Genomic DNA, 50,830 nt, shown 5'->3' on the forward strand with positions numbered 1-50,830 from the left:
AATTATGCTGTAGCTGTCTTTAAGTTGACCGACATTTAAATGAGTCAGCGTAGCTACGAGAGAACGGTCAGTGGTTGAAATGTGTTGGCCCGCACGGATGACAAACGGGTGATTTCACTACCGGCCGATGATTATTTGATTGGCAGTCTCACACTAAGGAGAGGGTCGCCATGTTTCTTTCTGCCCTGGAACTACGCAATATCATTGAAAGCAGCTTCTTGCCGAAGCGCTGTCAATGCACGGTATCGCCGGACCTGTCGATGACCGTAAAAGTCTATGCCGACACGCACACCGATCAGCTCGATCTATTAGTGACCGGCATCAATGCTAAACGTTTGAATGGTTGTCGAGAAATCAACGACTTGATCGCCGAACTTCGATCAGACATGCAGCACAGGGCCGCCGTTCAGCCTCTGCATCTGGACCGTAAAGCACTCTAACCTGCCGTTTCAAGCTCTACCGACACGCGCCGGGTTTGGAAAAACCCCAGACCCAGCGCCAGTTCCACCCCGACTGCCAGCAAAATACCTGGCCCGGCATGGCCATTCAGCCATTCGCCGAAGCCCAGGGCTGCGAGCCCCCAACAGCCGACGATAAAGCCGTTGCTCAACGCGTTGCGGGTCGAGGAGGGCGCTTCGTTGCGCACCAGATAAAACATCACCCCCAGCGCCGCGAACAACACCGCGCTGCGCCGCGCAACCAGTCCCGCCACCGACGAATACTCAATGTCCCAGATTGCCAGCAGTCGATCGGGCAGCAAACCCCACACCAGCGCCAACAGAACACACAGCGCGGCGGTGAACGTCGACAACGTACGAAACGATAACTGCATGGCCAATCCTTTGCGGCAGTGAGGGAGGCAACGAGCATAGCGCCAGAGCCCTCACAGGCAAACCGCAAAACGCCAAATCAGAACCTTCTGTCAGTTCTGATAACTGCACGCGTCAGACAATTTCCGATAGGTGATTTCTGAAGGCTTGCCGGTGTCGCTGTCGATGTACTTCATGTCCGCTGTGACCACTTTGCAGTCCAGCGTCGACGGTTCGGTCAAGGCAACCACCTTTCCCACATGCAGCGGCATACCGTACTCGTACGATTTGTCCTGGGAAGTTGACGTGCTGGCGGCCTGGGCCAGGCCAGTGAACGCCGTGCAGGCGAGGGCGGTGGTGATCAGCAGAGTGCGCATGTTCATGGAGGTTCTCCGGTGCAGGCTTGAAGTCAGCTCGACGTGAAAAGCGCCGAACCTGCCGCACTGGGCATCAGGAGAGCCTGAAGGCGTGCGGTCCCGTAAAGTTTTGGACCGCGGAGTTAAGCGATGGTTAACCCGGTTGAATGCCACCTGTCGTGAAGGCATTTCTGACAGAGGTTTCATGTGGGTGAAAAAAGCTGCGGGAGCTTAGGCAGGTTCCTACACGATGGGATGCTTTGTCTGCTATCGCCGTTTGGGGTGGAGCGATTACTGTTTGGCTTCGCTGCAAAATCAGCGGGCAGGTTTGGTCACCTGGTTAACACTGCACATATATGTGCCATCATTCGCGCTGTGGACTTCTACGTCTCGTAGTGCGTTGCAATGGTGGCTGTGTGCAGGACGCTTTCGAGCGAGCCGTTTTGAGTGTTAGCGGTTGACCAAGCCTGTGCACAGCCGCCTCCATCGTTTGGTCACGGTGCTGGCGATTACTAATTAACACTCGAGTAATTACTATGCCGACGATAAATCCTTTCCCCAATCGCTACCGTTCACTCAAAAGCAACGTTACCGACACAAACCCACTGGTCATCGACACCGAAGCCGATCCCCAAGACATCCTCGAAGCCGCCCTACAGCGCATTCGCGCCTCCAGTAATTTGCTGGAAACGCTTCATTGCCAGTGTTTTAGAGATGGCGATGTCCAGGACATTCCGCATATCACCCATGCGCTGTATCTGTTGACGCAGGATGGGTTTGATTTGCTGCAAGTCGCGCAGCAGCAGATGTTGGGGTGGAAAGCGCCGGTCTGACATTATTCGGTCAAGGAGGGAAGCAGTTCTTGTTGCTGCTTCCTACTCCAAGGCATCGGATGGTTTGTAGGTTTGGTCGCGTGCTGGTCAGATGATATTTACACCAGTTTTAGCGACTCAGCTTGTCGGGAAAAAACGACATCGGGGCGTGAGTCGCCTTCCATGTTTTTGCAAATTTCTCAGCTTCTACTATTTGCTCAGGTGTCATCTTGCTGGCAATTTTTTTAAGCTTACTTTCAGCCAAGTCCAGAATTCCACCGCCGCCGTCTAGCTCCCTTAGCAAATATATAAGCGCGTAACCTTTAACGATATCGAATGGGAAACCGTATGTATCTGGCTCATGGGCGAGGTCTGACCCATAACCATAAATAGTTGATGCATAGCCCGCCAAAGCTGCTTGTTCATTCCAATACCGAAACCCTTCGATATCTGACTTTTCAAACAGAATAGCGGCATATTCCATCATTGATTTTGGATAGCCACCTTCAGCGGATGCTTTGAACCATTTTTCAATAGCCTCGCCACGTTTCCAAGGCAGGAAAAATCCTTCACCTTGCTGATAACTTACACCCATCCAATATTGAGCCAGCGCATGACCTGCCAAAGCGGATTTCTCAAGCCATTCCTCGTCTCCAGTTAGCTCGTACATTATGTACATAGCTTCTGCGTCACCCTGTATCGTTTTGGGCATAGCTACATCTTTTGCTTGGTTTAACCATTCAATAGGCAATTTTTGATTGGGCGAACAGTCGTTAGTAAATGTGCATAGATCCTTCTCGCTACGCCCGAGTTGAATCATGGCGTACAGGTCACCTTGAGCAGCCGAGGCCTCGTACCACCTCCGTGCTTCAGGATTCATGTAGTGATTTTTTCTCCTTAGCGATTCACCTAAATAATACTGAGCTTCGTGGTCTCCTGCTTCAGCAGCAATGGTGAGGAATGGTATCGCTGAGGTGGCTTTATATTGGTTGTAAAAGGTTATTCCCTGAGTTTTTGCCAATTTTTGCTCTGAAGTGAGCTCGGCAAAAGCAGTGTTTGTAAATGCCATAAATAGAAGTGCGGCAATTAATAGTCTTCTCATGGAATTTAGCGACTCAGTTTGTCCGGAAAGAAAGACAGCGGTGGGTGAGTGGTTTTCCATTCTTTTGCTAATTCATAAGCTTCTAAAATTTGCTCAGGTGTCATTTTTTCAGCAATTTCAGGAAGGGTTTCATTTACGTAAACCTGAACATCTCCACCACCGTCTAGCTCAGTGAGTAGCGAAGTTACCGCGTAACCTTTGACCAGATCCAGTGGAAAGTCGAACAGCGATGGTGAGTGCGCCAAATATGCTCCGTAACTACTGATGCCTGATTCGTATCCGGCATTAGCTGCTTCGTAAATCCAGTGACGAGCCACCGCTAAATCACCGTGGTCCTCATAAATAAACGCCGCATATTCCATCATGGCCGGTGGGTATCCTCCCTGTGCAGATAATCTCAGCCACTCTCCAACTGCCTCATGCCGTTTCCATGGCAGGAAGAAGCCATCTCCCTGCCTAGTTCCAATGGCCATCCAGTACTGAGCCAATGGGTTGCCCTCAAATGCTGATTTCTCAAGCCATACGTCGTCAATTGTAAGCTCGTACATGACATACATGGCCTCTGCGTCACCTTGGATCGCTTTCGGCTCAGCTATATGTTTGGCTTGTTTTAACCATTCAATGGGTAGTTTTTGTTCGGGAGGGCAGTCGTTTGAAAGCGCGCAAAAATCTTTCTCACTACGTCCTAGTTGAATCATTGCATAAAGATCACCCTGAGTCGCCGACGCCTCATACCACTTACGTGCCTCAGGGTTCATGTAGTGATTTTTTCTTCTGAGCGATTCACCGAGATAATACTGGGCTTCATGATCTCCGGCTTCAGCAGCAATGGTGAGGAATGGCATTGCAGAAGTGGCTTTATATTGATTGTAGAGAGTTATTCCCTTGGTCTTCGCTAATTTTTGTTCTGTGTTAAGTTCGGCGTGCGCATTGTTCGTAAGTGTCGTGAGCAGCAATGCGCATATTATTATTCTATTAATTGAAATCAATGGCTCAATTTTTCCGGAAAAAACGACAAAGGTGGATGTGTGAGTTTCCATTTTTTCGCAAACTCGTTCGCTTGTGAAATTTGCTCAGGCGTCATTTTTGCCTCTATCTCGGGTAGCTTAACTTCAAGGTAATCTCGAGCACTGCCGCCACCATCAAGCTCCTTCAGAAGCGAAACGAGCCCATAGCCTTTTACCAAATCCAAGGGGTAACCGACCTTATCGGGCGTATGAGTCAGATAGGCGCCGTAGGTACTTACAGCATTCTGCTCACCTGTATTTGCTGCTTCCTCCAGCCAATGACGAACACCCACCATGTCGCCTTCTTTATACAAGACTGCTACGTAAGCCATCATCGCTTTAGGGTAGCCCCCTTCAGAAGAAGCTTTTAACCACTTGGCAATGGATTCGGACCGTTTCCAGGGCAGCAGGAATATGCCATTACCTTCTTGTTCACCGATTGCCATCCAGTACTGTGCGATAGCGTGACCGGCATTTGCAGACTTCTCTAACCAGTCTCGATCTATTGTGAGTTGATACATGATGAACATGGCTTCTGCGTCGCCTTGCTCAGCTTTAGGCTTCGCCAAATTTTGGGCGAGATTTAACCAGTCGATTGGTTGTTTTGTTGTTGGAGAACAATCGTTCGAAAACTGACAGAGATCTTTTTCGCTTCGTCCTAACTGAATCATCGCGTAAAGATTGCCTTGGCTCGCCGAGGCTTCATACCACTCGCGAGCCTCAGCATTCATGTAGTGATTTTTCTTTCGAAGTGATTCGCCAAGAAAATATTGTGCTTCGTCATCCCCTGATTCGGCGGCAACTGTCAGGAGAGCAGTAGCAGACATAGTTTTATATTGATTGTAGAGAGTTATTCCTTGTTTCTTTGAGGGTTCTTGGAGTGGTGACAAGTCCGCGCTCGCGTGGAACGACAGCGTTAAGAAAAATAGCGTGCTGAGTAGTTTTATTAAGCTCATTGGCTCAACTTGTCGGGAAAAAATGAAACAGGTGGGTGCGAAACTTTCCAGGCTTTCGCCAAATCTTTGGCTTCGAGAATTTGCGCGGGTGTCATCTTGGCGGCGATAATCGGTAATTTGAACTCGACGTTAGTTTGCATATCGCCCCCACCATCCAACTCGCTCAATGAATATACATATGCATATCCTTTTACGAGGTCTAATGGGAAGCCATATCTGTCGGGCTCATGGGCAAGATAGGATCCGTAGCCATAAACTGTCTCTGCATAACCGGCCAGCGCCGCTTGTTCATTCCAATATCGAAAGCCTTCAATATCCCCTTTTTCGAAGAGTAATGTTGCGTACTCCATCATTGATTTCGGATAACCACCCTCTGCGGAAGATTTAAACCATTTCTCAACTTCTTCTCCTCGTTTCCAAGGCAGGAAAAATCCTTCTCCTTGCTTATAGCCAACGCCCATCCAGTATTGTGATAGAGCATAACCTGCGGAGGCTGATTTCTGAAGCCACTCATTATTCATTGTGAGTTCGTACATAATGTACATGGCTTCCGGATCACCTTTTTCAGCTTTTAAGTTTGCGAGATCTTTAGCCTGATTCAACCACTCAATAGGTTTTTTTTGTCCAGCAGGGCAGTCTTTTGAAATTTGGCAAAGATCTTTTTGACTCCGTCCCAGCTGAATCATTGCATACAAATCACCATGATCCGCTGATGCCTCGTACCACATGCGCGCATCAGGATTCATATAATGATTTTTCCTCCTGTGCGATTCACCTAAATAATACTGAGCTTCTTGGTCTCCGGCTTGTGCAGCAATGGTGAGAAGTGGGACTGCTAACGCGGTTTTGTCTTGATTGTAGAGAGTTAAACCTCGAATTTTGGCTGATTCCGCTTCAGATGAAAGCCCAGCGCACGCATTATTCACAAATTTTAGAAATAATAATGCACTAATCAGCGATCTTTTCATTGATATCAGCGGCTCAGTTTTTCCGGGAAAAACGATAGGGGCGGATGGGTCTCTTTCCATGTTTTGGCGAAACTCTTTGCCTCGGCAATTTGTTCAGGAGTTATTTTGGAAGAGATTTTTTGCAATTGGTCTTTTACATCCGCTTGCATCCCTCCGCCTCCATCCAGCTCTTTTAGCAAATAAATTAATGCATAGCCTTTGACAGCATCGAGAGGGTACCCATATAGATCTGGTTCGTGGGCTAAATCCGAACCATACTCAAATATAGTGGATACATAGCCGGTGAGGGCGGATTTTTCGTTCCATTTTCGGTAGCCCTCCATATCATTTTTTTCGCTGAGCAGTAATGCGTACTCCCTCATTCCTTTTGGGTATCCTCCTTCAGCAGATGCTTTAAACCACTTCTCGATAGAATCTTGTCGCTGCCAAGGGAGAAAAAAACCTTCCCCTTGTTTTTCCGCTATGCCCATCCAATATTGTGCTATTGGATGCCCAGCATCTGCCGCTCTTTTCAGCCAATATTTATCTACGGTCAATTCGTACATGATGTACATAGACTCAGCATCGCCATTTTCAGCCTTTGGCTTGGCAATATGTTGTGCTTGTTTTAACCATTCAATAGCGGGCTTTTGAACGGGTGCACAGTTTTGTAGGTTTTTGCAGAGGCTATCATCATTACGCCCTAATTGAATCATTGCATACAAGTCTCCCTGGTCAGCGGCGGCCTCGTACCATTTCTGAGATTCGGGGTTCATGTAGTGATTTTTTTTTCGTAACGATTCAGCTAAAAAATATTGTGCTTCGTGATCGCCGGCTTCGGCTGCAATAGACAAGAAAGGGGTGGCATAAGATGGTTTTAGTTGGTTGTATAGAATTAATCCCTGTTCCTTGGCGGTTGCCTGCTCAGGTGAAAGCTGTGCTAGTGCAAAGCCTGAACACAGATAAGATATTACAGTGATTGGAATTAGCCATTTTAGATTCATAACTGTCTCGAGAATATAGTTTACTGGCTAGGGCCGGTGTAGGTTGCTTTGCCAGAGGGGATATAGGTCCGCCCAAAATACTGGCTGCGCTGGCATAAACGGTCTAAATCGCCTCCCAATAGTTTGATATGAGACTTGTAGCGATCCCTCATCAGGTCTCCTCTGCGCTTCTCAAAACGTATAACACCTTCAGCCATAAAGTTATCGAGTAATAAGCGGTTCTCGCAATATTCCTGACCACCAATCTCTGGCTTGACACCGAAGCGATTCATACACATACAGGCTTCTTCGAACTGGCGCCGTGCTTTATCCATGGTGTTTTGTTTCTGAGCGCTTTCCACAATCCAACCAAGAATACGCTCTATAGCTTGCTGCTGGATGAAAAACGCTTGAGACTCACCATATGTGCGTTCATTTTTTTCTGCGGTGACAGATGACTCTACAGGGGTGACCTTAAATGCTTCTGGAGGACTAATCAGAGTTTTCAGCAATGGGCCCAAAGCATTTGGGATTGCATTTACACACCACTGCTCAAGTTCTGCCTGATTGTCATCGTTGATAATTGTATCCGCAATCGGCCCACCTTTGCCCGCAGCGGTCAACGATTCATAGATCGACATAACAGTGTCAATCCCCAACAAATACACCATCCCAACATCAAACCCACAAACAGCCAAGGTGTTGAGGTTCGACATCAAGGTAAATGCCTTGTCATCAACTGTGATAAACGGATTCTGTTTGTTCTTATAGAGCTCTCGACGGAACAAGTTAATCAACTCTGTCACCGCGTCATAACCCACTTCAAATTTGAAAGCCCCACCCACACCAGGTCCAGCAATCAACGAAGCTTTCAATACCAGTATCAAACGTCCGTCATACAGCGAAATACTGGCTTCACCTTTGGCGCCGAAGCCCGCGGCGACGGTGAGTTCTGCCGACAGGCGAGCGAGGCTGAACCATTCGTTGACCTTCATTGAGTCTTTGGCCCCCGCTGTAGGTGCCCGTTGCAACATGGCAACTTCGGAAGGAGGGGCCCAGTTCAGGGCGCCGGTGATCATGATGCCTGATTGCAGGCCGGCGAATAGATTGAAGGAGGCTTTGCCACCGTTCTGCACTTGCAGCTTCGCGGGGACGGCTTTTGTTTGACCGCTGGTTTCGGTATGGACGAAGTCGCGCTTGTCGCCGGTACGAACGACAGGTTCGGGCGGTGCCAGATGGAAGCCAGCGTTGCCGACGTCGAGTGCAATTTCCGTGGAAAGCAGCAGCGAGGCCCCGGCATAGCCCCAGGCTTTGGCACCGAGGTACAACGAGAATCGGCCAAGATTCATCGTTTGCTCGACGTTACGTGCATCCAGATAGGTGAATTTGATTTCCTTGGCTTTGCTGCGTTCAGGTAGGTCGACTTTGAACAGTTCGACTTCACCTTGGGCAAGGTCTACCGCGAAGGATGCGTTTGCCGATGCCTTGAAGCCTTCCGCTACGGTGAACGCAGGGCCTTCAACCTTTACGGAGCCGTGGAGAATATTCCAAGACGACGACGTGAGGCATCGAACCAGTTGTGCTTGCGGGCTGACATCGAATATGCGGAAGGTCTTGCGCACGTTGTCTTTGAACAGCACTTGCTGCAGGCGTGTTCCCCATTCCTTACGGCTGCCGGCACTGTCCAGAGAGGCGACTTTGTAGTTCTTTTTTTGCAGGAAGGCGTAAAACAGTTCGATGTCGAACCAGCCTTCGGCGGTAAACCAGTCACTTTCCTGGTCTTTAATCCGCAGCGCACCTTCTTCTGCAAGCCACTGGCCAAACAGGTTCAGTTCGCTGTCTTTCGCCGCTTTACCATCGCTATTGCCGGGGCGCTTAGTCAGGTCCTTGAGCTTGGCACCGACTTTGTTCAAGTCCTCACCCAAGACTTTTTTCAATCTTGGAAGCGTGAGCATGCTGAGGTAAGTCAGCGGTTTTTTGGGATCGTCCAGCATGCTCATTTCGTGGAGCGGAAAGCCATTCTTGACAAGGCGATCTTCAGGCTTGGGCTGGAACTGTTCGGGCTCCCACAACAGGTATCGTGGAACAGTCGCGGTTTCCATGTTCTTCTCGGCCTGTAGCCGCAACTTGTCTTTTTCGGCCTGCAAACGATCCCATTCTGTACGCTCGGCGGAAACAAGATTTGCCGGAGCCTTGGCCTGGCGACCGCTTGCTTCGATCCAGCCTTTGTATTTTTTGCTAAGACGTTCGTTGACTTCTGTCTGCTTTTTTTCAAGTGCCAAGTATTGCTTGAACAGGTCTACGCCACCTTCGACTGGCGCGCCGGCCGCAGGAATCAGAGCGAACTCCGGCAACGCGATGCCGTATAGAGCCACTTCCTTAATGGAGTCGAGATACGTGACGTAGATGGCTTTTCTTTTTAAGCGCTGTGTTTCCTGATCGCGCATGTAAGTACAAAGGGGAAGTTTATTATTCAAGCCGCAGGTCGCGATTTCGTCTAATCGCTTTTTGTCTTCAGCCAGCAACGGCGCCAGTTCAGCCGAGCCCAATGTTGCCAGGTCTTTTTCTTTCAGCAGTTCCTCTCGCGCTTTCAGGTATTTATGAACACCTGCTCGCGCAGCAAGGGCCTTGGGGGAATACAGGCTCCCACTTTCATAGGCATAGCCCTTTTTCTTGGCGATGGCGACTGCAACGCTCTTCAGTTTTTTCCATTCCTCATAAACCCCGTGAACTCGCTTTGCATCTTCTTGCGCCGCCATCCATTCGGACTTTTTGATTTCGTCCTGTTGGAGGCGCGTCAGAGGCGTTGAGGGTGCTGAAACGGGTTGGGTTGCGGCTTTTCTCTGTTCTTGAGCTGCCAGCAGTGTAGCGTCGAGATTGCTGATAGTCGGGTACTGGGTTTCGATCTCGAGCATGCGTGTCTGCTGCTCGCCCGCGAGAAAGTTGCCGAGCTTAGGTTCGAGGAAGTACTCCAGCAAGCCTGAGTCGTAGAGGCCTTTTTTGCGTTCCTCGGCAGATTTACTGCTACTTACTTTTTGATCCAGATCGTTGGCTGATTCTTTAAGTGCCGAGTTTGTGCGTTCTGGCAGCAGCCAGAATGATTCGTTCTCTGTGTCATAAATCGCGCTGCCATAGGTCGTCGAACAAGGCGTTTTCACTTTGTCATGAGACCCGGGAGTGTCCTCCGGTACTTCGGGCTGGTCGCCGATATCCCTTGGTGGCTTTGCACAAACTTCTTCGGGGGCTGGCTGGGCAATGGGCGTTTCAGTCTTGGGTGCTGCGCTATTACCGGATTCCATAAATGCTTCCATTCATTCGTTACGCGGACGGGTTCATCAGGCGGCGCTGGTGGCGAGTTGCTTCAGCTGTTCAACCTTGATGAACGACTCTTCCCTGGATTGCAGGATGGCCATGGCCTGGGGCTGCGTGTCGAGCAGTGGTCCGTTGGCAATGTGGCCCAGTTTGAGCAGGTGACGACCTTCGTAGATGTTGTGGTTGACCAGTGTGTCGAGGTTTTGTGCCACGTTGGGCAGTTCTTCGTCGGTAGGCTCGTTGAACGCGGTGTACTGCTCATCGACCCAGTAGACCCAACCCAGTCGCGCTTGGACCATTGGTGCATCGTCCGGGATGTTGAACGCTGAGACGTCGCCCAGCCATTCGAGTTCCGAGGTGGATTGCCAGCTCAACCAGTTTCCGTTGCCTGCACCGAAATGGGCCGGAGCAGGGATGTAGACGTGTTGCCACGGACCAAAGAGCTGGAGCGAGGTTTCGCCGGCGGTGTAGGCCAGTGCGGCCCACAGGCTTGGTTTGTGATAGCTCAGCAGGCTTTGGCCGCCGGAGCCGTCATTGGCGCGCAGTAGCCAGCGGGCATGGGCCAAGGCTTTGACCGAGTCTTCGGTGGTCAGGGCGATGCCGGAAAAGTTTTCTTCGCAAAGTTTTGCGGCTTCGGCTGCGAGGCGGCTGCCCCAAGGCGCGGTGAGCCACAGTGGGCCGTCAGCGGCGATCTCGGCGAAGTCGGTGCCGATGAACAAGCCTTGGGAAATCATTGGCTCGCCGATGCGGTAGAGGCGGCTCATGGCCTCTGGTTGACGGGCGCGGTCGATGATGAAGCAGAGAGTCTGGCTCGATGCTTCTCTTGGCAATTGCTCGAACGAATAACGAGGTTCGGCGAGGAGGGCGCTCAGCGCTTTTACATGCATGTGCAATCCTTACGGGTGCAAGCACCATTGCTTTGTTTACCGCACAGCGGAGTAATGCCGGACTCGTTCAGGCGTTTGGGCAGGGGGATCGGGACTAGACCGGCCTTGTCCGCATCCGCCACCTTCATCGGCCCCGGCAACAACGGCGCAGCCGGTGTGCCCGACCCCGGCCCACCCCCGGAGTTAACCTTCACAGTCGCGCCACTGATCGTCACGCCCCCGGCATCGATCTTCACAAAGCTCCCGCCAGCCTTGGCCGTAAGCTCCATCCCCCCCTCAACCACAACCTTTTCCCCGGCGTTGTAGTGAATCTCCTGTCCAGCCTCGACAAATTGCCCAGTCCCGACCTTCACATGCTGGGTCACCGCCACCGTCAGGTGATCATCCGCCCGGGCTTCGCTCTTGCGGTCCAGATGGGTGATGCGGTGTTCTTCAACCTTGAACTCGCTGTAGGTGTTGGCTTCAACGGTGTCGTGCCGTTCATTGCCGATGCGGATCTTTTGGTCGTGTTCGATGTTTTCGTCCCAGTCGCGCTGGGCGTGTAGATAAATCTGTTCTGCGCCTTTTTTGTCTTCGATGCGCAATTCGTTGTAGCCCTTGCCGCCCGGGGAGCTGAGGGTTTTGAAGGTGCTGCGGGTTTTGTTCGCCGGGAGGTCGTAGGGGACGACGTTTTCCTTGTGGTACAGGCAGCCGGTGACCAGGGGTTGGTCGGGGTCGCCTTCCATGAACGAGACCAGCACTTCCATGCCGATGCGCGGGATGGCGATGCCGCCGTAGGCGTTGCCGGCCCAGCCGGTGGCGACGCGCAGCCAGCAGGTGGTGTTGTCGTCGGCCTGGCCGTCGCGGTCCCAGTGGAACTGGACTTTGACCCGGCCGTACTGGTCGGTGTGGATTTCTTCGCCCTTGGGGCCGGTGACGATGGCGGTCTGGCTGCCCAGGACTTTCGATTTCGGGTGTTCGAGGGCAGGGCGGAAGTGTGCGTCCCACGGGGTGGCGAGGAAGCGGTTGCGGTAGCCCTGGTGGAAGTCGTCCTTGTTGTCGGTGACGTCGCTGGTGGTGTTTTCGCCGAGCACTTGCGGTTGTTTGCCTTCGTGCACGACTTCCAGCAACAGCCAGAGGTCGTTCCATTCAGCACGCGGGTGTTCGCTCAGGGCCAGGAAGTGGCCGCTGACCAAGGTCGGTTCGTCGCTTTTGCCTTCGGCGAGTTTGTAGTCGCTGCGATGGCGCTCAAGGGCGCGGGTTGCCAATTGCTTGCCGCGTTCGCGGTCGGTGAAGCGGCCAGGGTAGTCGTAGTCTTCGAGGTCCGGGGCGAATTCGGTCTTGGCCGCGCCTTCCGGGAGGATTCTTGGTTTTTCGAAATCGTAGTCCCGGCGGCTGACGCGGGTGGTGCGGGTTTCCAGGCGCAGGTTGAAGCGCTTGATCACGGTTTTTTCGGCGGCCATGCCGGAGTCTTGCTGGTAGCTCACCGGCGCTAGTTTGCGGAACACGGTCTGGTCGTCGCCGAACACCAGTTTGTGGCCGCTGGCTGAGTGCTGGAAGTGGAAGTGAATGCCTTCTTCTTCGCACAGGCGCTGGATGAAATGCAGGTCGGATTCGTCGTACTGCACGCAGTAATCGCGTTCGGGGTAGATCGCGCCGAGCTGGAAGCTGTAGGCGTCGGCCAGAATGCCCCGTGCTTCGAGAACCTGGCCGATGATCTTCGGCACCGTCAAGTGCTGGAAGATCTGCTGGTCATGGTTGTGTCGCAGGTAGGCGAGTTGCGGCACCAGGCTGAGGCTGTAGCGGGTCAGCTTCTTGCCGGAGTCGCCTTGCTCGATGCGATACACCAGGCCATGGATGATGCCTTTGCCGGTGGCGCCGAAGGTCAGGCAGCCAGGCTTGTGCAGCAGCTCTTCGAGTTTCAGGTCGGGGCGGGCGCTGACCAGTTCGATGTCGAAGCTGAACGGTTGGTTGAGGGCTTCGCGACCGACGAAACTGAGCACTTGAAGGTCAGTGGAAACACCTTCCAGCGTGAGGGAAATATGGGTTGCGTTCGCGTCCAGCATGCCTTGAATTCCGTCCTTTGAATAAGCTGGGACGGATGGTGCAGGATTAACCGGCCTCGTTCAAGGCGCAAATGCCGGGCTCGGGCGTAGGGAAATCCCCTATGGGTGGGCTCTGGGCCAATGATTGCGGGGGATTTGTACATATCTGGTTGCACACGGGGTAACAAGGGCAGCGCCATGTGCTCATGAACTAATGGTCAGTTTCAGACTGAAGTCGCCTTCGGCGCGTAACAGCCTTATGCCATCACTGGCGATGCCTATCTCAAAGCCAATGCCAAAACCGACTCCAAAACCCACGATTAAGATCGTTTTTACACCCGGCATATTGCTGCGCATACATATCGGATCGGCCCTGGACCTTGCCGGCCGTGGCCACCAGCCACGCTTTGCTGCCATAGGTTTTCTGGCGATACCCGCCCCAGCCTTCGTGGTAGTTCAGGTACTGCCCATAGGCGTCGTATTTGTACACGCCATTGATGCTGGTGGTTTTGTCCATGTACCAGCCGACGAAATCGATGGCGTCATCGAAGTCTTCGCGGTCGGCCCCACTTCGACCGGTGCTTTTCTGATAGTCGGACCAGACTTCATCCTTGGCCTGGGCGTAGCCGGAAGCCGTCGAGACCCGGCCCCACGGGATGATCCACAGCAGGTATTTGCGCGGCGTCTTGGCGTCGTAACGATAGCCGGACTCTTGATACATGATCGCGAAGGGCACCTGGATCGGCACGCCCCAGCGTTTTTGCGTGACTTGCGCGGCGTCGTACCAGTCGCTCTTTTCCCGGAAGATTTCGCAGATATCGTTGGGGGAGCGGGGTGGCGAGGTGCTGCAACCGGCCATTAAGGTCGTGAGTAGTACAAGCCCAGCCGTGTGCCTTGAGTTCAAAAGCCCGTCTTCCTGTCATGCGCTTAAAAAGGGCGATAGTTTACACAGGACGTGAGGGTGAGGGTGTGGGGTGGAGCGCTTTCGCGGGCAAGCCTCGCTCCTACAGGATTGATGTTGATCGCAATACCGACGTCAATCCCGTAGGAGCGAGGCTTGCCCGCGAAGAGGCCCTCACTTTCAGTGAAGATCCAACTGCTGGCGATACGGCAAATCCGGCCCGGTTTTGCTGCAGGTCAGCGCCGCGGCTTGCACGGCAAACTTGAGCATCCCGTCAATCTGCTCCCGATTCAGCCGCTGGACACCGTCTACCGAATCCAACTGATGCTCGGTCAGCCAGGTAATCAGCGCGGCCTGGAAGGTATCGCCAGCCCCAACTGTGTCAGCGATCTTCACCGAACTGGCCGGCACCGACCAGGTTCCATGCGTCCGGCTGAACACGGTCGCGCCTTCGCCACCACGGGTCAGGAACACCAACTGGCAGCGATGTTGCAGCCAGCCCTCGATCACCCGCTGCGGATCCTGCTCGGGATAGAGCAGGCTCAAGTCTTCATCGCTGACCTTGATCAAATCGGCCAATTCCACCAGCTCGGCAATCCGCGAGCGCCACAGGTCGATGTTCGGCTCCGGATTCAAGCGCACATTCGGATCAAGACTGATCAAGCGTCTGCCGCTTTCGCGGCCGACCAATGCCAGCAGGGTGTCGGCAATGGGCTGCACCACCAGCGAGTACGAGCCGATGTGCAAGCCGCGCACTTCTGGCCCCAGCTCCGGCAGGTGTTCCAGGCGCAATTGTCGGTCGGCGCAGCCTTCGCCACGGAAGCTGTAGTGGGGCGAGCCGTTGGCACCGACGGCGACCATCGCCAGGGTGGTCGGGGCGGCGAAATCTACGAGGTAGTCCGGGCGCACACCTTCGTCCTGCAACACTTGCTGCAAGCGGCGGCCGAGGTAGTCGGTGGACAGGCCGGCGAACAGTGCCGACTCCACGCCCAAGCGACGCAAACCCACCGCGACGTTGAACGGCGAGCCGCCGGCAATCGCCTTGAAATTCACTTTTGAAGCCTGACCGCTCGCATCGTCTTCGCTGAAGAAATCGAACAGCGCTTCGCCACACACCAGATACATAATTGTTCGCTCTTTAAAGGGTTGCGACCTGTTGTTGATAGCGTTCGTAGGCCTGCTGGGCCGCCACCACGTTGTCGGCATCGGGTAGCGTTTCGCTGCTCAGGTCGAGTTTGACGCAGCGCTCGCACAAGTCCGCGAGGGTGCTTTCATGGCCGTTCGACCAGGATTTGCACCACGCCGCCTGAATCGCCGCGCCCAGGGCCGCCGCTTCGGCTTGTTCGGTACAAATCACCGGGGTGTTCATGATGTCGGCGACGATCTGTCGCCACACCGGGCTTTTCGAGCCGCCGCCAATCAAACAGATGCTGCGGCTTTGTAAGCCATTTTGCCGCAGCAGGTCCAGCCCGTAACGCAAGCCGAAGGTCGTGCCTTCGACCGCAGCGCGGCACAGGTTGGCCTGGGTCATGTTGGTCATGGTCAAACAGTGCAGGCTGCCGGTGGCGTGGGGCAGGGCGGGGACGCGTTCGCCATTGAGGAACGGCAGCATGCACACGCCGTCCGCACCGATTGGCGCATGGGCGACCAGATTGTTGAACTGCTCGATGTCCAGCTCGAACAGGTCGCGAATGACGCCGGTGGCGTTGGTCAGGTTCATGGTGCAGATCAACGGCAACCAGCCGCCGCTGGAGGAACAGAACGTGGCGACCGAGACGTCCGGGCTGACTTTCGGCTGTTCGGAGTAGGCGTAGACCGTGCCCGAGGAACCGAGGCTCATGGTGATCGCGCCGGGCTGGATATTGCCAGTGCCGATGGCGCCCATCATGTTGTCGCCGCCACCGCTGGACACCAGCGCTTGCGGGTTGATGCCCAGGTGTTCGGCGATGCTCGGCAGGATCGTGCCGACGGCTTCATGGGCGTCGATCAGCTCCGGCAGCGCGGCTTGCAGGCGCCCGGTGGGGTCGATGTCCCGCAGCAGTTGCAAGTCCCACTGGCGGGTGCGCACGTTGAAGTAGCCGGTGCCCGAGGCATCGCCATATTCGCTGCAACTGCGGCCGGTGAGCCAGTAGTTGAGGAAGTCGTGGGGCAGCAGGATGCGGGCGATGCGGGCGAAAATGTCTGGGTGTTGTTCTTTGGTCCAGAGCAGTTTGGACACGGTGTAGCCCGGCGCGATGACGATGCCGAGGCGCTCCAGCGAACCGGTTTCGCCGCCCAGATGGGTCAGCAGGCGATCGTTTTCCGGGGTGGATTCGGTGTCGCACCAGAGCTTGGCCGGGCGCAGGACCTGGCCCTGGTCGTCGAGCAGCACCAAACCGTGTTGCTGGCCGGAGACGCCGACGCCGAGGATGTCCTGGCCATCGACATTAGCCGCGAGCAGGGCACCGCGGGTGGCGAGGGTGAAGGCGTCCAGCCATTGGCGGGTGTCCTGCTCACGCCGGCCGTTACCGCCGCTGATCAGCGTGTGGGCCGCGGCGCCCTGGCCCATCACCTGACCGCTGGCTGCATCGAGGATGATGGCTTTAGTGCCTTGGGTGCCGCAGTCGATGCCGAGGAATAGTTGTTGGTTTGCCATGGTAGATCCTTGGTGTGTCAGGTCGATCCAGGTGAAGCCATTCGCGAGCAAGCCCGCTCCCACAGGGGATTTTCAGTGAACACACATTTTGTGTACGACAACGATCCAGTGTGGGAGCGGGCTTGCTCGCGAAGACGGCAGCAGATTCACCACCTCACTTAAGCCAACACCCGCTCCAACGTCCGCGTAACCCCGACTTCGCGCAAACTGTTGCAGCACCACTCAAACGCCGCGACAAACTCCGGCGAGCGCGGGATGGCCGTGCCAAAGATTTCCTCGACCTCCAGCAACCGCTGGGTGATCAACGCGTCGTCGGCCACCAGCGCCTGACAGAACGCCGCCCGGGGATCGGGAATCGAGTAGGTCACGCCATTCTCATCCACACCCTTCAAATACAAGGCCCAGGCCGCCACCACCAGTGCAGCGCGCTTGGTCTCCTGGCCATCGGCAATCAACCGGTTAATCGTCGGCACGGTGAATTTCGGAAACTTCGACGAACCGTCCGAACACACCCGCTCCAGTTGATCGGCAATCGCCTGGTTGGAGAAGCGTGCCACCAAGGTGTTCTTGTAATCCGTGAGGTCGATTCCCGGCACCGGCGCCAGTTGCGGCGTGACGTCCAGGTCCATGTAGGCGCGCATGTAGCGCACGAACAGCGGGTCGTTCATGGTTTCGTGGACGAAGCGGTAACCCTTCAAGAACCCCAGGTAAGTCAGGGCCAGGTGGCTGCCGTTGAGCAGCTTGATTTTCATCTCTTCGTAAGGCGTGACGTCGTCGGTGAACTGCACGCCGACCTTTTCCCAGACCGGGCGGCCGTTGACGAACTTGTCTTCCAGCACCCATTGCACAAAGGGTTCGCAGACCACCGGCCAGGCGTCGTCGACCGCGTGTTTGTCATGCAATTGCAGCTTGTGCTCGGTGCTGGTCATCGGCGTGATGCGATCGACCATGGCATTGGGGAAGCTGACGTTTTGCTCGATCCAGTCCCGCAGGTCGGCATCACGCAGGGCCGCGAAGGCGAGCAATGCCTTGCGGGTGACGGCGCCGTTGTGCGGCAGGTTATCGCAGGACATCAAGGTAAACGCCGGCGTACCGGCGGCGCGCCGTTTGGCCAGGGCGGCGCAGAGAAAGCCGAACACGGTTTTCGGGGCACCAGGGTGCGCGAGGTCGTGCTGGATCTGCGGCAGGTGGGCCATGAACTCGCCGTTGCTGTCGTCGATGCAGTAGCCACCCTCGGTGATGGTCAGCGAGACGATGCGGATCTCGGGGCTGGCGAGTTTGTCGATCAGCGCTTCGGCGCCGTCTTCGGCCAGCAACATGTCGCGAATCGCGCCGATCACTCGCACTTCGGTGTCGTCGGTGTCGCCCAGTTCGAACAAGGTGAACAGGTAATCCTGCTCCTTCAAATCGTCGCGAGCGCGGCGGTCTTCGGCGCGCAGGCCGACGCCGCAAATCGCCCAGTCCAGGCCTTCGCCGGTATTCATCAGTGCATCGGTGTAGTAAGCCTGATGCGCCCGATGGAAACCGCCGACGCCGATATGGGCGATGCCTTGGCGCGTATCGCTCAGGGCGTAGGCGGGCAGCACCACCTCAGGCGCGAGGCGGTTGAGGTTTTGTTTATTGAGTTTCATCACAGGCTCTCTGAAGTCAGGCCGCTACGCGCAGAGGGCGGGTCAGCGCTACGCCGTCGGCATCGAATAAATGGCAGTGTTCGGCGTCCAGGTGCAGGCTCAGGGACTCGCCGTAACGGCTGGCCAGGTCACCGCGAACACGCATGGTCAGCGCTTCGCCGGAGGAGGTCACCACGTGGCAGAAGGTGTCGCTGCCCAGGCGTTCGCTGACGTCGGCAGTCACTTGCAGGGTGCAGTCGCCGGTTTGCGCCAGGTTCAGGTGTTCCGGGCGAATGCCCAGGGTCACGGGGCCGCCGACGCTCAGGTTGGCACCGCTCAACGGCAGCGTGATGCGGGTGCCGGCGTCCAGCAGCACTTCTACATTCTGGCTTTCGACGCGGGTGACCTTGCCCTTGAGGAAGCCCATTTTCGGCGTGCCGAGGAACCCGGCGACAAACAGGTTGGCCGGTTGGTGATACAGGTCCAGGGGCGAACCCACTTGCTCGACCTTGCCGCCATTGAGCACCACGACTTTGTCGGCCATGGTCATGGCTTCGACCTGGTCGTGGGTCACGTAGATCATCGTGGCTTTGAGTTCTTTGTGCAGGCGCAGCAGCTCCAGGCGCATCTGCACCCGCAGGGCGGCGTCGAGGTTGGACAGCGGTTCATCAAACAGGAAGATTTTCGGGTTACGCACGATGGCGCGGCCGATGGCTACGCGCTGACGCTGGCCGCCGGACAGTTGCTTGGGCTTGCGCTCCAGCATCGGCCCGAGTTCGAGGATGCGTGCCGCTTCGCCGACTTTCTTCTCGACTTCGGCCTTCGGTACGCCGGCCAGGTCGAGGGCGAACGACATGTTCTTTTTCACGGTCATGTGCGGGTACAGGGCGTAGGTTTGGAACACCATCGCCAGGTCACGCTTGGCCGGGCTGACTTCGGTGATGTCGCGGCCATCGAGTTCGATGGTGCCGCCGCTGACTTCTTCAAGCCCCGCGATCAGGCGCAGCAGGGTGGACTTGCCGCAGCCCGACGGGCCGACGAACACCACGAATTCCTTGTCGTTCACTTCCAGGTCGATGCCCTTGATGATGGAAAAGCCTTCGAAGCCTTTTTGCAGATTCTTGATTTTCAGGTTGGCCATGATGATGGGCCTCCACATGTTTTTATTTATTTGAGCCGGGCGCGCTTTTTGTAGGAGCCAGGCTTGCCGGCGAAGGCGATTTCACCGACGCCTTCGCCGGCAAGCCTGGCTCCTACAAGGATCGGATTCCGGTCTACTTCACAGCACCAAACGACAGGCCGCGAACCAGTTGTTTCTGGCTGATCCAGCCGAAGATCAGGATCGGCGCACACGCCAGGGTCGAGACGGCCGACAACTTGGCCCAGAACAGACCTTCGGGGCTTGAGTACGAGGCGATCAATGCAGTCAGCGGCGCGGCTTTGGACGAGGTCAGGTTCAAGGACCAGAACGCTTCGTTCCAGCACAGGATCAGCGACAGCAGCACCGTAGAAGCCAGGCCACCCTTGGCGATCGGCAGCAGCACCCGGACCATTTCCTGCCACAGGGTTGCCCCGTCGAGGCGAGCCGCTTCGAGGATGTCTTTGGGGATGTCCTTGAAGTAGGTGTAAATCATCCAGACCACGATCGGCAGGTTGATCAGCGTGTAGATCACGATCAGCGCGATACGCGTGTCGAGCAGGCCAAAGCTCTTGGCCAGCAGGTAGATCGGCATCAGCACGCCCACCGGCGGCAGCATCTTGGTGGAGAGCATCCACAGCAGCGTGCCTTTGGTGCGTTTGGTTTCGTAGAACGCCATGGAGTAGGCCGCCGGCACCGCGATCAGCAGGCACAGGGCCGTGGCGCTGAAGGAAATCACCACCGAGTTCCAGGCGAAGCTGAAGTAGTCGCTGCGCTCATTGATGTGCAGGTAGTTTTCCAGTGTCGGCGTGAAGATGAACTGCGGCGGCGTGGCGAACGCGTCGATTTCGGTTTTGAAACTGGTCAGCACCATCCAGAAGATCGGGAAGAAGATCAGGATCGCGATGGCCCAGGCCAGGGTGCCGAGCAGCAAACTTTGCAGGCGGCGGGATTGTTGAAGAGTCATGGCGCAGGCCTCAGGCTTTGTCTGTCAGGTTTTTGCCGATCATGCGCACCAGCACGATGGCCGCGACGTTGGCAATCACCACCGCGATCAAACCGCCGGCGGATGCCATGCCGACATCGAACTGCACCAGCGCCTGGTTGTAGATCAGGTAGGCGAGGTTGGTCGACGCGTAGCCGGGGCCGCCGTTGGTGGTGGTGAAGATTTCGGCGAATACCGAGAGCAGGAAAATGGTTTCGATCATCACCACCACCGCAATCGGCCGCGCCAGGTGCGGCAGGGTCAGGTGCCAGAAGATCGCGACCGGGCCGGCACCGTCGAGGCGTGCGGCTTCTTTTTGTTCCTGGTCGAGGGACTGCATGGCGGTCATCAGGATCAGGATCGCGAAGGGCAGCCATTGCCAGGACACAATGATGATGATCGACAGCAGCGGGTAGTGGGCCAGCCAGTCCACCGGTTGCGCGCCGAACAGTTTCCAGACGTAGGCGAGAATCCCCGACACCGGATGGAAAATCAGGTTCTTCCAGATCAGCGCACCGACGGTGGGCATGATGAAGAACGGCGAAATCAGCATGACCCGCACGATGCCGCGACCCAGGAACTCACTGGCCTCCAGCAACGCACTGATCAATACGCCGAACACCACACTGATCAGCAGCACGCTGCCCACCAGCAACAGGGTGTTGGAGGCGCCGGGCAGGAAGCCCGAATCGGTGAGGAAATAGGTGAAGTTATCCAGCCCGACAAACTCGTTCTCGCCGGGGTTGAGCAGGTTGTAGCGGATCACTGAAAAGTAGAGGGTCATGCCCAGCGGCACGATCATCCACAGCAGCAACATGGCTACCGAAGGACTGACCAGAAACCAGCCGGGGTTGGCCAGCCGGCTTTTACGCACCGGTTGGGGGATGTCCATTTGAGCTTTGGCAGTTGAAATATTCATGGCGAGAGAACCAATTAAGAACAGGCAGGTGAAGATCAACTGTAGGAGCGAGGCTTGCCCGCGAAGGCGGCTTGTCTGACACACCGCTTTCGCGGGCAAGCCTCGCTCCTACAGAGGGCGCGGGTTACTTGGGATAACCGGCGCGCTTCATCTCACGTTCGGTGGTTTGCTGGGCGGCAGCCAGGGCCTGGTCGACCGTGGTCTGGCCGATCAATGCCGCCGAGAACGACTTGCCGACCTGGGTGCCGATGCCCTGGAATTCAGGAATGGTCACCAACTGGATGCCGATGTACGGCACAGGCTTGGCGCTCGGGTTCTTCGGATCGGCGACTTTCAGCGACTCGAGGGTCACTTTGGCGAACGGCGCGGCTTTCATGTAGGCGTCGCTGTAGGTAGAGGCTCGGGTGCCCGGCGGTACGTTGGCGATGCCGTCTTTCTCGGCGACCAGTGCGCCGTACTCCTTGGAAGTGGCCCAGGCGCTGAAGGTTTTCGCCGCGTCCTTGGCCTTGGAACTGGTCGGGATCGCCAGCGCCCAGGAATACAACCAGGCCGAGCCCTTATCGGTGGTTTCGTGGGGCGCGTAGGTAAAGCCGACGTGCTCGCTGACCTTACTCTGGGTCTTGTCGGTAACGAACGAACCGGCGACGCTGGCATCGACCCAGATCGCGCACTTGCCGCTGTTGAACAGCGCCAGGTTTTCGTTGAAGCCGTTGCTTGAAGCACCGGGCGGGCCGGATTTCTTCATGGTGTCGACGTAGAAGTTCAGCGCGTTCTTCCACTCAGGCCCGGTGAATTCCGGTTGCCACTTCTCATCGAACCAGCGTGCGCCAAACGAGTTGGCGACCGTGGTGATCAGCGCCATGTTCTCGCCCCAGCCAGCCTTGCCACGCAGGCAGATGCCGTACTGTTCTTTGTCCTTGTTGGTGAGTTTTTCAGCGAATTCGCTGATTTGGGTCCAGGTCGGGTGCTCAGGCATGGTCAGCCCGGCGTCCTTGAACAGGTCGGTGCGATAATAGGTGATCGAACTTTCGGCGTAGAACGGCAGGGCGTACAGCGAGCCCTTGACCGACAGGCCTTCACGCACCGAAGGGAACACGTCGTCGAGGGCGTAACTGGCTGGCAGGTCCTTCATCGGTTCCAGCCAACCTTTGGCGCCCCAGAGTGCAGCTTCGTACATGCCGATGGTCAGCACGTCGAACTGGCCGCCCTGGGTGGCGATGTCAGTAGTCAGGCGTTGGCGCAGGACGTTTTCTTCGAGCACCACCCAATTGAGCTTGATGTCCGGATGCTCGGTCTCGAAAGTTTTCGAGAGCTTTTGCATGCGAATCATGTCGCTGTTGTTGACGGTGGCGATGGTCAGGGTCTGAGCGCCGAGGCTGACGCTGCTAAGGGTCATGCAGGTGAGGGCAAGCAGAGCTTTTACAGAAGGTTGCATCGTGCACTCCTTTTCTGTACCCGGCGGGGCCAGAAGGACGGTTATTGTTTTTGTGTCTTCCGAAGGGCAGGAAGAATGTGCACTGATTACAGCCTTCAATTGCAGATGTGACAAATCATCCGTCGCACTTATTTCGATACTTTTTTGCACTGGGGTTTGGAAGGAGAGGCGTAAGGAACGGTTATCTGGCGATTGGCCGGTATTGAATCCGTATTGGTTTTGGATTTGAAACGGGTGGGAACCTGTAGGAGCGAGGCTTGCCCGCGAAGGCGATTTGTCTGACGCAGCGCCTTCGCGGGCAAGCCTCGCTCCTACAAAAAGCGTTTAACCGAGGTTTTGTTCGGTCAAGCGCTGCACCGCCAGCCGGCGGTAATGGGAAGGGGTCATGCCCTTGAGTTGCTGAAACCGCCGGTTGAAGTTGGAAATATTGTTGAAGCCCGATTCGAAACACACATCGGTCACCGGTTTGTCGCCATCGGCCAGCAGCTCGCAGGATTTGCTGATGCGCAGGCGATTGACGAATTCGATGAAGCAGCGCCCGGTGGCCTGCTTGAACACGCGGCTGAAATAGGTCGGCTTCATCCCGAGATGATCGGCGACTTCCTCCAGGGGCAGCTCCCGGGCGTAGTGGGCAAAGATGTAATCCACCGCACGGTTGGTGCGGTCGATGCTGTGTTCATCCGCCAGTTGCGAGGTCGTGGCCCCCGACAGCAATTGGTAATCATCCGACGCCGCGAGCAATTCCAGCAGAATGAAAAAGTGCCCTAGCCGGGTTACGCCTTTGCTGTCGGCGATGCGCTGCATCAGCGTCATGGCCTGGCGGATGGTGCGCTTGCAGCGAAACTCGATGCCGTACTGCGCACGTTCCAGCAACGGCGCCAGGGTCTTGAGTTCGGCAAACACCAGGTGGCCGCTGTCGAACAACTCATCGGTGAAGTTGACCAGCATGTCGCGCTTGGGCACCACTTCGTCTTCCGCGACCTGGCTGATCCAGTTGTGCGGCAGGTTGGGGCCGGTCAGGAACAGCGACTCCGGGTAGAAGTTGCCGATGTAGTCGCCGATAAACACCTTGCCGGAACTGGCGACGATCAGGTGCAGTTCGTATTCCTTGTGAAAATGCCAGCGCACCAGCGGGCACGGAAAACCATGCTGGCGATAGATGATGGACAACCCGTTGTGGTCGTCCATCAACTCATAGGAAGGATCGGTAATGCGGGCAGATCGGCTCATGGCAGGGCACTTTTTTTGTTATTGCCCTTTGATGATGCCTCTTTCCCGGCCGATTACGCCAGCGCTCAGCGCTCAAGCCTGCTGACTTACCGCTTTCATGCTGTTAGCCATCCAGCAATAACCGACGATCTGCGACTCATCGAAAAAGTCGGTACTGATGATGCTGCACTGGCTGATCCAGTCCCGGTGTGGGTGAAACCATTCGTTGATGTGCTGCTTGATGTCCATCGGCCCGCCGAGGAAGGTATAGCTGGTGGCGGCCAGTGACCACAGGTAGGAGCCGAAACGCGGGGTGGCGAGGGTCGTGTCGATATGCCGGCGCAGATCGTCGACACCCGTCAGTCGACTGCCGCTCCAGCGATGGGGCGTGGTGCCCCAGAAGTAATCCATGTCCAGTTCTATTGAAGCGCGGGAGGCGAGGACGACGCGTTTCTGGCTGCTCGCCGCTTTCAGTTCGCCGATGGTTTTCTCTTCGTCATCGGGCGAAATGGCCCGATGCCCGAGGCGCTGCACCAGCAAGTCATTGAATTGCCGGTAGTCAAAGTGCTTTTCACCGTCGCCCAACTGATGAAAGTCCAACACGATGAATTCATCCGGGTTGCGCTCCAGAAAGGCATTCACCGCATCGATCAGCTCTTCCAGCACCCGATAGGACTGGTAGCCGTTGTGATGGAAGTAGAACGTACCCTTGGGCGAACCCGGCGTGTAACCCAGGCGCAGATCGAGCGCCCGGGCGCCGTTGGCCAGTTGCCAGGCAAACGAATCGTTCTGGCACGTGGTCCAGTTGCCAATGATGACTTCGTAGTTGGGAGCTTTCTTGTCCATCCCGGCGTTGTGCGCGCCGGGCCAGATCAGATCGATGAGTTTCAACCGGTCGACGTCGGTGACGGTGCTCATCCAGCGTTGTTTATCGACATTTGCAGTAGGGCTGTAGGTCATGTTTCAAGGCTCCTGCCTGGGGCTCGTCTCCCCATCCTGGGGGCGAGGTTTCGTGGAAAATCACCTCATGCCCAAGAGCCTAGAAGCCACGGCGATGTTTATCAACGCCTGGAAACATCCACAAAAATATAGCCTTGCGCCACTTGGTTAAGGTCGTTTATCACCCGCGAGAATCGGAAACGTCTGACCCGACAAGACGATTTTTCGCCTCGATCCATTGGGCCATGTACTGCGTACTTTTATGCGCGTGATGGCGAAGCATGGCGCCGGTGAAGTTGTCGCGACGCCGTTCGGCCAGGTCAAGACGACAGGCTTGCAAGCGCTGGATCAGGGTCGGACCGTGCACCGATTGGCTGTATTGGGCCGCGAGCAACCGATCACCACGGTTTTGCGCTTCTGTCCACAACGCCTTGTCCTGGTACAACGTAACCGCTGCGGCGGCGATGGCTTCGGCCGACTCGCCAATAACCCCGGGCCATGGCAACCCGTCGCTCATGCCTTCGGCGCCCATCGGCGTGGTGACGTTGGGCGTGCCGCAGAGCATCGCGTCGACAATCTTGCCCTTGATCCCTGCGCCAAATCGCAGCGGTGCCAGGCAGATTCTGGCCGCCGACATCACTTGCAACGCATCTTCAGCCCAATTCATTACGTGAAACCCTTGAGCAGGGTTGTGCAGGGCCGTGGCTTTGGGCGGGGTGTAAGCGCCATACAGATGCAACTGCGCACCGGGCAATTGCTGGCGAATCAACGGCCAGACAGCGGTTTTCATCCACAGTACGGCGTCCCAGTTCGGCGCGTGGCGGAAGTTGCCGATGCTGAGAAAGTGCGCGCGATCTTCAAATGGCACATGGGCCGCCGTTGGCAGGGGAGGCATCAACGGGCACAGGTGCAGCAAGTCTCGGGGCAGTTTGAATTGCTCGACCAGCAGCTCGATTTCCACTGGCGAAATCATCAGGTTCAGGTCGCAGCGATACAGCGCGGCAATCTCGCGTTTGGCCAGGTCGGTACTGGCCATCAATTCGAATTCCTCGCGCAACGCCGGGGCGAACAAATCCCTGAAGTCGTTTTCGTCGGCAATGGCTTTCAAGCGATCCTTGAGGCGCTGGTGTCGGGCGTGCCGCAGGCTTTGCAGGTCGGACGTCTCCAGCACACGCAAGGCATCGGGGCAGTGTTTCTCGACGCGCCAGCCGAATTGCTCTTCCATCATGAACTGATCGAACAGCACGATATCCGGAGCCAATTCGCAGATAAACGTGTCGAAACTGCTGTTATTGAGCTCGATTGCGCATTCCCGAATGCCCAGCGCAGCGAGGTCGGCCTTGTGTTCGCCGACGCCCGCCGGGCTACTGAATGTGATGTCCCAGCCTTGCTGCAGAAACGTTTCAAGAATTTGCATGACGTGCCCGCTGGCCGCCGAAGAGCGGGGTTCGGGCCAGACGTAACCAATGACCAGGACTTTGAGGGGAGGCAGGCTCATGGGGCATTCCTGATGAGGGCGCAGGGCGATGAAAAAAAGAGCGCGATTAAACCACAGCCCTGCGCACAGATGCCCCTGCCAATGGGGCCGTTGATCAAACCGGGTTGAAGCTCAACAACACCTCCCAGCCAATGTAGCCACCGCGAGCTCTTTCGGTCTCCTTCTTCAAGGTGGCGATGTTTTCAAGAAACAGAAGATGGTTGCTGGAAGCTTGGCTCAACAAGGAGGTGGTCACGGCAAACGAGTCGGCATTGTCAAAGGCCTGCGTCTTATCCAGCAACTTGAGGTCGTTGTCACGGAAGTGACCAGAAGCCAGATTCATCAATCGCTTAACGTCCAAGCGTTGGTGGTTGCCGATTCGACCTGATACCGGCGTAAGGGCGTAAGCGTGGTCCAGTGTGTCGGGTGCTCCGTGGAATACTTCATGAATCAGATCATCTGCCGGAACGGTGGGCGTGAATCCCTCCTTGCGATATTGCCAATTGAAGTTGTCCGAATAAATCCGCATGAATTTTTTTCGAGAGGCTTCGGTGTCACTGGCATTCTTCCACTCTTTGTAGGCAACCGGATTGAGCGCGGCCAGGCTGTCAGTCTTGGTGTAGGTGTCGAGTTCGTAGTTGTTTGGCGTGATCTTCGCCAGGTCCTTTTTGACATCCTGCAGGGCGGTCAGAAATTTTCTCCGACCCTCGGCGGAGTGATCCCCCATGAGCAGTTTCAGGGCCACACCTGAATCATGGTCCGATGCAACGTCAGTCATTACCCTGATGGCGTCATCCACTTTTGTTCGGGCAATCGGCAACGCATCCTGAAGCAACTTGCGGGTGTAGGCCGCTGGCATGACTTTATGCAAACCGGGCAAGCGGAGCGCGTTCAGGAAACGAAAGTTTTTCAGTTTTGGCCCTATAGGCTGGCCAACACGATTCAACGCGTACCATTGGTCGTTGTGGCGTGTGGCCACGACGATGAGTGAGTCCGTCGACGACGCCAATGGACGCCAGGTTCCCAGGCCGGTGTCTGCACGTTTGGCGGCTTCGATCAAATCATAGGATTGCGCGCTGCCGGTGAGCTTGCGCAGTTGAAACGTGGCGTTGTCCAGAACGTTGGTGCCCAGTTTCTTGAGCTTCAGCACCTTCACGCCCTTGCGCACCAGGCTGGGTATGCCGTCCAGTGGGTTGAACACGCTGTTCAACAAACCGACGCCCACTCTCGCCATGCTGGCAGCCTTCGCAGCGACGGAAGCGGTTTTGGCTGCGATAGCGACAACCTTGACGACCGCGCCGACCACCAACAGAAGTGTCATGGCCGCTTCAATAGTGCACGACACCCAACCCTCAGTCCGACGGTCCGGATCGTCCGAAAGGATGTCCTGGATACACGACTTGAACGGAACAATGACGTTGAGCACTGTGTCGACAACGCCGTCGAACTCGGCCCGCAACCTCTCCAGTTTGGTCTGTCCCCAGCACTCTTTTAACAGCTCGTCATAGGTCGCAAGTGGGCGGTGCTTCTGAATGAACGCGGCCAGTTCGTTGAACTCGCCATTGTAAAAACTGTGGTAATAACTGCGGGTTTGTCGGGGGGCGTGGGCGGCTGGAAGAACCGCGAGCTTTTCAATCACACCAATGCTGGTGGGCTGGATGCCGGGGTTTACGCCGTGGGTATAGCACTCAATATCAGTCGGTAAACGATAGGTTGCAGAGGGAGAATCGTAGCGGTTTGCACTTCCAGAGAAATCTGTGCGTGGAGCCTGATTCAACAAATCGTTATGGCTGATCAGTTCGGCGAGCGCGGGATTTTCGCGGCAGACGCCGTGCAGTGTGAACAATTCGTAGCAGTACAACTTATTCTCGAAATAAGCACCGATCACTACACCATAACGTCCGGTCGCGGCATCTTTGTCGGCTTGGTTTTCCTTGTAACCCAGTTGGGTAAGCTCAACGACGGTGCGTGTGACTAACTTGAACGGGTTTAAGGTGAATGTATTGTCTGGCAAGGGGATGACCGCGACGGATGGCCGGACGGTGAATAACGTCACCTGTCCTTGTAACAATCGCTGGCGATCAAGCGGTGGCAGTGTTGCAAAAGCCAGTTTGAAACTGCTGGTCATGGCCTCCGAGAACTGGGTATGAACCCGATTGAACAAGCGATCGAACTCGGGTTTCAACCGGTGGGTTTCATTGTTTATAAACGGATAAATGTCATAGAGGCTGTTATCCGCAGTATTCCATTCGCGGGAGCCAAGTTCATTGGCCATCAGCAACTCTACCAACGACATCGGCTCTGATGTCGCAAATCCCGGGCGCGGTGCGTGTGGGCTCCTCTTGCGTAGAATTTCATCTTCGACAAAATCGCAATCAGGGGCTGCAACTTTCAGCAGTCTTAAGGCGATATCCCGTCGTGTGGGGAAGGGGGTCGACAATTGGGTCTGGACGTCGGCAAGGAGCCCAAGGTGTTTTTCATAAGCGGAGGTCGCAGTGGCGATGGCCGCAGTGTGGGCATTCTGCACGTCGGCCAGCGTGATAATGCCGTTGAGCAGGGCCCAGTCGAGCATGGGATCGATGGCGAGGACGCTGTTGAGGGTTGTCAGCGCTTCATTCGTCCAGTCAATATTTGCCAGTTTTCTGATGTGTGCATACGTCATCTGGCGCGAAGAGCCCGGCGCATTGAATTCCACCATCGCCACCGTCCGACAAAACTCGACCCATTGCGGTGTGCCCAGCAGCAGGGTCTGGGGCACGTCTTTGACCAGGAATTCGGGCGCGGCGCCGGCTAGCAGTAAATGGGCCGCGAGAGGTGCGGTCTGTTCGCTAACGCCTGCCTTGGCAACCAGATGACTTTCCAGCGCTGTCCGGACGGCAGCGAAAGAGTGTTCAACATGTTCAGTGGCGTAGAGATTAAACCCGGCGACATGATTGCGAGGTTCCTCTTCGCCAATGGACGGGTGTAAGTCCATGAGCACCGCTGTCAGCATAACTTGCTGCCTGTACACATCGGATATCGGCTCATCGCTTGATGCGCCATACCACTGAAGTTCCTTGATATAGCCTTCGGCCCATGAAGTGGCGATGAAATGGGACGCAAGTGTCTGCAAGAATTCATCGGCGTTGGATGGGTTAAGGGTCGTGATCCGCCACCCCAGGGCGACTTGCGACAGATGATCCAGTAACTTTCCTCGCCCCTGGGTGTAATCGTGGGTCAAGGCTCTGATTTGGCGGCGCTGGGTATCGCCTAGGCTGACCGGGCTGTCGGTGGCTACCGAGAGCATGTCCCAATAATTACCCAGTAGCGGACTGTTCGGCAGGCGCAATTCCAGCAACGTAATGAGACGTTGGATCTCTTCGGCGGTTTTCGGGACGGCATGTTCGTGGAACCTGAGCCATTGCGTCAGGCTGACCCGGTCGTCGAGTGTCACCGCGCCACCCAGTTCCGCCGCCATTTCTGCGAGGATTTGCAGGTCGTCGTTGAGTTCGGGATCAAGCTTGGTACGGTTGGTCAGGTCGTAGCTGAAGTTTGCGCTCAGTGCGGTGATGCGACCGGCCTCCGCAACTTGAAACAGCGCGTCTTCGGATAACCGCTGTCTGCTCAAGATCCGTTGAAACGCGTCTTTCTTGATCATTCGCTTCAACAGTTCGATGCCGGGCACCATTGAGCTTTCAAGGCTGGAATCGCGTTCCAGAGAAATAAGCGGCATTGTCCAGGAGGACGCGGATTGTGTGTTGTCTTCAGCCAACAGGGTTTTCAATCGGCTGATAACTTCCTGTCGTTCACTGTCATTGCTGCTTGTTGGATCGAGCAGTTTGTAAGAAGTATTAATGGGGCGCGATAGAGATCGCTCGGCCACAGTTCGGCGACTTGTGTTATTCATTTTGAATCCGTTCAAAGTTTAGTAAGTTTCAGAAAAACGGGTGCTTAGACCCTGTTCAAATAAATTGGCACCGGCCGGGTGATTACGCCCCGGCGAGCGGCTTGCAGCGCGGCACTCATGGCCGACAGGTTCTCGGCAAAGGTCGCCGGATCGGTCTCCAGTTGACTCAGCAACGACGTCAGCACGGCCCAGGAGTCGGCGTTGTTCCGGGCCTGGTTGCGGTCGTGGTAGCGGGCCGGAACGCCTTCGTCAGCGATCGCAAGTTGCCCGTTGGCCAGGTTCAGCAGCGGTGCGACATCCACCCGTTGATAGCGCGTGTCGTTGCTCGTCAGTGGCAGCGCAATACTCAAGTCAACGACGCCCCGGCCCGCGTGGAACAGCGCTCGAAGCAAGTCATCGGCGATAACGCCTTCGTTCAGATTGTTCTCGCAAAAGCGTTCGTTGAGGTCCGCACAAACAATCTTGATGATCTTTTTCTCTGACTTGAGCAGGCCCGCGTTTTTCCACGCCTCAAACTCGGCGAAGTTAAAAGTGAGCATATCGTCGTCAGTGTCTTCGTCTTCCAACAGGAAGTTGTGCGTGCCTACGGCGCTGTAATACGACTTTTGCGCCATCAGTACAGTATTGACGGCTTCGATCGGGCCACTGCCGAGCAATAAGTCGACCAGTTTGTCCACATCGACTTTTTTATTCGCCTGGGACAGTACCCGAGTGGCAGCGTCCACTTTCAGGCGGGCGGTCGACAACGCGTTTTCAACCAATGTGCGGGTGTAGAGCGATGGCAGTTGTTTATCCAGGCGCGGCAAGCGGATCTCACCCATCCGACGGAAGTTCTTCAACGATTCGCCCCACGGCCGGCCGAAGCGGTTGAGCGCATGCCATTGGTTGTTGCTGCTGCGGCAGGCCCACACGTTGGTGGCGTCGCTGCTGTCTTTGGGGATCCAGGTGCCTTGCGACAGATCGGTACGTTTCGACGCTTTGACCAGGTCATAGGAGTCCGCCATGTTGGTCAGCCGATGGATCTGCGTGCGGGCCTTCGTCGCCACCTCGATGCCGATCCTGTTCAGGCGCAACCCCCCTTTAAAGAACAGCTTCGCGTAGCCCTTCAAGCCGTCGAGCGGATTGAAGGTGCCGATGGCCAGAACCACCAGTTGTTTGGCAATGCTGGCGATTCGAGAGCAGGAGGAAACGGTCCGGCTCATGATGGCCGAGATCTTCGATGCCGCGCCGACGATCCCGCCGACCACCGCAATGGCGTCCATGATGCAGCCAAACACACCTTGCGCGACCCGCACGCGCTCCCCGGAAGCCAGGTCCATGATGCAAGCCCGGAAGGGGATGATCAGATTGAGCATGAACTCGGTACGCTCTTCATGTTTGCTGATCAGCTTTTCCAGTTTGGTTTGTCCTTTGGCGACTTCATTCAGCTCCTGGAGAGTGGCGAGCGGACGCCGCCGGGCGATGAACTGGGCCATGCGTTCGAATTGCGGATAGTGGAAGCGTTGATAGACACCTTTTTTACGCTCGGTCGTCGATGCGGGCGCTGCCATCACCCCAATTTTGTCGAGAACCACATCACTGAATACTTGCCGGCTCGGTACGCTGCCGTGGGTGTAGTTGCTGATGTCCAGGGGCATGGAATGTAACGGGGCCGGTATCAGTAACTGTTTCGCTTCAATCCCGACGTCGGCTCGCAACGGTATGCTGGCCAGCCCCGCAGCGTTGATCGCCGCGCCAAGACGCTGGTTTTTCAGGCATTTGCCGTGAAGACTGAAGAGTTCATAGCACGTCGTTTGTCCACGGTACGTAGCGCACATGACGACACCGTAATGACCCGTGGCGGCTTCTATGGATTCGGGGGGTTCAACGGTGGTCCGGACGTCCACGCCGATCATGCCATTCAGGGCTGTGGGCGCTTTTATTTCGAACGCCGCCGAGGCACGCACGGAATAAAGGGTGATCTCACTGTGTAACAGGTTTTTTTGATCGTCCTCATCCAATTGCGCCAATGCCAGCTTCAGGTTGGTGATCAGTGCGTTATTAAGCTGCACCTCGTAATCACGTACCGGTGTTTCGTAATCCACGGACAACGTCTTCAGCTCGGCTAATAGCGTCGGGTGTTTTTTAAACAGATCAGCCGAAGGGTCGTTCCATTCCTGACGCGCCAGGTCGCCGGACATGTGCAATTCAACCATCGACATCTTCACGTTCTGAAACAGGTCACCACCGGCAAAGGGCACGGCTGCCTGGTACTGCCAGGACGTCCCGGCATGGGTCAAAAACTCTTTCTCCAGGTAATCACAGTCCGGCAGGATTTTTTCCAGTTGCGCCAGGGCCAGCGCCCGGCGACTGGGCGCTGGCGTGCTGAATGCGGTGGCGGCCTGGTTCAGTTGCTCCAGGAAGGCCTGATAGGCGGACGTCGCTTGCTGCAAGGCGTTGGCGCTCGACTGTTGCCACGCCTGATGGGTGATCACTTTGTTTACCAGCGCCCAGTCGATGATCGGGTTGATGGCTGCCAGGCCACTGAGCTTTTCCTGATAGACACCGATGGTGTCGAAGCCGGCGTATTCCATCACTTGGGCGAAGGTCATCAAACGCGTCGTGCCCTGGGTTTGCGATTCGATCAGCGCGACGGTGCGGCTGAATGTAACCCAGCCAATCGAGCCCAATAGCGGGGAGGAGGGCAGTTGCTTGACCAGGAACTCCGGCGCGACATGGGCCAGCAGCAGGTGCGCCGCCAGGGGGGCGGCACGGGCGGTGACCCGCTGGTTGTTGACCAGATAGGCTTGCAGTTGCTCACGAACCAGGAAATGCGGCAGGTCGACGTTATCCGGTGAATAAAGATCGAAACTGCCCAGTGGGTCTTGTGCACCTGTCGCGGGCTGCAGATCCAATAAAATCGCGGTGATCAGCAACTGATCGAGGTCTTCGTCATTCGAGGGTTCATTGGTATTAGCGCCGTACCAGCCCAGTGCATCAATGTATCGCTTCGCCAGGGTTCGCGAAGTTGGATGACTGACCAGCGATTTGATCAAGTCGCCGGCCTCATCCGCATTGACCTGACGACTGTTCAATAAGTCTTCGTGCAACTTGTCGAGCAACTTTTTCTTGGGCGGCAGGAGGGTGGAGGTTATCGTGCGGATCTTCGCCTGTTGTTCGCTGCTTAATACGGCGGCGCCCGGCTCAGTGGTAAATAGTTGGCTCCAGTATTGGCCCAGGTAATCAGCCGAAGGCATTTCAAATGTCAGGAAATAAAGGAGGTTTTTGTTTTGTTGTCGAGTGGTGGGTGGCGTTAAATCATGAAACTTCATCCATTGGGAAACTTCCACGTTCTGGGTGGTGGAGACGATGCCGCCGGTTTGTGCCGCAATGTCAGTCAGGCATTTCAACTGCGACTGAGTCGAGGCACGGCGGTTAACCTGCTCTGTGATCGGCTCCCAGGCGTCACCCCGGATAAACAGGCTGCCATCGCTGTTCACGAAGGCTTCGATGAGCGGCTGGCGAAACAATTGAACGCTCAGTTGCTGGATGAAAGGTTCAGCGACGAGTTTATTCAACAGGGCGCTGCCGAGCATGTGCAATTGATACAGCGAGGAGCCTGGTTTCAAATCAATGCTGTGTTCACTCCAATCAATCAATTGATGCTCGGCAGGTTGGAGAATAGCGTCCTGGAGTTTGTCGATGATCAAGTCTCTTTCGAACTTGTCGGCTGCATTGCGCTGTGTTCTTGCATGCAGGCTGGCGCCGAAAGAATAACGAGTGGTGGTGTTGATAGTTGGGATAGTCACGGTAGTACTCATGGTTTCTTAGTGGGTGTTTGTTCCTTGCTGGATAGTGGTTAGTTTGTGAGAGGGCTTCAAGTTGGTTTCTATAAATGGATGTGTATTTACCTGGGTTTGGTGTGAAAGTTGTGTCGGTTAGTTAAGCAGGACAGCGGCAAAGTTTAATTACTTTGTCGCTGCCTGTTTGTCGGGGTTCATCTATTGTCAGTAGTTGACAGGGGTAGCGGCTGGCGAAGCCTGCGTTCGGCGGCGTAGCCGTCGTAAAATCGGGTGATGCGTTGTGTCAGGTTGACCGTTTGTGTAGGGTTTGCGACGGCTTCGCCGCCGAACGCAGCCGCGCTGGGGCTCGACAGCTGATACAACAAATAGCTTCAGGCCAATATTTTCTTGACCTTGTCGCGCAGTTGATCAATCGAGAACGGTTTGCCGATGACGTGCATGTCTGGCGGCGCCTCGATGCTTTCTGCATAACCGCTGGCAAACAGGATCGGCAGCCCCGGGCGCAGCATCCGTGCCTGGACGGCCAGTTCGCGGCCATCCATCACCGGCAGGCCGACGTCGGTCATCATCAGGTCGATGTGCTGGTCTTCGTCATTGAGAAACTCCAGGGCCTGTTCGCTGCCGTCGGCCTCCAACACCTTGAATTCAAGTTCCTCCAGCACATCGACGATCAGCATGCGGACGATGGCATCGTCTTCGACGACGAGAATGATGGACGAATCGGCGGACATAGTAGGAGCTCTCAAGGATGAAATTGCGGGTCGGCGGTCGATCGAAATCGCCGGTCTCTTGCTTGAGTAATTACCGGGCCCCGACAAGTTCCCGACCCGATACAAAAAACTATAGCTGTACAAGAAGCCGCAAGGATAACGCGTGGCATTGATCAAGCGCAGGTAATTGCAGGAATTTGCTTCAAATGCTGTCAGAAAATTAGATCAACGCATCGGTTTTGGGGCAAACTCCTTGGTTTTCAACAGTTCGACAAGGCCTTCCCCATGACCTCTGCGTCTTCGGTTGATGAGCAACGATTTCGTAAACTCCTGAGCCGCAACGTCACTTTGCCGCTTGGCGTGGGTGTGATCAGCGCGGTTTTCTTTGTGGCGCTGATCACTTACCTGTTGTCCGTCATCCAGTGGGTGGAGCACACCGACCGGGTGATCAATAACGCCAATGAAGCGGTGAAGCTGACCGTTGACCTGGAAACCGGCATGCGCGGCTTCCTGCTCAGTGGCGACGAGCACTTCCTGGACCCTTATGAAACGGCCCGGCCGCGAATCGCCGTCGCCCTCAATACCTTGCTCGAACTGACGGCCGACAACCCGGTGCAGACCGACCGTTTGCGCCGTCTCCAGGCCTTGCAAACCGAGTGGGCCACCTACGCGCAATCGATGATCGATTTGCAGCGCGGCAGCGGTGATTATCGAGGCGCGGTCAAGGCCGGACGCGGCAAGCGCCTGACCGATGAAATCCGTGCCCAGTTCCAGGACGTGATCGACATGGAGCAGCAGTTGCGCACCACGCGCAACGAAGAAGTGCGCCGCACCACGATCTGGAGCATCGCCCTCTACCTGCTCTTCGTCGCCGGGATCAGCGCGTTGCTGGCCTATATCGGTCGGCGTGACTTGCTTAACCTGTCGCAAAGTTACAGCGCCACCCTCGCCGCGCAGCAGAGCGCCGCCGATCGACTGGAGAAGCAGGCGTGGCTGCGCAGCGGCCAGACCGAACTGGCCGAGCAGGTACTGGGGCAACTGTCTCTGAACCTGTTGGGGCGCAATATCCTGCAGTTCTGCGCGCAGTACCTGGGCACCGCCGTCGCCGCCATTTATGTGCGCGAAGAGCATGGCGGACTCAAGCGCGTGGCTTCTTACGGTTTGTCCCGGGAGCAGGAAGCGCAGGATCAATCGGTCTACGACGGCGAGGGGATTATCGGTCAGGCGGTGAAACAGAGCCGGTTGATTCGCCTGGATAACGTGCCCGAAGACTACTTCAAAGTCAGCTCGGGTCTTGGCGAAGGCTTGCCCCACAGTGTGCTGGTGGTGCCGACCAGCGATGATGACCGGGTCAACGGCGTGATCGAGCTCGGTTTCCTGCGCCCGCTGGATGAGCGCGACATCGAATTGCTGGAGCTGATCGCCGGCAACATCGGCACCTCGATTGAAGCGGCGCGCTACCGTCAACGCTTGCAGGAAGTGCTGGCCGAAACCCAGCAGCTCAACGAAGAATTGCAAGTCCAGCAAGAAGAACTCAAGACCGCCAACGAAGAGCTGGAAGAGCAGTCGCGGATTCTCAAGGAGTCCCAGGCGCACCTGGAAACCCAGCAAGTGGAGCTGGAGCAGACCAACGAACAGCTCGCCGAGCAGGCACAGATCCTCGCCGACCAGCGCGACGCCATGGACCAGAAGAACACCGAACTCAATCAGGCGCAGATTCAACTGGAAGACCGCGCCGAAGAGTTGCAGCGTTCCAGCAAGTACAAGTCCGAATTCCTCGCCAACATGTCCCACGAACTGCGCACGCCGCTGAACAGTTCGTTGATCCTGGCCAAGTTGCTGGCGGAGAACCCGCAGGACAACCTCACCGCCGAACAGGTCAAGTTCGCCGAGTCGATCTATTCCGCCGGCAATGACTTGCTCAACCTGATCAACGACATTCTCGACATTTCCAAGGTCGAGGCCGGCAAATTGGACATGCGCCCGGAAAACACCAGCGTCGCCCGTTTGGTTGAAGGCCTGCGCGGGATGTTCGAGCCGATGGCCACGGACAAGAAGCTGGAATTCCACATCGAGATGCAGGCTGGCGCGCCGATGATGATCTTCACCGACCGCCAGCGCCTGGAACAGGTGATCAAGAACCTGCTGTCCAACGCGGTGAAGTTCACCGAGAAAGGCACGGTCAGCCTGACTGTGGCCAGTCAGCCGGGGGACGGCATCGCCTTCATCGTGCGTGATTCCGGGATCGGTATTGCCGCAGAACAGCAGGAAAGCATCTTCGAAGCCTTCCGCCAGGCCGATGGCACCACCAATCGCCGTTATGGCGGAACCGGGTTGGGGCTGTCGATATCCCGCGACCTGGCGACGCTGCTCGGCGGTTCGATCAGTGTGACCAGCGAACCGGGACAGGGCAGTGCGTTCACCCTGGTGTTGCCGCAGCAGTACGTTGAACCGGGTGAAGTACCCATCGAGCCGATGCGCGCGACGCCGGTGGCTTATGTGCCAAAAGCGCCGGTTGCCGCCCTGGTGCCGTTGATTGCCGAAGTCGACATCCCGCGTTTCGACGATGACCGCGCCAAGGCTCCGTTCGCCACCCGTTGCATCCTGGTCGTGGAGGACGAACCCAACTTCGCGCACATCCTCTATGACCTGGCCCACGAACTGGGTTATCAGTGCCTGGTGGCCCACGGCGCCGACGAAGGTTACGACCTGGCCAAGGAGTTCATTCCCGACGCCATCCTGCTGGACATGCGCCTGCCGGACCATTCCGGGCTGACCGTGTTGCAGCGCCTCAAAGAACGCGCCGAAACCCGGCACATCCCGGTTCATGTGATTTCGGTCGAAGACCGGGTCGAAGCCGCGATGCACATGGGCGCCATTGGTTATGCGGTCAAGCCGACTACCCGCGAAGAGCTCAAGGATGTGTTCGCACGCCTGGAAGCCAAGCTGACCCAGAAGGTCAAGCGCGTGCTACTGGTTGAAGACGATGACCTGCAGCGCGACAGCATTGCCCGCCTGATCGGCGACGAAGATATCGAGATCACCGCCGTCGGCTTCGCCCAGGAAGCGCTGGACCGGCTGCGCGAGACGGTGTTCGACTGCATGATCATCGATCTGAAGCTGCCGGACATGCTTGGCAACGATCTGCTCAAGCGCATGGCTACCGAGGACATCTGCTCGTTCCCGCCGGTCATTGTTTACACCGGGCGCAACCTGACCCGGGACGAAGAGGCCGAGCTGCGCAAGTATTCGCGCTCGATCATCATCAAGGGCGCCCGCTCCCCAGAGCGGTTGCTGGATGAGGTGACACTCTTTCTGCACAAAGTCGAATCCCAGTTGTCCCATGAGCGGCAGAAGATGCTCAAGACCGCACGCAGTCGCGATAAGGTCTTCGAGGGCCGCAAGGTGCTGCTGGTGGACGACGATGTGCGCAACATCTTCGCCCTGACCAGTGCCCTGGAGCAGAAGGGGGCAGTCGTGGTTATCGGCCGGAACGGTCGTGAGGCGATTGAAAAATTGAATGAAGTCGAGGACATCGACCTGGTGCTGATGGACGTGATGATGCCGGAGATGGACGGTTTCGAGGCCACCACCTTGATTCGCCAGGACCCGCGCTGGCGCAAGCTGCCGATCATCGCTGTGACGGCCAAGGCCATGAAGGACGATCAGGAGCGCTGCCTCGCGGCGGGCTCCAACGATTACCTGGCCAAGCCGATCGACCTGGATCGCCTGTTCTCGCTGATTCGCGTGTGGTTACCGAAGATGGAACGCATCTAATGGAACGCCTCTAGTGGAAAGCCTTTAGTGGAAAAGAATACCGAAATCGAATTGCGGCTGCTGATCGAGGCGATCTACCTCAAGTACAGCTATGACTTTCGTGACTACTCAGGTGCGTCAATCAAGCGCCGGGTCGGTCACGCCTTGAGTCAATTCGAGTGCGCGACCATCTCGGCGTTGCAGGAAAAAGTCCTGCACGACCCGACCGCGTTCATGCAGTTGCTGCAATTGCTGACGATCCCGGTCAGCGAGATGTTCCGCGACCCCTCGCACTTCCTGGCGATCCGCCAGGAAGTGGTGCCGCTGCTCAAGACGTATCCGTCGATCAAAATCTGGATTGCCGGGTGCAGCACCGGCGAAGAGGTTTACTCGATGGCGATCCTGCTGCGCGAAGAAGGCCTGCTCGATCGCACCATTATTTACGCCACCGACATCAATCCGCGCTCACTGGACAAAGCCAAGCAAGGGATTTTCTCGATGGAGAATGTCCGTGCCTACACGTCCAATTACCAGCAGGCCGGTGGTCAGCGCTCATTTGCCGATTACTACACGGCGGCCTATGGTTACGCGATTTTCGACAAGACCCTGTGCGAGAACGTAACCTTCGCCGACCACAGCCTGGCGACTGACAGCGTGTTCTCAGAGACTCAATTAATTTCGTGTCGCAACGTATTGATTTACTTCAATAAAAAACTTCAGGATCGCGCATTCGGCTTGTTCCACGAGTCCCTGTGCCATCGCGGCTTCCTGGTGCTCGGCAGCAAGGAAACCCCTGATTTCTCGGCGTTCGGCAAGCAGTTCGAGCCATTGGTCAAACAAGAACGGATCTACCGCAAATCATGAACACTGCACCCGGTTTGCCGACCGTAGAGGCAATTGTGATCGGCGCTTCGGCCGGCGGCGTCGAGGCGTTGCTGAACATCCTCAGCCCGCTGCGCAAGGGCTTTGCGCTGCCGATCATTGTCGTGCTGCACTTGCCTGAAGAGCGCCGCAGTCACTTGGCCGAAGTGTTTGCCCGGCGGGTGTCGCTGCCGGTGCTCGAAGCCCGGGACAAGAACCTGGTCGAGGCTGGCACTCTGTATTTCGCCGCGCCCGGTTATCACCTCTCGGTCGAGCAGGACCGCAGTTTTTCGTTGAGCCTGGAGGACCGCGTGCACTATTCGCGGCCCGCCATCGATTACCTGTTCGAATCTGCCGCCGACGCCTACGGGCCGGCGCTGGTCGCCGTGCTGTTGACCGGCGCCAACCGCGATGGCGCCAGCGGTCTGGCCCAGGTCAAGTACCGTGGCGGCCTGACCGTGGTGCAAGACCCGGAAGAAGCCCAGGTCGCGACCATGCCCCAGGCGGCGCTGGACTTGCATCAACCTGATCACATTCTCCCTATACGCGGCATCGGCCGTTTGCTTGTCGAGTTGGAACGAATAGCATGCTGAGTGACATCCAAGCCAAACTGCTGATCGTCGACGATCTGCCGGAAAACCTGTTGGCTCTCGAAGCGCTGATCAAGCGCGAAGACCGCGCGGTGTATAAGGCGCTGTCGGCCGACGAAGCCTTGTCGTTGTTGTTGCAACACGAATTTGCCATGGCCATTCTCGACGTGCAGATGCCCGGCATGAACGGCTTCGAATTGGCCGAGCTGATGCGTGGCACGGAAAAGACCAAGAACATTCCGATCGTTTTCGTCAGTGCCGCCGGCCGCGAACTGAACTACGCGTTCAAAGGCTACGAAAGCGGCGCCGTGGATTTCTTGCACAAACCGCTGGATATCCACGCGGTCAAGAGCAAGGTCAACGTGTTCGTCGAGTTGTATCGCCAGAGCAAGGCGATGAAGCAACAGGTCGAAGCCCTGGAGCAAAGCCGTCTGGAACAGGAAGCCTTGCTGAAAAAACTGCAGGCCACCCAGAACGAATTGGAGCAGGCCGTGCGTATGCGCGATGACTTCATGTCCATCGTCGCCCACGAAGTGCGCACCCCACTCAATGGCCTGATCCTCGAAACCCAATTGCGCAAGATGCACCTGGCCCGGGAGAACGCTTCGGCGTTTACCCTGGACAAAATGCACGCCATGGTCGATCGCGATGAGCGGCAGATCAAAAGCCTGATCCGCCTGATCGAAGACATGCTCGATGTCTCGCGCATTCGGACCGGCAAGCTGTCGATTCGCCCGAGCCGGGTCGATCTGGTGAAGCTGGTGGACAACCTGTTGCAAAACTTTGCACCCCAGGTCGATGCCGCCGAATCCTCGGTGACGTTCAGTGCCCAAGGGCCGGTGGAAGGGCAGTGGGATGAATTCCGGATCGAGCAGGTCATCTCCAATTTGCTGACCAACGCCCTGCGTTATGGCGGCAAAGGCCAGATCGACGTGCGGGTGTACTGCCACGAAGGCCAGGCCCGGGTCGAGGTCCAGGACCGTGGCATTGGCATCAGTGAAGAGAACCAGAAACGAATTTTTCAACAGTTCGAACGGGTTTCCGCCAAGACCGTGGTTGCGGGACTTGGGCTCGGGTTATTTATTTCCGAGCAAATCGTTGCCGCCCATGGCGGTTCCATCGTCGTCGAGAGCAGAATCAACGAAGGCGCCTTATTTCGCGTTTGTCTGCCGCTGTAGGAAAACAGCCAGATAAACGCAACCTCTGAACGACCCCACGGTCGTATCAGCAGCTATTGACCGAACAAAGGCTTCCCATGAGTGAAGATGCGCAAGATGTAGTACTCATTGTCGAGGACGATCCCTCGATTTTGATGGTGTTGTCTGCCTATCTGTCGGGCGAGGGCTACCGGGTGTTGCAGGCCGAAAACGGCGAGCAAGCCTTCGAAATCCTTGCCAGTAAACCGCACCTGGACATGATGATTACCGACTTCCGCCTGCCGGGCGGGATTTCCGGCGTGCAGATTGCCGAACCCGCCGTGAAGCTGCGACCGGAGCTCAAGGTGATTTTTATCAGCGGTTATCCGCAGGAAATCCGCGAGACCGACAGCCCGATCACGCGCAAGGCGCCGATCCTGGGCAAGCCGTTTGATCTCGATGTGTTGCAGGAATTGATGCAGGAAATGCTGTCCTGATCCACGGTTTGCCGACGATGACGATCTCACGGGCGCCTTCGCGGGCAAGCCTCGCTCCTACGGGATCGCGCCTATACCTGTAGGAGCGAGGCTTGCCCGCGAAGGCGTCCTCGAAGACACCATCATAGGCAAGCCATCTCGGGCTCGAGCGCTCTAGATCTGGATCATTTCCCTGACCTTCGCCGTCAGCAGGTCGAAGGTAAATGGCTTGGTGATCATCTGCATCCCCGGGTCAAGGAAACCGCCGCGCACCGCCGCGTGCTCGGCATACCCGGTGATGAACAACACTTTCAGATCCGGCCGATACTGACGGCCGATTTCCGCCAGTTGCCGGCCATTCATTCCCGGCAGGCCGACGTCGCTGATCAACAGGTCGATGCGCTGGCCAGAATCCAGGATCGGCACCGCACTGTCGGCATCCCCCGCCTCGACAAACGCATACCCCAACTCGCTCAACACCGCACTGACCAACACCCGCACCGCCGGATCATCCTCGACGATCAGCACGGTCTCGCCGTCCTGGGCGTAAGGCGGTTGCTGGATGTCCACAAGGGTGTCCTGCACCAGATTGCCGGCGTAGCGCGGCAGGTACAGGTTGACGGTGGTGCCGTTGTCGACCTCGCTCTGGATGGTCACGTGGCCCCGTGACTGTTTGCTGAACCCGTAAATCATCGATAAGCCCAGGCCCGTGCCCTGGCCGATGGGTTTGGTGGTGAAGAAAGGATCAAACGCACGGGTGATGGTGCTTTGCGGCATGCCGCAGCCGGTATCGGTCACGCTCAGCACCACATAGTCCCCGGGTTCAAGGTTGCCGTGGGCTTCGGTAAAACCGGTGTCCAGGTGTTGATTGAAGGTTTTCACCACCAATTGACCACCATCGGGCATGGCGTCCCGGGCATTGAGCACCAGGTTGAGCAGGGCGCTTTCCAATTGGTTGGGATCGGCCTCGGCCACCCACAGTTGCTCGCTCAGTTGCATGTCCAGCTGAATGCTTTCGTTGATGCTGCGTTCCAGCAATTCGCCCATGGACGTCACCAGGGTATTCATCACCACCGGTTTGGAGTCCAGGGACTGGCGTCGGGAGAACGCCAGCAAACGGTGGGTCAGACCTGCGGCGCGGTTGGCCGACGTCACGCCCAGATCGATCAGGCTGTCGAGGTCTTCGGTGCGACCCCGGGCCAGACGCCGGCGCAGCAATTCCAGGCTGCCGATGATCCCGGTCAGCATGTTGTTGAAGTCGTGGGCGATACCGCCGGTCAACTGGCCGACCGCTTCCATTTTCTGCGACTGGCGCAACGCTTCTTCGTTGTGGCGCAACTGGGCGGTGCGTTCCTCAACTTGTAGTTCGAGGGTTTCCAGGGTGGTTTGCAGGCGCAGTTCGCTTTGACTCAGGTCGATCAACCGATCCCTGGCCTCGTACTGTCGTCGACGCCCGCGTAACGCGGTGGTCACCAGGCTGATCAGGGTCACCGGATGGAATGGGCGCTCGAGGAACGTCACGTTGCCCAGTTGCGGGCCGAAGCGCGAAGCCGGGTTGTGTTCCGGCCCGCCGTGATAGGTCAGCAGCACAATCGGCAGGTCCGACCAGGCCGGTTGTTGTTCGATCAAGGTGAAGAGCGGCTCCAGGTCACTGCCGAGCAGCGCTTCGGATGAGATCAACAGCAGTCCGGCGCCGAACTCCAACTCACGGCACAGTCCCGGCATGTCGCGGCTGACGACCCCGGTATAACCCGCCTCGTTGAGCATCATTAGCGCAATCTGGCTGTCGCGGCCCAGTGGCGCGAGGATGATCACGCGCTCGGAGGTCGCTGCCAGGGCCGTCATTTGCCCTCTTCCTTGAGCAGCGGATTGCTGGCGCCCAGGTAAGTCGGCACGCCGCGCAATACACCCTGGAACGCATCCAGCGGTTCGCCGATGGTCATGCCGTGGCTGCTGATGCGGTATTCGCGAATGGTTGATTCATGGCTGCCAGTACGTTTCTTGATGATGGAAATGGCCCGGCGCACTTTGCCCAGGGCTTCGAAGTAGCGCAGCAGAATCACCGTGTCAGCCAGGTAAGTGATATCGACCGGGGCCTGCATGTCGCCGACCAGACCGTGCTGGGCGACGGTCATGAAGGTCGCCGCGCCCTGGCGATTGAGGTACAGCAGCAACTCGTGCATGTGCAGCACCAGCGCGTTTTCCTCGGGCATCGCCGCTTGATAGCCGTTGATGCTGTCGATCACAACCGTTTTGATGTTGCGCTCATCGACGCAGCGCCGCACCCGATGGGAAAACTCGCCGGGGGACAATTCGGCGGCGTCCACTTGTTCGATCATCAGGTTGCCGGTGTCTTGCAGGGCCTTGAGGTCGATGCCCATGTTGTTCATGCGTTCGAACAGCAGTCCCAGCTCTTCATCGAAGATAAACAGCGCGGCTTTTTCACCACGGGCCACCGCAGCGGCGGCGAAAATCATCGAGATCAGCGATTTGCCCGTACCGGCGGGGCCGAGGATCAACGTGCTGGAACCGGTCTCGATGCCGCCGCCGAGCAGGGCGTCCATTTCCCGGATGCCGCTGGTCAATTGTGTGCGGATGTACTTGCCACGGTGCTCCGCCGCCACCAGGCGCGGGAACACATGCACGCCGTCGCCCATGATGGTGAAGTCGTGAAAACCGCCGCGATACTTCTGGCCGCGATATTTCACCACACGAATCCGTCGGCGTTCGGCGCCGTAGTTGGGCGTCAGCTCCTCAAGACGAATCACGCCGTGGGCCACACTGTGTACGGTTTTATCCAGGGATTCAGTGGTCAGGTCATCCAGCAGCAGGACCGTGGCGTCATAGCGCACGAAGTAATGCTTGATGGCAAGGATCTGCCGGCGATAGCGCAGCGAACTTTGCGCCAGCAGACGGATTTCCGAGAGGCTGTCGAGGACGACCCGGGTCGGTTTTACCCGTTCGACCACTTCGAAGATTTGCTTGGTCGCTTCACCCAGTTCCAGGTCCGAGGAGTACAGCAAGCTTTGCTGGTGTTCGGCGTTGAGCAGGCTTTCCGGGGGTGTCAGCTCAAAGATATGGATGTTCTCATCCAGCTCCCAACCGTGGGACAACGCGCCTTGGCGCAATTCGCGTTCGGTTTCTGACAGGGTGATGTACAACGAGCGCTCGCCGGCGCAGGCTCCGGCAAGGAGAAAATGCAACGCGACGGTGGTTTTACCGGTTCCGGGCTCACCCTCCAGCAAAAACACATGGCCGCGGGACAATCCACCGGCCAGGATGTCATCCAGACCTTCGATGCCGGTGGCGGCTTTTGCACTGAACAACTCGTTAGATGTAGACAAAAAATGCCCTCTCATGACTAGGGGAAGCGAGGCAGCAGGCCTGAAGTGCCTGAATTGACTGCCTATTTCACTTGACCCTTGGCCGAGACGACGGTTCAACATTTTTTGCCGGGCGCGATGACGGCTCAGCGCCGCTTTGTTTGTGTAGGAGCAAAGCTTGCTCGCGATGACAAACTCACGGACGCCATCGCGGGCAAGCCTTGCTCCTACACGGACGGTGGTGAGGCTTAAAGGCCTTGCTGCAACGCCGGATCATCCGGGTTCATCTGTTCCAGTTGCGCCAACAGAATCTGTACGTTCTGCAGCTGTCCGCTTTCCGTCCAGTAATTGATCAGCAACACCCGCGCCTTGCGGTCGGCGGGGTGGCGCTGGACGATTTCCTGCAACTGTTTCTGCGCTGCTTCCAGCTCTTCTTCGCTGTGCAACGTGGTGGCGAGGTCGTAGCGGTATTCTTTATTGTCCGGCTCCAGCTCGACGGCTTTGGACAGCCCGAGCACGGCGAACTCACTCTGCCCGTGGTGCAGCAGCCAGAGGCCGAGGGCATGTTGCAGATAGGCGGAGTCCGGCTGGGCCTGCAACTGTCTGGCCAGCAATTGCCGGGCGGCGTCGCTCTGGCCTTGCTTGTCCAGCACTTCGATTTGCATGACCAGTGCCGGCAGGTTGCCGGGTTCGAGCTGCAAGGTACGCTCCAGCGCCAGTTGCGCCTCTTTCAACTCAGCGTTGTGCAGGTGCAACCGCGCCAATTGGTACTGGGTAGCGGCGCTTTCGGGTTCGCCCTTGAGCACCACTTCCCAGGCATCAATGGCTTGCTGCAACGGCCCGAAATACAACCCCAGGTCATCCGGCGACAACCCCAGCAGCGCATTGACCGCAGCGAAGCGCACGGCCGGATCATCGTCCTCCAGCAACGGCCCCAGCAACAAACTGCGCTGGCCGCTGGGAACCAGGCCCACCACGCTTTTGATCGCCGCCACCCGCACGTCCGCCGAGGTGTTTTTCAGGTCGGCGTCAGCCAGTTTCAAGGCTTGCGGGCTGGGGTAGTTGGGCAGTTCGGCGAGCAGCCAGATACGGCGCTTGGCCGACAGGTCCGGACGGCCCAGTTGCTGATAGAGCACCCGCGCCGCCCCCGGTTGACCGGCGCGCGCCTTGGCCAGCGCTTCGCTGTAGCCATGTTTGATCGCCTCCGGCACCACGGGCGTGGTACTGCGCATGAAAAACCAGGCGAGGGCAATGGCGAACAGGATGCAGAGGCTGATAAGCAGGTAGCGGCGGGACTGGGGCATGCACGGATCCGGGAGCTGGCGAGCTTTTGCAAAGCCGTCAGCTTCGGTCAGGCGCGGCCTTGAGTCAAACCCTGACTCAGTTCAAAACGTACTCGATCGGTTCCAGGGCCGGCGGCAAATCGGTTTGCCCCAGCGCTGCCAGCACTTCGCGCTCCAGAGTGCGCAATATCGCGTTACACGGCAGGTCGTTTTCATCGAAGCCGAACGGGTCTTCCAGGTCATCGCCGATTTCGTCGAGGCCGAAAAAGGTGTAACTGACGATGGCAGTGAACACCGGCGTCAGCCAACCCAGAGGCTCGGCCATGGCGAACGGCAACAAAATGCAAAACAGGTAAATGGTGCGGTGCAGCAACAGGGTGTAAGGGAAGGGCAGTGGCGTGCTTTTGATCCGCTCACAACTGGCCTGGACCTGGCTCAAGCTGACCAGTCGAGTCTCCAGTTGGGTGTAGCGCCATTCGCTGATCCGGCCAAGTTCGGCGAGTTCCGAGCAGCGGGCGCCGATGCGTTGCAGCAGGGCGTCGGGGATGTTCGGGTGCTGATGGTCGATGGGGATTGAGGTCCAGGGCGCGACAGCTTGGCGTTCACTTTCAAAGCGCAGGCGCGCAATCAGGCCATGGGCGAAGCCGCACAGCTCACGCAGCAGCAACTCGCGTTCGTGCGCGTCCATCAGGCCTTGGGTCTGGCGGATCAGCGAGCGCACCTCAATGATCAACTGGCCCAATTGCTTGCGACCTTCCCACCAGCGGTCGTAGCAGGCGTTGTTGCGAAAACTCATGAAGATCGACAGCGACAACCCCAGCAGAGTGAAGGGCGTGGCATTGACCTTGGAGAAGTAGGCCGGGTGCCAGGTTTCCACCAGCACGATCACCGACGCGAGCAAGGTCACCAATAGGCTGCGCAGGGCAATGCGCTTGGCAATCGAGCCTTTGAGGGAAAACAGGATGCCGATCAGGTTCGGCTTGGGACGTACGATCATGGGGCGAGGCTTTTATCGAGTGACGCTTTCGCAGCGATTGAAGCCTAGGGGCAGGGCGGGTTTCTGTCCAATCGCTATGGCTGACGGGGCTATCGAGCGCATCTATCACGAACACATACATCATCATCGAATTTGCCTACGACTCCTGTCGACTTTTTAACCTGTCGAGGTCCCGAGCCAGTGACTACGCTTGCTTGAGATGACCCGATGAGTTCGCCCATGCAACCGTTTGTTCAATACTTCAGGATGTTGCTCAACCCCGGCCAAGGCGTGCTGCTGTTTGCCTTGCGAACCATCGCCGCCGGGTTGTTGACCTTATACCTGGCGTTCCTGTTCGACCTCGACCAGCCGAAGTGGTCGATCATGGCCGTGGTCATCGTCAGCCAACCGTTGGGCGGCATGGCCCTGGCGCGCAGTTTTGGCCAGGTCATTGGCACCACGGCGGGCGCGGCCGTCGCGGTGTTGATCATGGCGATTTTCCCCCAGGCGCCGTTGCCTTTCATTATTACCCTGGCCTTGTGGCTGGCGCTGTGCACCGCCGGCGGCACCTTGTTGCGCTACACCAGTTCCCAGGCCTTTGTGCTCAGCGGTTACACGGCGGTGGTGGTGGCGCTGTTGTCGGTGCCAGACCAGGACGGCACGTTCCTGCTGGCCGTGACCCGGGTGACCGAGACCTTGCTGGCGGTTGCTTGCGTGTGCGTGGTCAGCCTCCTGACCGCACGGCCGGAGACGGTGGCCCGTAACTATTTCGCCAAGGTCGATCAGGTGATCAAACTGCTCGCGGCCCACGCCGCGGCGGCCATCCGCACCGAAGAAAGTGAAGCGGATTTTCATCGCCGGCAAATGCAACTGCTGGGCGAAATCAGCGCGCTGGAAGGGTTGCGCCGGCATTTGTATTTCGACGCGCCCCGGCTGCGCAGTGCCGATGGCCTGGTGCAAATGCTGGGCAATCAACTGGTGCTGCTGACCTCGCGGCTGACCGCTTTGCGCCACCAGCGAGAGTTGCTGGCCGAGCGCTGGCAGGGCGCGTTGCCGGAAGAAATCCAACTGCTGCGCGCCGAAGAATTGGCCTTTCTCGACGAGTTGGCGATTCAGGGGCGCTCGTTATCGCCCGAGGCTCGCCAGCGTTTCGTGGCGCTGCAACAGCGATTCGATAACCAAGCCTATAAAGCCGAACAACTCACCGAAACCATGACGGCCACCCTGCGCTCGCTGGCCTGGGCGTTGCGTTGGGAGCAGGCGCGGCTGTTGCAACAACTGGAACAGATTCTGGAGTTGAGCGATGCGATCCAGGACGGGCGCGAGGCGAGTTGCGTGTTTCGCGGGCAGGAGAATCCACTGCATCTGGACTTCACCCTGGCCGCGATGAACGCCACGCGAGCCTTCACCGCCCTGGTGGTGGCCGGACTGATCTGGATCGAAACCGGTTGGGACGGCGCCCGCGGCGGCATGGTGCTGGTGGGGATTCTCTGTTCGCTGATGGCCACGTTTCCGCGACCGCTGCTGGCGGCCCAGAGTTATGCGCGGGGCCTGCTGTTGGCGCTGATCGTTTCAGCGCTGTATCTGTTCCTGCTGTTGCCGATGATCAGCAATTTCGAAATGCTCGCCCTGCTGCTGGCGCCGTTGCTGTACGCCGTCGCGGTCGGGCTGACCACGCCGCCCACCACCGGCACTGCCATTGGTCTCGGGCTGTCCACCTTCCTGCTGTTCGGTCCGCAAAACATCGGGATCGGCCAGAACACCGCGATCCAGTGGTTCGAGTTCGCCGCTGCTTATACCTGCGCCACGGTGCTGGCGTTGAGTGTCTACGCGCTCATCTTTCCGTTCAGGCCGGTTTTGCGGATGCGCCGCTTGTTCAATGAGAACTGCGAGCAGGTTTACGCCCTGATGAAGACGGCGGCCACCGATGAGCAGCAATTCGCCTTTGAAAGCCGCATGGTCGATCGCCTGACCATGATGCTCGGCTTGCTGCCGGCGATCAGTGACCGACGCCCCCGCGAGTTGTTCGAAGTCAGCCTCGGTTGCATGGCGCTCGGTGTGGCTCTGAATCAGCTGCGGCAACAAGCGCAGGGCAATGCGTTACTGAGCACGGAGCAACAAAACCGTTTGCTGGTCGCCGTTCGTGAAACCGCCAGGCTGATCGCCGGGCGGTCCGGCATTGATCTTGTGTCTTTGCTGGGTCGTCTGGGTGACCTGGGCGATGAAATGGATGACCTGCATCTGGATGTTCATGAGCACCTGTGGTCGGTGTTCCGGATGCGCGTATCGCTGCTGATCGTGGTGGCGTTCCTGCGGCGTTATCGCGACTACTTTCAACCCGCAGAACCCGAAGGAGTGCCGGCCCTTGCCCATTGATCTGGAAATTGGCGGGGTCTATCTGCCACCCATCGCCCAGGCCTTGCTGCTGGCCTTGCCGATTTTCCTGGTGCTGGACTGGCTCCTGCGGCGTTTCGGGGTATTGCGTTTCGTCTGGCACGAAGCGCTGTTCGAAGGAGCGTTGTATGCCTGCGTGTGCGCCACGCTGATCCTGGTCATGGGAGCCTGATGCCTTGAAGAACATTCTTGCCCGACTCGCCACCGTTGCCGTGGTGTTGCTGGCCTTTATCCTCGGCTGGTTTGCCTGGGAGCATTACACCCGCGCACCCTGGACCCGTGACGCCCGGGTGCGTGCCGATGTGGTGACCTTGTCCGCCGACGTCGCCGGACGCATCGTCAGCCTGAACGTGCAGGACAACCAGCATGTGGAGAAAGGCCAGTTGCTGCTGGAAATCGACCCGGCGCGCTACAGCCTGGCGGTGGAGCGGGCCAAGCGTTCGGTGGAAGTGTCGAAGGCGACCCTCGGTCAATCCCAGGCCTCGATTGTCTCCAGTGAAGCCTTGCTCAAGCAGCGTCAGAGCGAGGAGCAGCGGCGGCGCAAGTTAAAACTCGGGTTCGCGATTTCCGGTGAAGAGTGGGAAAAATCCAGCACCGAAGTGGCGGTGGCCCAGGCCGAATTGTTGCGCAACCAGGCCAACCTCGGCCTGGCCCAGGCCAATGTGCAACTGTCGATCGCCGCGTTGACCCAGGCCGAACTCGACTTGCAGCGAACTCGGGTTGAAGCGCCGGTCAGTGGCTACGTCACCAACCTGCTGACCCGCCAGGGCGATTACGCCACGGCCGGTGGTGCGTTGCTGGCGCTGGTGGACAGCGACTCGTTTTACGTCAGTGGTTACTTTGAAGAAACCAAACTGCCGCGAATCCAGGAGGGAGACCGGGTGCGGATCGAGTTAATGAGCGGCGAAACCTTCGGCGGCACGGTGCAAAGCATCGCCTTCGCCATTGCCGACCGCGAGAACGCCCCCGGCGGGCGGCTGCTGGCCAACATCAACCCTAGCTATACGTGGGTGAAACTGGCGCAACGGGTGCCGGTTCGCATTGAAATCGACGCCGATTACGCCGCAAAAAACCGGTTGCGCGCCGGGACCACGGCAACCGTCACCGTGATGGAGGGTCACCACTGAACCCCTTGTGGGAGCGGGCTTGCTCGCGAATGCGGTGTGTCAGCCAACATCTATATCAACTGACACACCGCATTCGCGAGCAAGCCC

The 50,830-nt window shown here is 57.2% G+C and carries 38 protein-coding genes; 10 read left to right on the top strand and 28 right to left on the bottom strand.

The window, feature by feature from the left end:
* Positions 1-170: 170 nt before the first annotated feature.
* Positions 171-440: a DUF1652 domain-containing protein gene (locus BK665_RS32030; RefSeq protein ID WP_123410467.1), complete on the top strand. Its 270-nt coding sequence runs from the start codon at positions 171-173 to the stop codon at positions 438-440.
* Here the strand turns inward: BK665_RS32030 and BK665_RS32035 are convergent.
* Both BK665_RS32035 and BK665_RS32040 read right to left on the bottom strand, forming a co-directional pair.
* Positions 437-832 carry a hypothetical protein gene (locus tag BK665_RS32035; RefSeq protein WP_123410468.1) on the bottom strand — a complete coding sequence of 132 codons (396 nt, stop codon included), beginning with the start codon at positions 830-832 and terminating at the stop codon, positions 437-439. The genes BK665_RS32030 and BK665_RS32035 overlap by 4 nt on opposite strands.
* Before the next feature lie 90 nt (positions 833-922).
* Entirely contained in the window at positions 923-1,192 is a 270-nt protein-coding gene (locus tag BK665_RS32040; protein ID WP_123410469.1) for a DUF2790 domain-containing protein, read from the bottom strand.
* 509 nt (positions 1,193-1,701) lie between these two features.
* On the opposite strand from BK665_RS32040, the gene BK665_RS32050 reads away from it, so the two are divergent.
* Positions 1,702-1,998, top strand: a complete 297-nt coding sequence (locus BK665_RS32050; protein WP_123410470.1) for a hypothetical protein — start codon at positions 1,702-1,704, stop codon at positions 1,996-1,998.
* A 109-nt stretch (positions 1,999-2,107) separates the two neighbouring features.
* Here the strand turns inward: BK665_RS32050 and BK665_RS32055 are convergent, their stop codons facing one another.
* The 22 genes from BK665_RS32055 to BK665_RS32160 form a co-directional block, all read right to left on the bottom strand.
* Positions 2,108-3,079 (bottom strand): tetratricopeptide repeat protein, encoded by a 972-nt coding sequence (locus BK665_RS32055; RefSeq protein ID WP_123410471.1) that lies wholly within the window; start codon positions 3,077-3,079, stop codon positions 2,108-2,110.
* A gap of 5 nt (positions 3,080-3,084) precedes the next feature.
* Positions 3,085-4,119 (bottom strand): tetratricopeptide repeat protein, encoded by a 1,035-nt coding sequence (locus BK665_RS32060; RefSeq protein WP_259699678.1) that lies wholly within the window; start codon positions 4,117-4,119, stop codon positions 3,085-3,087.
* Positions 4,065-5,042, bottom strand: a complete 978-nt coding sequence (locus BK665_RS32065; RefSeq protein ID WP_123410472.1) for a tetratricopeptide repeat protein — start codon at positions 5,040-5,042, stop codon at positions 4,065-4,067. The genes BK665_RS32060 and BK665_RS32065 overlap by 55 nt, the downstream gene beginning before the upstream one ends.
* Positions 5,039-6,010 carry a tetratricopeptide repeat protein gene (locus BK665_RS32070; protein WP_185076714.1) on the bottom strand — a complete coding sequence of 324 codons (972 nt, stop codon included), beginning with the start codon at positions 6,008-6,010 and terminating at the stop codon, positions 5,039-5,041. Before BK665_RS32070 ends, BK665_RS32065 begins: the two co-directional genes overlap by 4 nt.
* A gap of 5 nt (positions 6,011-6,015) precedes the next feature.
* Positions 6,016-6,993, bottom strand: coding sequence for a tetratricopeptide repeat protein (locus BK665_RS32075; protein ID WP_123410474.1), 978 nt, complete (start codon positions 6,991-6,993; stop codon positions 6,016-6,018).
* Between the two features lie 20 nt (positions 6,994-7,013).
* Positions 7,014-10,271 carry a hypothetical protein gene (locus BK665_RS32080; RefSeq protein WP_123410475.1) on the bottom strand — a complete coding sequence of 1,086 codons (3,258 nt, stop codon included), beginning with the start codon at positions 10,269-10,271 and terminating at the stop codon, positions 7,014-7,016.
* A 36-nt stretch (positions 10,272-10,307) separates the two neighbouring features.
* Positions 10,308-11,171 (bottom strand): DUF4123 domain-containing protein, encoded by an 864-nt coding sequence (locus tag BK665_RS32085; protein WP_123410476.1) that lies wholly within the window; start codon positions 11,169-11,171, stop codon positions 10,308-10,310.
* On the bottom strand, positions 11,162-13,216 hold the full coding sequence (locus BK665_RS32090) for a type VI secretion system Vgr family protein (RefSeq protein ID WP_123410477.1): 2,055 nt from the start codon (positions 13,214-13,216) through the stop codon (positions 11,162-11,164). Before BK665_RS32090 ends, BK665_RS32085 begins: the two co-directional genes overlap by 10 nt.
* Before the next feature lie 262 nt (positions 13,217-13,478).
* Positions 13,479-14,099, bottom strand: a complete 621-nt coding sequence (locus tag BK665_RS32095; RefSeq protein ID WP_123410478.1) for a transglycosylase SLT domain-containing protein — start codon at positions 14,097-14,099, stop codon at positions 13,479-13,481.
* 177 nt (positions 14,100-14,276) lie between these two features.
* Positions 14,277-15,221, bottom strand: a complete 945-nt coding sequence (locus BK665_RS32100; protein ID WP_123410479.1) for a carbohydrate kinase family protein — start codon at positions 15,219-15,221, stop codon at positions 14,277-14,279.
* A 13-nt stretch (positions 15,222-15,234) separates the two neighbouring features.
* Positions 15,235-16,731 (bottom strand): xylulokinase, encoded by a 1,497-nt coding sequence (gene xylB / locus BK665_RS32105; RefSeq protein ID WP_123410480.1) that lies wholly within the window; start codon positions 16,729-16,731, stop codon positions 15,235-15,237.
* A gap of 158 nt (positions 16,732-16,889) precedes the next feature.
* Complete coding sequence (locus BK665_RS32110; protein WP_123410481.1) at positions 16,890-18,362, bottom strand: mannitol dehydrogenase family protein; 1,473 nt, start codon at positions 18,360-18,362, stop codon at positions 16,890-16,892.
* Between the two features lie 16 nt (positions 18,363-18,378).
* Positions 18,379-19,482, bottom strand: coding sequence for an ABC transporter ATP-binding protein (locus tag BK665_RS32115; protein WP_123410482.1), 1,104 nt, complete (start codon positions 19,480-19,482; stop codon positions 18,379-18,381).
* A 133-nt stretch (positions 19,483-19,615) separates the two neighbouring features.
* Positions 19,616-20,446, bottom strand: a complete 831-nt coding sequence (locus tag BK665_RS32120) for a carbohydrate ABC transporter permease (RefSeq protein ID WP_054046221.1) — start codon at positions 20,444-20,446, stop codon at positions 19,616-19,618.
* A 10-nt stretch (positions 20,447-20,456) separates the two neighbouring features.
* Entirely contained in the window at positions 20,457-21,356 is a 900-nt protein-coding gene (locus BK665_RS32125; RefSeq protein WP_259699680.1) for a carbohydrate ABC transporter permease, read from the bottom strand.
* 151 nt (positions 21,357-21,507) lie between these two features.
* On the bottom strand, positions 21,508-22,818 hold the full coding sequence (locus BK665_RS32130) for an ABC transporter substrate-binding protein (protein WP_123410484.1): 1,311 nt from the start codon (positions 22,816-22,818) through the stop codon (positions 21,508-21,510).
* Between the two features lie 324 nt (positions 22,819-23,142).
* Positions 23,143-24,048 (bottom strand): AraC family transcriptional regulator, encoded by a 906-nt coding sequence (locus BK665_RS32135; RefSeq protein ID WP_123410485.1) that lies wholly within the window; start codon positions 24,046-24,048, stop codon positions 23,143-23,145.
* Positions 24,049-24,120: 72 nt separating this feature from the next.
* The gene (locus BK665_RS32140; protein WP_123410486.1) at positions 24,121-24,987 is read right to left on the bottom strand and encodes a phosphatidylinositol-specific phospholipase C domain-containing protein; all 867 of its coding nucleotides are present in this window, start codon (positions 24,985-24,987) and stop codon (positions 24,121-24,123) included.
* A 160-nt stretch (positions 24,988-25,147) separates the two neighbouring features.
* Positions 25,148-26,464, bottom strand: coding sequence for a glycosyltransferase (locus BK665_RS32145; protein WP_123410487.1), 1,317 nt, complete (start codon positions 26,462-26,464; stop codon positions 25,148-25,150).
* 94 nt (positions 26,465-26,558) lie between these two features.
* Complete coding sequence (locus BK665_RS32150; protein WP_148053266.1) at positions 26,559-30,329, bottom strand: hypothetical protein; 3,771 nt, start codon at positions 30,327-30,329, stop codon at positions 26,559-26,561.
* Between the two features lie 44 nt (positions 30,330-30,373).
* A complete protein-coding gene (locus tag BK665_RS32155; RefSeq protein ID WP_148053267.1) occupies positions 30,374-34,117 on the bottom strand; it encodes a hypothetical protein in 3,744 nt (1,247 codons plus the stop codon).
* Between the two features lie 365 nt (positions 34,118-34,482).
* Positions 34,483-34,842 carry a response regulator gene (locus BK665_RS32160; RefSeq protein ID WP_123410490.1) on the bottom strand — a complete coding sequence of 120 codons (360 nt, stop codon included), beginning with the start codon at positions 34,840-34,842 and terminating at the stop codon, positions 34,483-34,485.
* Positions 34,843-35,106: 264 nt separating this feature from the next.
* Here BK665_RS32160 and BK665_RS32165 point away from each other — a divergent pair, with 264 nt between their 5' ends.
* The 5 genes from BK665_RS32165 (at position 35,107) to BK665_RS32185 (ending at position 41,661) form a co-directional block, all read left to right on the top strand.
* Positions 35,107-38,598 carry a response regulator gene (locus tag BK665_RS32165; RefSeq protein WP_123410491.1) on the top strand — a complete coding sequence of 1,164 codons (3,492 nt, stop codon included), beginning with the start codon at positions 35,107-35,109 and terminating at the stop codon, positions 38,596-38,598.
* A 27-nt stretch (positions 38,599-38,625) separates the two neighbouring features.
* Positions 38,626-39,441 carry a CheR family methyltransferase gene (locus BK665_RS32170; RefSeq protein ID WP_123410492.1) on the top strand — a complete coding sequence of 272 codons (816 nt, stop codon included), beginning with the start codon at positions 38,626-38,628 and terminating at the stop codon, positions 39,439-39,441.
* Positions 39,438-40,031 carry a chemotaxis protein CheB gene (locus BK665_RS32175; RefSeq protein WP_123410493.1) on the top strand — a complete coding sequence of 198 codons (594 nt, stop codon included), beginning with the start codon at positions 39,438-39,440 and terminating at the stop codon, positions 40,029-40,031. Before BK665_RS32170 ends, BK665_RS32175 begins: the two co-directional genes overlap by 4 nt.
* Positions 40,025-41,206: a hybrid sensor histidine kinase/response regulator gene (locus tag BK665_RS32180; protein WP_123410494.1), complete on the top strand. Its 1,182-nt coding sequence runs from the start codon at positions 40,025-40,027 to the stop codon at positions 41,204-41,206. The genes BK665_RS32175 and BK665_RS32180 overlap by 7 nt, the downstream gene beginning before the upstream one ends.
* A gap of 77 nt (positions 41,207-41,283) precedes the next feature.
* Positions 41,284-41,661 carry a response regulator gene (locus BK665_RS32185; RefSeq protein ID WP_059405185.1) on the top strand — a complete coding sequence of 126 codons (378 nt, stop codon included), beginning with the start codon at positions 41,284-41,286 and terminating at the stop codon, positions 41,659-41,661.
* A 153-nt stretch (positions 41,662-41,814) separates the two neighbouring features.
* Here BK665_RS32185 and BK665_RS32190 read toward each other — a convergent pair whose 3' ends face one another.
* From BK665_RS32190 to BK665_RS32205, 4 genes are all read right to left on the bottom strand, one after another.
* Positions 41,815-43,485 carry an ATP-binding protein gene (locus BK665_RS32190; protein WP_123410495.1) on the bottom strand — a complete coding sequence of 557 codons (1,671 nt, stop codon included), beginning with the start codon at positions 43,483-43,485 and terminating at the stop codon, positions 41,815-41,817.
* Complete coding sequence (locus BK665_RS32195; RefSeq protein ID WP_123410496.1) at positions 43,482-44,984, bottom strand: ATPase domain-containing protein; 1,503 nt, start codon at positions 44,982-44,984, stop codon at positions 43,482-43,484. The genes BK665_RS32190 and BK665_RS32195 overlap by 4 nt, the downstream gene beginning before the upstream one ends.
* A 227-nt stretch (positions 44,985-45,211) precedes the next feature.
* Positions 45,212-46,267 (bottom strand): tetratricopeptide repeat protein, encoded by a 1,056-nt coding sequence (locus BK665_RS32200; RefSeq protein WP_123410497.1) that lies wholly within the window; start codon positions 46,265-46,267, stop codon positions 45,212-45,214.
* Positions 46,268-46,343: 76 nt separating this feature from the next.
* The gene (locus BK665_RS32205; protein ID WP_123410498.1) at positions 46,344-47,243 is read right to left on the bottom strand and encodes a bestrophin family protein; all 900 of its coding nucleotides are present in this window, start codon (positions 47,241-47,243) and stop codon (positions 46,344-46,346) included.
* Between the two features lie 207 nt (positions 47,244-47,450).
* Between BK665_RS32205 and BK665_RS32210 the strand changes: the two genes are divergently transcribed.
* The 3 genes from BK665_RS32210 to BK665_RS32220 are packed head-to-tail and all read left to right on the top strand — an operon-like array spanning position 47,451 to position 50,743.
* Positions 47,451-49,598, top strand: coding sequence for an FUSC family protein (locus BK665_RS32210; RefSeq protein ID WP_123410499.1), 2,148 nt, complete (start codon positions 47,451-47,453; stop codon positions 49,596-49,598).
* Entirely contained in the window at positions 49,588-49,788 is a 201-nt protein-coding gene (locus BK665_RS32215; protein WP_123410500.1) for a DUF1656 domain-containing protein, read from the top strand. The genes BK665_RS32210 and BK665_RS32215 overlap by 11 nt, the downstream gene beginning before the upstream one ends.
* Positions 49,789-49,792: 4 nt before the next feature.
* Positions 49,793-50,743 (top strand): HlyD family secretion protein, encoded by a 951-nt coding sequence (locus tag BK665_RS32220; protein ID WP_123410501.1) that lies wholly within the window; start codon positions 49,793-49,795, stop codon positions 50,741-50,743.
* Positions 50,744-50,830 lie beyond the last annotated feature (87 nt).

Source organism: Pseudomonas frederiksbergensis (assembly GCF_003732665.1).
Lineage (GTDB): Bacteria > Pseudomonadota > Gammaproteobacteria > Pseudomonadales > Pseudomonadaceae > Aquipseudomonas > Aquipseudomonas frederiksbergensis_G.

Excerpts from the sequence above, each read along its gene's own strand:
- BK665_RS32100 (WP_123410479.1), bottom strand. The coding sequence starts at position 15,221 with ATGTATCTGGTGTGTGGCGAAGCGCTGTTCGATTTCTTCAGCGAAGAC.
- BK665_RS32135 (WP_123410485.1), bottom strand. The coding sequence starts at position 24,048 with ATGAGCCGATCTGCCCGCATTACCGATCCTTCCTATGAGTTGATGGAC.
- BK665_RS32030 (WP_123410467.1), top strand. The coding sequence starts at position 171 with ATGTTTCTTTCTGCCCTGGAACTACGCAATATCATTGAAAGCAGCTTC.
- BK665_RS32075 (WP_123410474.1), bottom strand. The coding sequence starts at position 6,993 with ATGAATCTAAAATGGCTAATTCCAATCACTGTAATATCTTATCTGTGT.
- BK665_RS32185 (WP_059405185.1), top strand. The coding sequence starts at position 41,284 with ATGAGTGAAGATGCGCAAGATGTAGTACTCATTGTCGAGGACGATCCC.
- BK665_RS32130 (WP_123410484.1), bottom strand. The coding sequence starts at position 22,818 with ATGCAACCTTCTGTAAAAGCTCTGCTTGCCCTCACCTGCATGACCCTT.
- BK665_RS32080 (WP_123410475.1), bottom strand. The coding sequence starts at position 10,271 with ATGGAATCCGGTAATAGCGCAGCACCCAAGACTGAAACGCCCATTGCC.
- BK665_RS32110 (WP_123410481.1), bottom strand. The coding sequence starts at position 18,362 with ATGAAACTCAATAAACAAAACCTCAACCGCCTCGCGCCTGAGGTGGTG.
- BK665_RS32200 (WP_123410497.1), bottom strand. The coding sequence starts at position 46,267 with ATGCCCCAGTCCCGCCGCTACCTGCTTATCAGCCTCTGCATCCTGTTC.
- BK665_RS32115 (WP_123410482.1), bottom strand. The coding sequence starts at position 19,482 with ATGGCCAACCTGAAAATCAAGAATCTGCAAAAAGGCTTCGAAGGCTTT.
- BK665_RS32035 (WP_123410468.1), bottom strand. The coding sequence starts at position 832 with ATGCAGTTATCGTTTCGTACGTTGTCGACGTTCACCGCCGCGCTGTGT.
- BK665_RS32050 (WP_123410470.1), top strand. The coding sequence starts at position 1,702 with ATGCCGACGATAAATCCTTTCCCCAATCGCTACCGTTCACTCAAAAGC.
- BK665_RS32165 (WP_123410491.1), top strand. The coding sequence starts at position 35,107 with ATGACCTCTGCGTCTTCGGTTGATGAGCAACGATTTCGTAAACTCCTG.
- BK665_RS32125 (WP_259699680.1), bottom strand. The coding sequence starts at position 21,356 with ATGGACATCCCCCAACCGGTGCGTAAAAGCCGGCTGGCCAACCCCGGC.
- BK665_RS32205 (WP_123410498.1), bottom strand. The coding sequence starts at position 47,243 with ATGATCGTACGTCCCAAGCCGAACCTGATCGGCATCCTGTTTTCCCTC.
- BK665_RS32085 (WP_123410476.1), bottom strand. The coding sequence starts at position 11,171 with ATGCATGTAAAAGCGCTGAGCGCCCTCCTCGCCGAACCTCGTTATTCG.
- BK665_RS32210 (WP_123410499.1), top strand. The coding sequence starts at position 47,451 with ATGAGTTCGCCCATGCAACCGTTTGTTCAATACTTCAGGATGTTGCTC.
- BK665_RS32065 (WP_123410472.1), bottom strand. The coding sequence starts at position 5,042 with ATGAGCTTAATAAAACTACTCAGCACGCTATTTTTCTTAACGCTGTCG.
- BK665_RS32150 (WP_148053266.1), bottom strand. The coding sequence starts at position 30,329 with ATGAATAACACAAGTCGCCGAACTGTGGCCGAGCGATCTCTATCGCGC.
- BK665_RS32040 (WP_123410469.1), bottom strand. The coding sequence starts at position 1,192 with ATGAACATGCGCACTCTGCTGATCACCACCGCCCTCGCCTGCACGGCG.
- BK665_RS32055 (WP_123410471.1), bottom strand. The coding sequence starts at position 3,079 with ATGAGAAGACTATTAATTGCCGCACTTCTATTTATGGCATTTACAAAC.
- BK665_RS32175 (WP_123410493.1), top strand. The coding sequence starts at position 39,438 with ATGAACACTGCACCCGGTTTGCCGACCGTAGAGGCAATTGTGATCGGC.
- BK665_RS32140 (WP_123410486.1), bottom strand. The coding sequence starts at position 24,987 with ATGACCTACAGCCCTACTGCAAATGTCGATAAACAACGCTGGATGAGC.
- BK665_RS32120 (WP_054046221.1), bottom strand. The coding sequence starts at position 20,446 with ATGACTCTTCAACAATCCCGCCGCCTGCAAAGTTTGCTGCTCGGCACC.
- BK665_RS32180 (WP_123410494.1), top strand. The coding sequence starts at position 40,025 with ATGCTGAGTGACATCCAAGCCAAACTGCTGATCGTCGACGATCTGCCG.
- BK665_RS32190 (WP_123410495.1), bottom strand. The coding sequence starts at position 43,485 with ATGACGGCCCTGGCAGCGACCTCCGAGCGCGTGATCATCCTCGCGCCA.
- BK665_RS32145 (WP_123410487.1), bottom strand. The coding sequence starts at position 26,464 with ATGAGCCTGCCTCCCCTCAAAGTCCTGGTCATTGGTTACGTCTGGCCC.
- xylB (WP_123410480.1), bottom strand. The coding sequence starts at position 16,731 with ATGGCAAACCAACAACTATTCCTCGGCATCGACTGCGGCACCCAAGGC.
- BK665_RS32090 (WP_123410477.1), bottom strand. The coding sequence starts at position 13,216 with ATGCTGGACGCGAACGCAACCCATATTTCCCTCACGCTGGAAGGTGTT.
- BK665_RS32060 (WP_259699678.1), bottom strand. The coding sequence starts at position 4,119 with ATGGAAACTCACACATCCACCTTTGTCGTTTTTTCCGGAAAAATTGAG.
- BK665_RS32070 (WP_185076714.1), bottom strand. The coding sequence starts at position 6,010 with ATGAAAAGATCGCTGATTAGTGCATTATTATTTCTAAAATTTGTGAAT.
- BK665_RS32160 (WP_123410490.1), bottom strand. The coding sequence starts at position 34,842 with ATGTCCGCCGATTCGTCCATCATTCTCGTCGTCGAAGACGATGCCATC.